Source organism: Ottowia beijingensis (assembly GCF_042680925.1).
In the GTDB taxonomy this organism is placed as follows: Bacteria; Pseudomonadota; Gammaproteobacteria; order Burkholderiales; family Burkholderiaceae_C; genus Ottowia; species Ottowia beijingensis.
Genome location: NZ_JBHUEP010000007.1, coordinates 736,907 through 782,152, shown reverse-complemented (window position 1 = coordinate 782,152; position 45,246 = coordinate 736,907). Strand labels below are relative to the sequence as shown.

Sequence of the window (45,246 nt, the reverse complement as noted above, 5' to 3'; positions counted from 1 at the left end):
GCTCCCACAGCCCGGGATCATGGTGCTGGCAGTCCAAAGGCCTGCCGCAGCGCCGCCGCCGCATCCTGGTGCAGCTGCCGCGCCTCGGCAATGGCGCGGCCCATGGTGATGAAGCCGTGCACCACGCCGCGGTAGATCTCCAGATCGACCGGCACGCCGGCGGCGCGCAGCTTGTCGGCGTAGGCCACGCCCTCGTCCACCAGCGGGTCGCATTCGGCCAGGCCCACCCAGGCGGGGGCCACGCTATCGACGTCGGCGCTTTTCAGCGGCGCAAAGCGCCAGTCGCTGCGGTCCACGCTGTCGATGTAGTGGTGGAAGAACCAGTCGATCAGCGCCTTGTCGAGCACCGGACCGTGCGCGAACAGCGCGTGCGAGTCGGTGTCCTGGTGGTCGGTGGTGCCGGGGTAGATGAGCAGTTGCAGCGCCAGCTTCAGCCCCGCGTCGCGCGCGTGCACGGCGCTGACGGCCGCCAGCGTGCCGCCGGCCGAATCGCCGCCGACGGCGATGCGCGTGGTATCGAGGCCCAGGGCGCGACCGCCCTCGCCCGCCAGCCAGTGCAGCGCATCCCAGGCGTCGTGCACCGCGGTGGGAAAGCGCCATTCGGGCGCCAGGCGGTAGTCGAGCGACAGCACGGCGGCGCCGCTGGTTGCGCTGAGCACGCGGCAAAAGGTGTCGTGCGATTCTATGCTGCCGATGGTGAAGCCGCCGCCGTGGGTGTACAGCAGCACGGGGAGGCCGGTGTCAGTACTGGGCGCGACCAGGCGCGCGGGCAAGGCGTGGCCGTCGCGCGCCGGGATGCGCACCTCCTCCACGCGCGCCAGTTCGGGCTTGGGCACGTCGAGCACGCCGATGGACTTGGCGTAGGCGGCCTTGGCCTGCTGCGCCGTCAGCGTGTGCATGGGCGGGTAAGGCGCCTGCGCCATGCGCTCGACCAGCAGGCGCATGGCGGGGGTCAGGCGGGCGTGGATGTCGGGCGAGTGATTCATGATGAAATAAGCTGCCAGCGCCCTGCTGGCGGGAGCTGGCAGCTATTGATAACGTAGTGACGGAAAGGGTGCGCCGCACCGCTGCACGCCGCGGCGCGGCGCGGCGCGGCGCGGCGCGGCGCCGTCAGCGTGCCCCGAAGCGTCCGCGGCAGCCCCGGTCGACCCAGATCTCGCGGCCGTCGTAGCCCCAGCTGCGGCCTTCGCGGCAGCTGTCTTGCGAGAGCTGGTCGATCAGCGCCGGCCGGCCCCAGCGCGGGTCCCAGTTGCAGCGGTTCAGACGTTGCTCCACGCTTTCGCAGACCACGGTGCGGCCGTAGCCGGGGCTGCGTCCGCCCCAGTCGGCGGCAGCAAACTCGCCCCGGCAGCCACCGCGCACCCAGACGCCGCCGTCGCGGCTGCCCCAGGTCTGGCCTTCGACGCAGGCGGTTTCGGACAACTGGCGCACCAGCATCTGGCGCCCGGGCGCCGGCGCGCGGCATTCCTGGTGGCGGCCTTGTTCGCTTTCGCAGCGGTAGGCATTGGCGGCGGTGCCGTAGTCCGGATTGACCCAACCCTGCGCGGGCCCGAAGTCGCCACGGCAGCCACCGCTGACCCACACCTGGCCGTTGAAATGGCTGCCCCAGGTCTGCCCCTCGATGCAGGGCGCGTCGGAGATCTGGCGCAGCAGGGTCAGGCGTGCCGCCACCGGCGCCTGGCAGTCGCGCCGCCGGCCCTGGTCGCTCTCGCAGCGCACGGTGTAGCGCGTGTCGCCATAGCCACCCACGCCGGCCTGGCCGCCGTAGGTGTCGGCAAAGCGGGCGCGGCAGCCATTCATCACCCAGACGGAGCCGACGCCGCGCGTGCCCCAGGTCTGGCCTTCGATGCAGGCCGCGGACGAGAGGGTTTCCGCAATCACCGGCCGGCCGCGGAAGGGCGTGCCGCACTCCTGAAAGCCGCCGTCACGGCTTTCGCAGGTGATGCCGGGGCCGCCGTAGGGGTCGTACCCCGGACTGCCATAGGTCGGGTTGCCGAAGGGCACGGTGCCCCAGGGCTGGCCCAGCGGCTGGCCGATGGGCTGGTCGTACTGCGCCTGCGCCAGCGGCGAGAACGCAACGGCGGCCAGTGCCAGGGCCGCGAGGGACGGAATGCGGGTCATGCGAACGATCTCCTGTGGGTGGCGCCCGAAGGGGCAATCCACTGCTCAGCGCGGTGGCCGGCCGGGCGGTTGTCGCGCCAGCTTCAGGGCGCACCACGGCGGCGCACCGTGCCCGGCACAGGTTTCAAGCCAAATCGGCCTGCAGCGCTGATGCAGCAAGCGCTGGCAGCTATCATTGGTATAGCTCCAGCGCATGCCTGGGCGATCAGCGGAAGCTCACCGTCACCGGCTGCAGGCCGGTCACGCCGTCGTAATGCGCGGTCACCTTCTGGCCGGCCTTGGGCGGCAGCAGGGCCGAGAACGAACCCAGGCTGACCACCTGCCCCGGCCGCAGCGACAGGCCTTCGGCCTTCAGCGCCTGCGCCAGCCACACCACCGCGTTCAGTGGGTGGCCCAGAACGTCGCTGCCCTTGCCGCCGCCCAGCGGCGCATCGGCGGCATCGACCAGGTGCACGTTCATGTCGCGCAGCTCGTTCAGCACGCGGGCCTGGCCCACGGCGTCCTGCGGCACCATCAGCGGCGCGCCGCGCACGCCCAGGCGCGCACCCACGTTCAGCGCGCTCAACGCGGCGCCGTTGACCTTGGCGGGGGTCTCCACCACCAGGTCGGGCAGTTCGATGAAGGGAATGATCTGGTCCACCTGCGCCAGCACCTCGGCCGGGGTCTTGGCGTTGTTGATGGCGGCGCTCTTCACGCGCACCAACAGGTCGGCCTCGTACAGCGGGCGGGCGCCGAAGGCGGCGTCCACGGTGGCGCCGCTGTTCAGCAGCATGTTGGTGTACAGCGCGCCCCACACCGGCTCGGTGGTGTTGAAGCGCTTTTGCACTGCCGGGTTGGTCAGGCCCGCCTTGTAGCCCGCCAGGCGGCCGGCCTGGCCAGCCAGGCGCTGCTGCAGCTTGCTGCGGGTGCAGTTGGCGTCGACCATGGTCAGGTTCTCCGGCAGGTTGGCGGCCGGGCGGCGGGCGTTGTAGTCGCCCAGCAGGCGGTTGACGGCGACGTCGTCCAGGCAGCCGGGCGTGTTGGCCACCACCGGGGCCGAGGTGCTGGCGCAGCCGGCCAGCACCGACACGGCGGCCCCCAGGGCCAGGGCTTGTAGTGTGCGGGACTTCATGTAGCGATCTCCTGTGGGTTTGACTGAATAATGAAACCTGAACATCGTACTTTGGAAATCCACCCATGGCCCTCATCCAATACCTCACCCAGATCGAGTTCGACTACGGCGCCGTGCAGCAACTGCCGGCGCAGTGCCAGCGCGTGGGCATCACGCGGCCGCTGATCGTGACCGACGCGGGCGTGCGTGCCGCCGGCGTGCTGCAGCCGGTGATCGACGCCCTGCAGGGCCTGCCGCATGCCGTGTTCGACGGCACGCCGCCCAACCCCACCGAGGCCGCCGTGCGCGCCGCCACCGAGATCTACCAGCGCGAGCGTTGCGACGGCCTGATCGCCGTGGGCGGCGGCAGCGCCATCGACTGCGCCAAGGGCGTGGCCATTGCCGCCACGCACCCCGGCCCGCTGAAGACCTACGCCACCATCGAAGGCGGCAGCCCCAAGATCACCGAGGCGGCCGCGCCGCTGATCGCCGTGCCCACCACCGCCGGCACCGGGAGCGAGGTGGCGCGCGGCGCCATCGTCATCGTCGACGATGGTCGCAAGCTGGGTTTTCACAGCTGGAGCCTGATGCCCCGGGCCGCCATCTGCGACCCGGCGCTCACCCTGGGCCTGCCGCCCATGCTGACCGCCGCCACCGGCATGGACGCCATCGCGCACTGCATGGAGGTGTTCATGGCCCCCGCCTTCAACCCGGTGGCCGACGGCATTGCGCTGGAGGGCCTGCGCCGCGGCTGGGCCCACATCGAGCGCGCGACGAAGGACGGCAGCGACCGCGAAGCGCGCCTGAACATGATGGCCGCCAGCATGCACGGCGCGCTGGGCTTTCAGAAAGGCCTGGGCGCGGTGCATTCGCTGAGCCACAGCCTGGGCGGCGCCAACCCACGCCTGCACCACGGCACGCTGAATGCGGTGTTCCTGCCCGCCGTGATCCGCTTCAACGCTGGGGCCGAAAGCATCCAGAAGGAAGACCGCCTGGCGCGCATGGCCCAGGCCATGGGCCTGCCCGCCGGCAGCGACGTGGCCGACGCCGTGCACGACATGACCGCGCGCCTGGGCCTGTCCACCGGCCTGGCCGCCATGGGCGTGACCGAAGACCTGTGGGCTGGCGTGATCGAGCACGCCCAGCTTGACCACTGCCACAAGACCAACCCGCGCATCGCCAGCGCCGACGACTACCGGCAGATGCTGGCCGAGTCGATGTAATTCCAATTCCAGATCAAAGCTGCCCTATCTCGTCATTCCGGCGCAAAGCCTGCCCCGTACCGCGCTACGGGGCCGGAATCCAGACAGCGTGTGCGGAGAAACATGGATCCCGGCCTACGCCGGGATGACGTTATAAGCCGCCGCGGCGCGGCGCCCGCGTGGCGCTCAGAGCGGCTGCACCTGCGCCGGATCGGGCCGCGCCGGCCAGGCCTCGAACTCGTCCGCCAGTTGCCGCGCCGCCTGCACGGCACTGCTCCAGGCCTGCACGCGCTCGGGGTGGTGTGGCGCGGTGGCGCCACTTGAGGCTCTCGCCCAGCCAGCTGGGCACCACCGCCTGCTGGAAGTGCGGGTACAGCACCAGCGCGCCGGTGGTGGCAAATTCAGCATCAAATCGGCCTTCAGCGCTTGCTGGGCGGGCGCTGACAGCTATCGAAGATGAAGCGACATAGGCCAGGTGCAGGTGGTAGTCGGTGATGCCGCCGTCCCAGTAGGCGCCGCGTGGCGCCCCCGGAATGTCGTGCACCACCTTCAGCACGAAGGGGATCGAGCCGCTGGCCTGCAGCGCGTGTGGCGGTACGCGGCCGGGCCGGCGTACAGCCGCAGCGCCCGCAAGCGCGGCGTCAGAAGGTGATGACCTTGTCGGCCGCCATGGTGGCGTCGGCCAGTTCGGCCAGCGTGCCGACGGTGACGCCGCCGATCAGCTGCAGCGAAAGCAGGCCGCGGTTGCCGGCGCAAGTCTTGCACACCTTCACCGGCACCTGCTGGGCCACCAGCTGCTCCACCATCTGCTGCAGGGTGTTGCCCGAGGCGTCCTGCTGGTTAGGCAGGCCGAGCACGGTGGCGTCGGACATCAGGAACACGTCGAGCTGCGGCTTCTCGCCCTCGCGCCCCATCAGCGCCAGGGCCAGGCGCAGGGCGGACAGGCAACGCTCGCTGCCATAGGGCGCGGCATGGATGATGAGCAGGATTTTTTGCATGGTCTTTCAGGGTGGGATATCAGGACCGACTGATGTTAGCGCGCGCCGGTGTCGGCCCACACTGCTTGCCGCGCCATCACGGCCTCAAAATCGGGCCGCGCGAGCAAGGCGCCCAGCCACTGCGACAGCGCGGGCGCCGTCTGCTGTGCAAAGCGTGCCGCGTCGTGGCGGGCGAACTGGCGCACGAAGGGCGCGATGGCGAAGTCGGCCAGCGCGGGGCGGGTACCGAACAGGTAACGCGGTGCCGCACCACCCTCCAGCCGCACCGCCAGCAGCGACAGAAAGCCCTGGGCAACATCGAAATGCTGCGCCGCAAAGGCGCGCGCCAACGGATCGCTGTCACCCGCGTCAGGCGCCCCGCCCCACTCGGCGCGGTAGCGCGCGGGGTACTTGTAGCGGTCGAGGTGCGGCTTGAAGTCGCGCTCGCAGGCCTCGATCAGGGCCAGCATCTCGGCCAGCGTGCCCTGCGCGGGCGTCAGCCAGCCCTCGGGATCGTGCTGCGCCAGCGCCCAGCGCATCACGTCCAAGCTTTCGTCGATGACCTGGCCACCCGGCAGCACCAGCACGGGCACCGTGCCCTTGGGCGACGCGACCAGCATGGCGGCGGGCTTGGCGCGCAGCGTGATCTCGCGCAGTTCCACGTCGAGCGCCGACACCTGCACCGCCCAGCGGGCGCGCATGGCGTAGGGGCAGCGGCGAAAGGTGTAGAGCACGGGGCGTGGCGTCATGCGGGCATTCTGGCAAAGCGCGCGACACAGCTGGTCACAACACGCCCCCACCGGCGGGGCGGGAACTCTGGCCTTCGTGCGGCCTCGCACCTATAGTGGGGACGTGGCGCACCATGCCCCACCACGCGGGGCGGAACAGGTTCCGACTACCGCCCTTTCTGCCGATGTATGGAGAAGACAAACCATGCACCAGCTCTTGACCCAATTCACCGTCCGCTGGTTGTCGCTGATGACCGGCGCGGCCCATGCCACCACGGCGCTTCGCGCGATGACGCGCCACGCACCCGAGAGCGACCCCGACGATGAAGTGCCGCGCGAACTGCCCACGGTGCCTTTGCCGACCGTGGCTGTGCCCTCGGTACCTTTGGCCACCTGGCCCAAGCCGGCCTGATGACCACCGCGCATTCGGCGCCCCACGGTGCCGGATGCTGGACCGAATCTGTTTTTCGCTCTCGTTTCAATAGCTGCTGGCGCTGACCAGACAAGCGATGCAGGCCTATTTGCTCTGCAAGCCCTTGAGCTTTTCAAACGCCGAAGCCATGGCGCCCTGGGGCGTGGGCGCGTTGCCCCTGCCCTGCCCGCCTGCGTAGCCACCGCGGCCGCGGTCGCCCCGGCCGGCGTGCTCGAAGCGGTTCTCGCGTGGGCCATCGCGGCGCGGCGCCTGCGCGTCCAGCTTCATCGTCAGGCTGATGCGCTTGCGCGGCACGTCCACTTCGAGCACCTTCACCTTCACGATCTGGCCGGCCTTGACGACCTCGCGCGCGTCGTTGACGAACTTGTTCGACAGCTGGCTCACGTGCACCAGGCCATCCTGGTGCACGCCCAGGTCGACGAAGGCGCCGAACTGGGCGACGTTGCTCACCGTGCCTTCGAGCACCATGCCCTCCTTGAGGTCGGCAATGTCTTCCACGCCCTCGTTGAAGCGCGCCACCTTGAAGTCGGGGCGCGGGTCGCGGCCGGGTTTTTCCAGCTCAGCCAGGATGTCCTTCACCGTCACGGCGCCGAACTGTTCGGTGGCGAAGGCTTCGGGCTTGAGCGGCTTGAGCAGTTCGCTGCGGCCCATGAGCTGGTCGATGGGCTTGCCGGTCTTGACGATGATCTGCTCCACCACTGGGTAGGTCTCGGGGTGCACGCCGGTCATGTCCAGCGGGTTGTCGCCGCCGCGAATGCGCAGAAAGCCCGCGCTCTGCTCGAAGGTCTTGGGGCCGAGGCCGCTGACTTCCAGCAGCTGTTGGCGGCTTCTGAACGCGCCGTGCGATTCGCGCCAGCGCACCACGGCCTTGGCCACGGTGCCCGACAGGCCCGACACGCGCGCCAGCAGGGGCGCGCTGGCGGTGTTCAGATCGACACCGACACCGTTCACGCAGTCCTCGACCACGGCGTCGAGCTGGCGCGCCAGTTCGCTCTGGTTCACGTCGTGCTGGTACTGGCCGACGCCGATGCTCTTGGGGTCGATCTTCACCAGCTCGGCCAGCGGGTCTTGCAGGCGGCGCGCGATGCTGGCGGCGCCGCGCAGACTCACATCCACGTCGGGCAGTTCCTGGCTGGCGTATTCGCTGGCCGAATAGACCGAGGCGCCGGCTTCGCTGATTACTATCTTTTCAATAGCTGGTGGCGCTTGTTCTGCAAGCGCTGCAGCCTGTTTTTGCACCAATTTGATCAGGTCGCCCGCGAGCTTGTCGGTCTCGCGGCTGGCGGTGCCGTTGCCAATGGCGATGAGCTGCACACCGTGTTTGGCCACCAGCTTGGCCAGCGTGTGCACGCTGCCGTCCCAGTCCTTGCGCGGCTCGTGCGGGTAGACGGTGGCGGTGTCGACCAGCTTGCCGGTGGCATCAACCACGGCCACCTTCACGCCGGTGCGGATGCCGGGGTCGAGCCCCATGACGGCCTTGGCGCCGGCGGGCGCGGCCAGCAGCAGGTCGCGCAGGTTGTCGCCGAAGACCTTGATGGCCACCTGCTCGGCATCTTCGCGCAGGCGGGCGAACAGGTCGCGCTCGGTGCTCAGGCTGAGCTTCACGCGCCAGGTCCACGCCACGCACTTGCGCAGCAGGTCGTCGGCCGGGCGGCCCTGGTGGCTCCAGCCCAGGTGCAGGGCGATGCGGCCTTCGGCGAGGCTGGGGGCTGGGCCTTTGGCCGACGACGCCACACCCTCACCCCTGCCCTCTCCCGCACGCGGGAGAGGGAGCGAGTCCGCAGCGCCTCGGCTGTTGACTCCCTCGCCCCTTTGGGGAGAGGGCTGGGGTGAGGGGCTGACGGCCTCCGGCACCACCAGCTTCGCATCCAGAATCTCCAGCGCCCGCCCACGGAACACCGCCAGCGCGCGGTGGCTGGGCACGCGGCCGATGGGCTCGTCGTAGTCGTGGTAGTCGCGGAACTTGGCGACCTCGGGGTCGTTCTCGTTCTTGCCGGCGGCCAGCTTGCTTTGCAGCAGGCCTTCGGCCCACAGCCATTCGCGCAGGCCTTGCACCAGCGTGGCGTCCTCGGCCCAGCGCTCGCTCAGGATGTCGCGCACGCCGTCCAGCACGGCAGGGATGGTGGTGAAGTCTTCGCCGCCCTCGCCTTTCTCTGCCTTCACGAAGGGCTTGGCCGCTTCTTGCGGATCCAGCGTCGGATCGGCCCACAGTTGATCCGCCAGCGGCTCGATGCCGAACTCGCGCGCAATCTGCCCCTTGGTGCGGCGCTTGGGCTTGTAGGGCAGGTACAGGTCTTCCAGTTCCTGCTTGGTGGCCGCGGCGTCGATGGCGGCGCGCAGCTCGGGCGTGAGCTTGCCCTGTTCGTCGATGCTTGTCAGGATGGCGGCGCGACGCTCGTGCAGCTCGCGCAGGTAGGCCAGGCGCGCTTCCAGCTCGCGCATCTGCACGTCGTCGAGGCCGCCGGTGGCCTCCTTGCGGTAGCGGGCGATGAACGGGACGGTGGCGCCGCCGTCGAGCAGTTCGACGGCCACGGCGACCTGGTTTTCACGTACTTTGAGCTCGGCGGCGATCTGGGCGGTGATGGAAAGCATGCGTGCGTGCCGCGCGGCGGCATGGCGCCGCCCGGCGAGTCGAAAAAAGCGGGGAAGTTTGCCACAGCAGATGCCGCGCGCCGCAGGCGGCACGGGCAGGATCAGGCCGGGGCGCGGCGCCGTTCCGCCGTCGGCTGGATCAGCGCCGCCATGGGCACCTGCAGGCGCACGCGCGTGCCCTCGCCCGGCGCGCTTTCCACGCTCAGCTGGCCGTGCATCTGGCTGGCGCGCAGCACCATGCCCGAAAGGCCTTTCCCGTGCGACGCACGGTGCGGTTCGCCCGACGACGCGGTGCGCGCATAGCGCTCGTACGCCATGCCCTTGCCGTTGTCGGCGATTTCCAGCAGCAGCGCGTCGGCGCTGTTCATGTGGCAGCAGCTCAGCACCACGGTGTCGGCGCCGGAATGCCGCACGGCGTTGGCCAGCGCCTCCTGCGCCACGCGCAGCACCTGGCGCGCGGCGGGCCCTTGCGCGCGCTCGAGCTGCTCCTCATCGACCAGGCGCCATTGCAGATCCATGCCAGCCGCAGCCAGCAACGGCTGCATGCGATAGCGCAGGCTGGCCAGGTGACTGACGACCGAGCCCTCCTCGTTGATGCCATCCACCAGGAGCTTCAGCTCCAGCAGGCATTGCTGCAGCGTGGCGGCGGTGGCGCGCTGCTCGGGCGAGCCGGCATCGAGCGCCGAGATGAGGGTGGTCAGCTGCGAGCCCACGCCATCGTGCAGGTCCTGGGCCAGCTGGCGTTGCACCTGGTGCGCAGACGAGCCGCCCTCGCCGATCGATCTGCGCGAGTTGCCGACGCGCTGCGTCAGCGCCAGCCACAGTACGAACAGCGCCACCGCAAAGAAGTAGTGCGAGACCGACACCAGTGCCGGCCCATCAGCGGCCTGCCGCAGGTCGGTCAGCACCACGCCCAGGCCCAGCACGGCCACCAGCAGCACCATCCAGCTCTCGGCATCGGTGCGGCGCCAGATGGCGTGCGCCAGGCGCAGCACCAGGGCGGTGATGCCCAGCGCATTGACCCAGAACCACGCCTGGCCCCATCCGGCCGGCAGCGCGGCCGCCTGCAGCGGCGCCAGAAACAGGCCGAGCGCGGCCTGACTGGCCATCAGCACCTTGTCGCCCCAGCCCAGGCCCCGCACCCAGGCCATCAGGAAGGCCGACACGGCCAGGATCGTGAGTTGATAGCTGCCCCGTGTGGCGGCCCGCACCACTTCATCCGGGGCACCCAGACGCCCCAGTTCGCCGGCCGCCAGCAGGGCGGACCAGGCCAGCAGCGCCAGGCCATAGCGCAGATCGCGCGTATCGCCACGCTGGCGCCAGCCCAGCAGGGCGTAGCCCGCCAGGCCGAGGCTCAGCAACAGCACCGGCCACATGATGGACATGGCTATCCGGCCCTCCTGCCGGTCATGGCCGGCACTGCCGCGACGTCAAACGGCCTGCGCGTCGACAGCGCTCACTACAGCAGGCCACGCATCGACGCCAGGTTCACGGCCTGCGCTCGCGTTCGAACCTGCAGCTTGCGGTACATGTTCTTGATGTGCGTGTTCACCGTCTGGTCGCTGATGCCCAGGCGCTTGCCGATCTCGCAACTGGTGTGGCCCGTGGCCACCAGCCGCAGGATCTCGCGCTCGCGATCCGACAGCTTCTCGCCCGAGGCCGCGCCGCGGCTGGCATGCGCGGGCACGCCGGCAGCCCGTGGGCTGCCATCCAGCCGCTTCATCAGCCGGCGCGCCAGGTTGGGTGTGATCGACGCCCCGCCGTTGACCACCTGCAGCACCGCTTGCGGGAAGCTGCCGAACCAGGAGTTCTTGATCAGATAACCCGTGGCGCCCAATTCGAACGCGTGAATGGCGTGCTCTTCGTCTTCCATGGCCGACACCACCACCGCCTCGGCCACCGGCCGCATGCTTTTCATGTATTCGATCAGCTGGAACCCGGTGCCGTCGCCCAGGTTCAGGTCGACCAGCATGACATCGAACTCGTGCAGCGCAATCAGGCGCTTGCCCTCGCGCAGCGACGCCCCTTGGCCCACCAGGTGGATGCGGGGGTCGGTCAGCAACTCCTGCGACACCACGCGGCGCATGTGGGGGTCGTCGTCCACCAGCAGCACCTGCACCGGCTGATCGGGCTGGCCGATGAGGAAGTCGGGCCAGCTCGATCCGAAAGTCATCGGTGCTGCAGGCTTGTCAACTGCCTTGCCCCCACGGCCCGGTGACGCCGGGTCCCTCCAGTCCATGTTGGTTGTGCTCATGTCGATCCCCCCGGCGCCTGCGTTTCGAAACATCTGTAACCCCTCCAAGCCTGCGACGCCTGCGACTCGGGAGCTGAACGCGGAGTTTGTAAACATCTCCTGCGCACAAGTTGTGAACTTTGCACAAAAACTTAGGCTTTGTCACAACATCGAAGAGGGATATCCTGCGCTTCTTTTCCAATATTTGCAATAAACACTTTTTGTTACTACCCCATCGAAATCCGTTGAATGCTATCCAAGCAGGAGCTGCGCGCTGTTGTAGTGAGCCATGATCCGCGAGGTTGGAGCCCCCAAACACATGCCACATGTCCACCATACGACGTATCCATTTGTAGCGATTGGTGTCGGGCTGAATGCGCAGGACACTGCACCCCGACGACACCGCATGACGAGCACCGAAAAAACAGGGAGGCCGGATGCGGCGGAGTCACCCCCCGGAACTGCTGGAATTCGCCCGCCGCTCCGGATCCGTGTCTCACCACACCTTTGGAGGATCTCATCATGAACGCGAAACTGCTTTTCCTGACCGCTGCGTTTGTCGCCACGTCTGCGATGGCCCAAGACGCAAGTTTTAAGCCGAAGGATCCACCGGCTCCGTCTCCTTCGCCGACGCCTGAGGCCTGCGACCTGTGCGCCCACGACATCGTCCTGAAGGGCCCGACCATCCAGGTGACCGCGCTGAAAAACACCGCTTCCATCGCCTGGGCCAGTGGCGCCGACTCCAAGGCCGTCAACAACATGTCCAGCAACACCAGCGGCGTGCTGATCGACCAGGGCGTCGAGTCGACCCAAATCACTGCGCTCAAGAACAGTGGCGTGCTGGCTTACGCAAGTGCCAGCGACTCGTATGCGAACAACAACCTGGCCAGCAACGTGGGCTCGGTCGGCGTCGGCGCCGACCAACTGCAGATCGTCCTCGGCAAGGGCGCCTTCCTGGCTGCCAAGGCCACTGGCACCGGATCCAGGGCGGTGCAGAACTTCTCCAGCAACAACGCCTGCCTGACCTGCGAATGAGCGATCAAAGGGCCTGAAGCGCACGGCGGAACCGGTGGCCCCCGTCCCGGTTCCGCCGTTTTTATTCTTGTCGAAAGGGGATTGCCATGAAGCTCAAGCTCCTGTCCATCGCCCCTGGCCTGGTTCTGCTTTGCGCTGCGCAGAGCGGCTGGGCGCAGTTCGCCCCCGGCTCGGACCCGATCATGCTGAACGGTCAGGTCAGCTACCTGGCCCTGCCCGCTCCGCCGTTTCAGCCCTCGGGGCAAATCGAAAACGAAACGGATATTCCGTCCTGGCTGCAGGCCAAGGTATCGCGCTATGAAGCCAAGGCTTTTTCCGCGCTCGAAGGCGGCAGCGGAACTGTCCAAACCGAGCGCGATGTCGTCAGCCGGCAGACCGGCAACGCCCTGCAGCGCACCTGCACCACGGAAGTGGCGAGCAACACCATCGCCCCTACCGCAGCCGGCCCTTCAGGCCGCTACGGCATGAGTGGTGGAGACCAGATCGCGGTGCTGCGCGGCGACGTGGTCACCATCTGCAAATAAGAAGCTGCGCGGCACGCCGCCAGCACCAGCAACTGAGAGGCTCGCCAGAGCGGAGGGAGGACATCATGGGACACGGCAACTTCTCGGGCGCTGCCGAACGCGGAGGGAAAGCGCGGACATTGCTGTTCTGCGCTCTGGCCGCGGTCGCCGTCCTCTCGGGCTGCGCCACCCCGCTGTCGCCCAAGGAGGATGCCCTCTTCCAGTCCTACGCCAGTGCCACCGACCGGCCCGCCACGCGGCCGGTCCGCTCGATGTCCAGCTTCAGCGACTCGCTGGTCTGCATGGACCGGATGATGCGCGACGCCGAGGTGCCGACCACGCTGATCACCAGCAAGTACATCCCCGATTTCTCGGGGCGCGTGCCGGTGGCGGCCAAGGAAATGGTGATCACCGCGCTGTCGCAGATGTCGCGCCAGTCGAATGCGTTCCGCTACGTCGATTTCGAGGTCGACATCGCGCGCCAGGACACGGTGCAGAACCTGACCACCATCCTGCTCAACAACAACCAGATGGAGTTGCAGCGTCCGGCGCTGTATGTGTCCGGTGCCATTTCCTTCGTCGATCAGAACGTGCTGAGCAACCGGCACAGTGCAGGGCTTTCGGGCGCGCGCATCGAAGCCGGCTACGACCGCAGCCGCGCCGCCACCATCATCGGGCTGGAGATGCACCTGGGCGACTTTCGCACGCGCACGCTGATCCCAGGGCTGGACTCGGCCAACGAGGTCATCATGGGCACCTCGGGCCAGGGGCTGGATCTGGCCGGCCGCATTGGTACCTACGGTGTGCAGTTCAACGTCGGCCGCGACCTCGTGCAGGGCTCGGGCGCGGCGATGCGCACCCTGGTGGAGCTGGCCGCGATCGAGCTGGCGGGCAAGTGGACCCACCTGCCCTATTGGCGCTGCCTGACGCTGGACAACACCCACCCCGAATTCCAGCGCCAGCTGCGCGTGTGGTACGACGAGGGCGACCGCACCACGCGCTCGCGCATGGTGCAGCGCTATCTGGCGAGCCGAGGCTACCTCGCAGCGTCCGAAACGGCACTGCCACCGGGCCACGCCCTGCTGCGCGAAGCGGTCGGCCGCTTCCAGGCCGATGTGGGTGCGGTGGTCACGGGCGAGATCGACTTCCCCGTCTATGAGCGCGCTTTGCGCGATTTCGTGGCCGTGGGCGAAGACGGGCAGCTGGCGCGCGTCGGATGGGCCGAGTTGAGTGCTGGCCAGACGAAGATCGAACCCTTCACGATCGATCTGCAGATCGAGAACACCAGCCGGGACCGCACGGCTTTCGAGGCGGGGACGCACATCTTTGCGTCGGCGACGATTTCGCGTGCCGCACACCTGTTCTGCTACATCAACGACGCCAATGGCAACATCGTCAAGATCCAGCCCAACATGCTGAGTCCCGAATCGCTGGTGTCGGCCAATCAGGCCATCCGGCTGCCCGACTGGATGGTGCCTTATCCGGCGTTCGTGTTGACCGCAGGCGCCAAGGGCTCGGAAGCGCTGATGTGCGTGGCCACCAACGAAGACCCGATGCTGAAGATGCCGCCTGAGCTGAACGTGCCCGCGCTGACCCGCATGCAGGGCGTCGCGTCGCTGCAAGCCTTGCGTGAGCAATTCGAGGCCGCGGTGGGTGCCGGCAACATGGCCGCGCAGACCCTGGAATGGCGCATCCTGCCGGCGCGCCCCGCTGCCGCAGCCGCAGCGGGCAAGAACGGCGCCGCCCAGTAAGGCGACGCACGGGCCATGAGCACCGCAGCGTCAACATGCGGGCCCGCCGGATGCGCCACCCCGCGCGGCGCGGACTGGCGCATGGGCATGGTCGCCACGAGCCTGCTGATCGCCTGCGTATCGGTACAGGCAGCAGCGCGGGCGGCAACGCTGCCTGAGATCCAGGCGCCGACCGCAAGGGTGCCGGATGTCCAGGCGCCCAGCGGTCAGGCGCCGGCCGTCAGCTTGCCGCGCAACCCGTTGCCGCCAGCCGATCCGGTGGCCAATCCTTCTCAGCGAGCTGCCGACCCTCAACTGGGGCCTGTGCGTGCGCCGGCATCGCCCGCGCTGCCGGAGGCGCGTCAGACGAGCAACCTTCTGGCCGATCCTGCCGTGCGCAGGGATCTGGACCTGCTGCGCCGCCAGGCACAACCCCGGTCGGGCTTCGGCAGCACCAATGCGGCGGCCAATGCCGCCTGGACGCTGGGGCTGATCGACCTGCACGGCGGCGCAGGGCCGCGCTCGACGGCCTCGGCGCAGATGTGGTTCGAGCGCGCAACGCGTTTCGGACGCCAGCCGCTGGCCAACGCCGGCCTGGCCTGGTGCGCACTTGATGGCTGCGCGGGGCCGCCCGACACGTCGGCCGCGCGGCAGGCCATCAACAAACTGCGTGCGCACCACCGTGCCCGGGCGCTCTATCTGGAATGGGTGCTGGAGAGCCGCGCACAACCCCTTGCCGTGCGCTCCAGTGACCCCCAGGGCGTGACCAGCCTGCGCTTGCCCCTGCGCCAGATGCTGGAACGCGCCGCAGCCGAGGGCGATACGCAGGCGCATATAGAGCTGGGGCTGGAGGCCATCGTCAACGGCGATCTGCGCAGCGCGCGCCAACATCTGCAGGCCGCGGCGCCGCACTCCCGCGCGGCCGCGGCCAATCTGAAACTGCTCGATCTGAAGGATGCGCGGCCGGCGTCGGCCGCCGCGACGGAGGCCGATCGATTGCTGGAAAGAGCCCAGCGCGCGCACCGTGGCGTCGTGGTGCCTGCCAACTACGCGGAAGCCATGCGGCTGTACCAGGCCGCTGCCGCCCAGGGCAGTGCCGCGGCCAAGCGCATGCTGGCGCTGATCACATCCCGCCCGCAGCCCGATGGCACGATCAACATCGCCTGGATGTCGCAGCTGGCCTGGCTGGACACGGCCAACAACCTGCCGCAGCTGGACACGCGCTCGCTCTCCACCATGATGTACCGCGACCCAACGCCGTTGTTCGACCTGCTGCCCGACGAATGGCAGCGCCGGCTCAACACGGTACCGCGCTGAAGCCGCGGGTGCTACTGCGCGGCCAGACCGGGCAGTCCGCGCGCGGCCGTGGGCACCAGCAGACGCAGCGGCCGGGGCGCGAGCTGAAACACCAGCGGCGCCGGCAAGTGCGCAAGCTCGCCGTCGATGGCGAGCTGCATGCCGCCACTGCCCCGGCCTGGCTGCACCACCAGCCGATCGACGGAGAAACTGTCCACGCGCGCGGCACCGTCCAGCCGGCCGATGCTGCCGCGCAGCATTCGCCACAGCGTGGCGAGCGGCGGCGCCGGCGGCAGGGTGATGGCGAGCAGGCGCCCTGCTTCGGCGGCCAGCGGTTCGCGCAGGCCCAGGGCGCGCAGCTGCAGATCGTTGTGGCCGACGAACAGCGTGCGCGTGCGCACCACGCGGGTTTCGGTGCCGTCGTGCAGCTCCAGCGTCATCAGGCTGCGGCCGCGCAGCAGCGTGCCCAGCCCGGCGATCCAGGCCACCAGCCGGCTGCGGCCATGGCGCTGCCCGCCCGCTTCCAGCAGGCGCGGGTACAGGCCGACGCTGGCGTTGACCAGAAACAGTCGCTCGCCCACCATGCCCACCGGCACCGGCTGCACGCGCGCGCCCAGCAAGGCGTCCACCGCGGCATCCAGATCGGTCGACATGCCGTGCGTGCGGCCGAAGTAGTTGAGGCTGCCCTGCGGCAGCACGCCCATCGGCAGGCCGGCGTTCCACACCGCCTGCGCGACAGCGTTCAGCGTGCTGTCGCCGCCCGCCGCCACCACGATGCCGCGCGCATCGCGGGCGGCGTTGACGGCGCGACCGATGACGGCGCCCAGTTCACCCGGCTGGCGGGCGACGAAGCATTCAGCCCGCCGGCCGGCGGCGCGCAGGCGCTCGGCCACGTGCCGGCTGACATCGGGCGTGTCGCCGCGCCCGGACGCCGCGTTGAAGACGAGGAACAAAGGGGCTGGTGCCGACGGCATGGGGGCACTGTAGGCGCCGCGTGCGTCGGCGGCTGTCGGCCGATGGCGCGAATGCCTATCGGCCCATCAGAAGAAATTGGTCTAATCGGGCTGCAGCGCAAGCGGGGCGAGCGCAAGCAGCTATCCAAACCATAGTTAACGCACCCTGGGCCGCGACCTCAAGCCGCTTGACCACGCAGCGCCGCGCGCAGGCCGACGCCGATCTCCGGCCGTTCGGCAAACGGGTCGGGTGGGTTATGGATGGCGACGATCGCATCGGTGCGCGACTTGACGTTGCCCAGCGCCCTGGGGTGGCTGAAGACGTAGAACTGGTCGTGCGCGATGGCGTCGAACACCTTGTACGCCACCTCGGCGGCGGTGACCTTGCCGCTGCTCACGGCCTTGTCGGTCTGCGCCTGGCTGATGCGCTGCGAGGCGGTCATCTCGGCCGCGGGCATGTCGCCGGGGCGGTTGCGCTCGCTGTGGCTGATGCCGGTGGCGACGAAGTACGGGCACAGCACGCTGGCGCTGATCTGGTCGGTCACCAGCTTCAGGTCCTGGTACAGCGTCTCGGTCAGCGCCACCACGGCGTGCTTGCTGACGTTGTAGACGCCCATGTTGGGCGGCGTCAGCAGCCCGGCCATGCTGGCGGTGTTGACGATGTGGCCCTGGTACGCCGGGTCGGCCTTGGCCGCCTCCAGCATCATCGGCGTGAAGCCGCGCACGCCGTGGACGACGCCCCACAAGTTGACGCCCAGCACCCATTCCCAGTCCTTGACGGTGTTCTCCCAGACCAGGCCGCCCACCGCCACGCCGGCGTTGTTGAAGACGAAGTGCGGCGCGCCGAATGTTTCCTGCACCTGCCGGGCCAGCTGGTCCATCTCCGGCGCCTTGCTGACGTCGACGCGGCGCGCCAGGGTTTTGACGCCCAGGGCCTTGATCTCGGCCTCGGCCGCGGCCAGCGCATCGGGCTGGATGTCGACCAGCACCACGTTCATGCCGCGCTGCGCGGCGATGCGCGCGCACTCCAGGCCGAAGCCCGAGCCGGCGCCGGTCAACACGGCGGTCTTGCCTTTGAAGTCGCTGATCATCAATCGGTCTCCATTCAGTGGTAAGGTTTGAAAAATATACTCCCAAGGTAGTCATGCTCTAGAGCCCGCCAGTAGGGCGCTAAAACCATATACTCCCATTGTTTGTGGTCAAGCCGGCATGGCCCGCGCGATCAGCGCATCCACGCCGGCGCCCGCGCCCAGCGTGCCGAACACGTCGTGCCGCTGCGCGATGCGCGAATCGCAGAAGGCGCCGAACACGGCGGACGGCGCGGTCTGCGCCAGCAGCGCGGCCTGCACCGTCAGCGCCACGTCGCGTGCCAGCGTGCGCGCGGTGGCTTCGGTGGCGTGGTGGTCAATCAGCGTGGGCAGCGTGTCGATCATGCGGTCGAGCGCGGCATGCTGGCCGCGCGCTGGCGCCAGCTCATGCGCCAGCGCGGCGGCTACGTCGCCCTTGCGCAAGGCGCGCAGAAGGTCCAGCGCCATGATGTTGCCCGCGCCTTCCCAGATGCTGTTGACCGGCATCTCGCGGTAGATGCGCGCGGGGATGCCCTCGCCGCCCTCTTCCACGTAGCCGTTGCCGCCCAGGCATTCCATGGCCTCCTGCGCGAACAGGCTGCCGCGCTTGGTGATCCAGAACTTGGCGATGGGCGTGAGCACGCGCGCCAGCAGGCGCTGCTGCTCGTCGCCCTGCTGGTCGAAGGCGCGCGCCAGCCGCATCGACAAGGCAATGGCTGCTTCGCTCTCCAACGCCAGGTCGGCCAGCACGTTCTTCATCAGCGGCTGCTCGATCAGGCGCTTGCCGAAGGCGCTGCGCTCGGCCGTGTGGTGCAGCGCGATCGACAGCGCCTGCCGCATCAGCCCGCTGGTGCCCAGCGCGCAGTCGAGCCGCGTCATGGTGCCCATGGCCAGAATCTGCGGCACGCCGCGGCCGGGCTCGCCCACCAGCCAGGCGAGAGTGCCGTCGAACTCGACTTCTGACGAGGCGTTGGCCTGGTTGCCCAGCTTGTCCTTCAGGCGCTGGATGCGCAGCGTGTTGCGCGTTCCGTCCGGTAATACGCGCGGCAGGAAGAAGCAGGACAGGCCGCCCTCGCCCATCCCTTCGACATACGCCAGCACCAGAAACGCATCGCACATCGGCGCCGAGAAGAACCACTTGTGGCCGGTCAGCCGATAGCGCTCCCCCCACGCGTCACGCCCATCGTGCACCGCGCGCGTGGTGTTGGCGCGCACGTCCGAGCCGCCCTGCTTCTCCGTCATGCCCATGCCCATCGTCACGCCGGGTTTGTCGCGCCAGGGCTTCAGCGCCGGGTCGTAGGCGCGGGCAGCCAGCCTGGGCGCCCAGTCCTTGAAGATGGCCGGGTTGTCGCGCAGCGCGGGCGTGACGGCGTAGGTCATCGAGATCGGGCACAGCACCGAGGGTTCCAGTTCGGTGAACAGCTGGAACGCCGCCGCGCGCTTCACATGGGCGTGGCCGCTGGCCTGCTCATCGGGCGCATACGGCGTGCCGTGCAGGCCAGCCTCGGTGGCGGCGGCCATCAGCGCGTGGTAGCTGGGGTGGAATTCCACCTCGTCGATGCGGTGGCCCAAGCGGTCGTGCGTGCGCAGTTCGGGTGTGTGCACGTTGGCCAGGCGCGCGTGGTTCTGCATGGCCGCGCTGCCGGCCAACTGGCCCAGCGCGGCCAGCGGCGCGGTGTTCAGGCCGGGGGCGTTGAACTTCAGCGCATCCTGCAGCGCCTGGTTGCCGGCGAACAGATTCACGTCGGCCAGCGGCGTGACCTGGTTGAAGACGTCGTGCGTGGCGGCCATGTGGTTCTCCTCAAGGTCGTGGCTTGCGCGGCGCGGGTGCGATCGGCTGCAGATGTTCATCGGCCAGGCCCACCAGCAGCGCGCGGCCATCGGGCAAGGCGCGGAACTCGCCAAAGCGCGCCTGCGCGAATGGCTCGCCCTGCCCTTCGGGGAAGTAGAACGCATCCGTGACCAGAACCCAGTCACCTTGGAGTCGCTTGACGGGCAACAAGCGCTCACCCGCGGCCAGCGGTGCGCCATCCTGCGCCAGACGCCGCACCGTGGCAACACCGCGCGCGTCCAGCGTCGCCACCACCTGGGCGTGGCGATTCAGACCCAGCCGGTCGTCCTCGTTCAGCGCCTTGCGCACGCCTTCAGGAAAAGCGAAGTTCAGCGCCATGTAGTCGCCCTGCATCAGCGAGCGCGGATCGCGCGGCGCCAGCGGCACGTAGATCTTCTGGCCCTGGGCGATCACCTGCTCCTTCTTCTGCACATCGAAATGCACCAAACCCAAGGACAGCAGCGCGCCAGCAGCTATCAACACAAGAGCAGACCAATGCGGACGTGGCGGCTCGACCTGCTGCGACGTGGCCGCCGGCGGCGCGCGCATGGCCCACAGCGCCAGCCCCAGCGCCGCGCCCAGGCCGGCCAGCAGCGCCGCCTTGTGGGCCAGCGGCCAGTCGAGCGCGTAATAAAAGCCCGACAGCTGCGCCAGCAGGGCCGCCAGTGCCAGCCCCAGCATCAGCCGCCGCCCGGTGCCCAGCGCCAGCGTACCGACCAGCGCCACCACGCCGATGTGCGGCACCACCAGGCAGCCCACCAACAGCACCGAATACAACAGCGCCAGCAGCACCAGCTCGCGCGCCGGCAAGCGTTCGCGCAGGTGCCAGTGGCGCAGCAGCCAGATCGCCGCGCCTAGCACCAACGCGATCTGCAGCAGCTGCGGCCAGCCCGGATCGAAGATGCGTGCCAGCCCGGCCGTGGGCACGTCAGCCGAGCCCGCCGGCCCGCCGCGCAGCATGCCCAGCAACCAGAAGTGGCGCGTGGCGCCATACGCCACCGCGAGCAGCAGCGCCACGCCGGCGCCATCGGCCAGCGCATGCAGCGCACCGGCCCATGGGCGGCCCGACACGCGCGGTTCGCGCGCCACCCACAGCGCCCAGCCCAGCGCCAGCAGCGCGGCGTTGATGACCATCGGGAAGGCGCTGAAGCGCCACTCCCACCGCGCCCAGTCGTTGGCGGCGTGGCCCGCGCCCAGCGGCCACAGCACCACCGCCAGCGCCACGCCGGCAACCAGAAAGCCCAGCACGCGCTGCACCCAGGCGACGCGGGTCGACAGCGCCGTCCCCAGCAGCACCAGCAGGATGGTCAGCAACTGCGGGTTGTGCAGCGCGCCCTCGAAGCCGATCGCCAGCAGGGCCAGCCCCGCCAGCAAGGCACTGAACGCCAGTTGCGTGACGAACATCGCAGGCCGCGCGCGCAGCAGCAGCGCGGCGCCGCCGATCAGCACCGCTGCCATGACGAACGCGCCCGGCGGCTGAAAGAAGAAGCGGCTGGCCAGCAGACCCAGGAAGCCCATGAACGGCAGCACCACCAGTTGCGCACCGATGAAGCTGAGCACGGTGATGATCCATGAAGGCCCGGCCTCGTCCTGCCAGGCCGCACGGGCTTCAGGTGGCAGCAGACCCTCAGCCTGCGCGCGTTCGATAAGACGGCGCTCGGTCATTGCGGCGGCGCTCATGCCTGGCCCTCCTCGCGCTGCAGGCGGTACAGCCAGGTGCCGCTGGTGCCCACGCACACGGCGGCGATCAGCGTCAGCAGCAGCGTCACGCCAGCGCTGTCGCCGCGCGCGCCGTCCAGCAGCAGGCGCGCGAAGCCGCCCACCACCACCACGTTCAGCGCCAGAACCGACAGACCCAGCACCACGAAGTCGCGCGGCCGCAGCGCCCACGCCAGCGCCGCTGCACCCAGCACCAGCAGACCGTTGAAGAAGTACTGCCAGAGCTGGTCGCGCATGAGCAGGCCGAAGACGGCATAGGCACACCAGGCGCCCAGCGCCATCAACGCCGCCAGCCGCCAGCTGAGTGGCGCCGTGGCAGCGCCTTCGCGCAGCAGACGCAAGCGCGGCAAGGCCAGCGGCAGCAGGAACACCGCCACCCACAGCACGGGCGTGAGCAGACTGCGCGACGAACGGCCGCCCAGCAGCGTCTGCAAGGGGCTGAACAGCGCATCGCCCGACCACAGCGCCAGCGCCAGGCCGGTGATCAGCAGCCACACAGCCCAGAACGCATCGCGCCGCACGGCCAGCGCCCACACCAGCGCCAGCGCGGCCCAGGTGGCGAACAGCTGCCAGGCATCGGCGCCTGTCTGGTAGGTCTGGCCCACGAAGGCCAGCAAGCCACCCAGCGCCAGCGTGGCCAGCAGCAACAGCGCCGTGCGCCCGCGCGGCCACAGCAGCGCAGCCCCCGCGCTGGCCAGCACGGCGCCTTCCAGCAGGTGCAGCTTGAAGGCGCGCGTCTGTTCCTGCCAGTTGGCCGCCACCCAGAAGATCAGGCCCGCCCCCAGCAGCATCGCTGCCAGCACGGCCAGGCCGCGGTGTAGGTGCGTTGCCAGCGCATCGGGTCGCCGGTGCAGGCCGGAAAGCGCCCACAGCCGCTGCGTGCGGCCGTCATCCAGCGCGAAGCGCCGGGCCAGTTGGTGAATCAGGGCGTGCATGCCATCTCCTCGGTACAGACGCGCGGATTGTGGCCGCGAGGTGCTGCGGGAGCGGTGTGCACGTGTGCCCGGGAGCGTGTGGCGATACCACAGGGCGCGCCGGCCGGCACGCCCAGCGCCCATGAGGTCAGATCAGCTTGACCAGTTGCTTGCCGAAGTTCTTGCCCTTGAGCAGGCCAAGGAAAGCCTCGGGCGCGCTCTCGATGCCCTGCGCCACGGTTTCGCGCGGCTTCAGCTTGCCCTGCGCGACCAGCGTGCCGAGTTCCTGCAGCGCCTGCGGCCACAGCTCCATGTGCTCGCTGACGATGAAGCCCTCGATCTTCAGGCGGTTGACCAGGATCAGCGCCGGGTTCTGCAGCGGCAGCGGTGCGCCATCGTAGCCGGCGATCATGCCGCACACGGCCACGCGCGCGAAGGCGTTGGTGCGCAGCAGCACGGCGTCGAGGATGTAGCCGCCCACGTTCTCGAAGTAGCCGTCGATGCCGTTCGGGCAGGCTTCCTTCAGTGCCTTGGCCATGGTTTTGACGTCGGGGTGCTGGCGGTAGTCGATGCAGGCGTCGAAGCCGAGTTCATCGACCGCGTAGGCGCACTTCTCCGGCCCGCCCGCGATGCCGACCACGCGGCAGCCGCGCGCCTTGGCCAGCGCGGCGTAGGCACTGCCCACGGCACCTGAGGCGGCGCTGACCACCACGGTCTCGCCTTCCTTGGGCGCGATGATCTGCGTCAGGCCGTACCAGGCGGTCACGCCTGGCATGCCCACGGCGCCCAGGTAGTACGACAGCGGCACGTGCGTGGTATCGACCTTGCGCAGCATGCCCGGCGCGTTGCCGTCGACCACGCTGTATTCTTGCCAGCCGCCCATGCCGACGACCTGATCGCCGGTCTTGAACTTCGGGTGCTTCGATTCGACGACCTCGCCCACCGTGCCGCCGATCATCACTTCGCCCAACGGCTGCGGCTGGGCGTAGCTCTTGCTCTCGTTCATGCGGCCGCGCATGTAGGGGTCAAGGCTCAGGTAGTGGTGGCGCACCAGCACTTCGCCCTCTTTCAGCGCGGGCGTGTCGGTGGTGACGAGCTTGAAGTTGCCGGCGACGGCTTCGCCCTCGGGGCGGTTGTCGAGCAGGATCTGGCGGTTGCTGGGCATGGAATCTCCTTTGCTTTCAGTTTGATAGCTGCCAGCGCTTGCTGCATAAGCGCTGCAGGCCGATTTGGCTTGAAAAATCAGTCGGTGGGCAACGGCCCCTTGGTGTGGTCGGGCCGCTCGGCCGGCGGCACGTATTTGAAGGTGCCGGTGGCGTGCGCGCACAGCTGGCCGCTGGCGTCGAACACCGAGCCTTCGACAAAGGCCATGCTGCGCGTGCGGTGCATCAGCCGGCCCTGGCCGACCAGCGGTTCGCCGTTCTTCGACGCCGGCGCCGGCCGCATGAAGCTGGTTTTCATCTCGATGGTGACCACGCCCATGCCCGGCTGCACGCTGCGCGCCGCCGTGGCCATGATGACGTCGAGAAAGGTCATCACCGCCCCGCCATGCGTGACGCCGAACGAGTTGCAATGCTCGGGCCGGGGGGCGTAGTGCATGACGGATTCACCGCCCTCGAACTTCTCCAGCGTGAAGCCGAGTTCGATGACGAAGGGGATGACGGCGCCGAAGTCGAGGCTCATGGTGTTTGGCGGTGAGGTCGTTGCCCCCTCTCCCGCTGGCGGGAGAGGGTTGGGGTGAGGGTCAGACAGGTCCATGGCACACAGGCCATTGATCGGGAAGGGACTGCTGCCCCCTCACCCCTGCCCTCTCCCCGAGGGGAGAGGGAGATATACCGGCGCACCCACATCAACCTCATCCCCCGGTCACCACGCTCACCCCGCCATCTACCGCCAGCCACTGGCCGGTGATGTGCTTGCCGGCGTCGCTGGCGTACAGCAGCGTGATGCCCTTCAGGTCCTCGTCGTCGCCCAGGCGGCGCAGTGGCGCGTTGGCAATCAGCTTGTCGACGCCCAGGTTCTCCAGCGTGCCGCGCGTCATCTTGCTGGGGAAGAAGCCGGGGCAGATGGCATTGACGGTGATGCCGTACTTGCCCCACTCGCAGGCCAGCGCGCGCGTGAAGTTGACGACCGCGCCCTTCGAGGTGTTGTAGGCGATGGTCTGCATCTCGGGCGGGTTGCCGCCCAGGCCGGCGATGCTGGCCAGGTTGATGATGCGACCGGACTTGCGGCCGATCATCGATTTCTTCGCGATGCGCTGGCTCAGGATGAAGTAGCCGCGCACGTTGAGGTTCATCACCTTGTCCCAGGCTTCCAGCGGGTGGTCTTCGGCCGGCGCGCCCCAGGCGGCGCCCGCGTTGTTCACCAGAATGTCGATGTCGCCCATGCGCTCCAGCGTCTCGTCGGCCAGGCGGTGGATGTCGGCCTCGATGGCGCAGTCGGCGGCGATCCAGCGCGCGTCGATGCCGGCGGCTTGCAGATCGGCCACGGCTTCTTCCAGATCACTCGCCTTGCGCGAGCTGAGCATGATGCGCGCGCCCGCCTCGCCCAGCGCATGCGCCATCTGCAGGCCCAGGCCGCGCGAGCCGCCGGTGACGAGGGCGGTCTTGCCCTTGAGATCGAAGAGTTGCTGGATGGTGCGGGTCATGGGCTTCCTCGGGTATCGGTGTTCAGAACGCTGCCTCGGGCATGCTGGCACAGGTCATGTCGCGGCTTTCCACCACGCGCAGCCAGGCGTCAATCTTGGGCAATTCGTAATGATAGAAATAGGTCGTTGCGCCCGCCACGCCTGCGCGGTGCGCTTCGTCTTTTGAAGCGCCTGCGGCCAGCGACAGCTCCAGCCAGATCCACGCCAGCACGACGTGACCGAAGGCCTGCATGTAGGGCACGGCGTTGGCCAGCGCCTCGGTGGGTTCGCCGGTAGCCCAGGCGGCTTTCGTCGCCGCGCCCACGCGCGCCAGGGCCTGCGCCAGGGCGTCGGCGTGCGCCGACAGCGCGGGCTGCGGCCTGGCCCTGGCGATGGTGGCCTGGATGCGCGCGGCCAGCAGTTGCAGGCCCTTGCCCTCCTCCATCAGCACCTTGCGGCCCAGCAGGTCCATGCCCTGGATGCCGTGCGTGCCTTCGTGGATCATGTTCAGGCGGTTGTCGCGCCAGTACTGCTCGACGGAGAAGTCGCGCGTGTAGCCGTAGCCGCCGTGGATCTGAATGGCGAGCGAGTTGGCCTCCAGACAGTTCTCGCTCGGCCAGCTCTTGGCGATGGGGGTCAACACTTCCAGCAGCAGGCGGGCCTCGTCGGCCTGGGCGGCATCGCCGGTGTGCTGCTCGTCGACCAGCTTGGCGCAGTACAGCAGCAGCGCCAGCGCGCCTTCGCAATAGCTCTTCTGGATCAGCAGCATGCGCTTGATGTCGGCATGCTCGATCAGGCGCACCGGTGGCTGGCTCGGGTCCTTGCCGGCAGGGCCCACGGGGCGGCCCTGGGTGCGCGTCTTGGCGTAGTCCAGCGAGGCCTCGTAGCCCGCCAGGCCCAGCATGGTCGCCGCCATGCCGATGGCGATGCGCGCCTCGTTCATCATGTGGAACATGCAGCGCAGGCCCTGGTGCGGCTGGCCGACGAGGTAGCCCACGGCTCCCGCTTCGCCATCGACCTTGAACTGGCCTTCGCCGAAGTTCAGCAGCGTGTTGGTGGTGCCACGCCAGCCCAGCTTGTGGTTCAGGCCGGCCAGCGCCACATCGTTGCGCACGCCGGTCAAGTTGCCCTCGGTGTCGACCAGCTTCTTCGGCACGATGAACAGCGAGATGCCCTTCACGCCCGGAATCAGCTTGCCGTCCGGCCCCGGGATCTTGGCCAGCACGAGGTGCACGATGTTCTCGGTCAGCTCGTGCTCGCCCGAGGAGATCCACATCTTGTTGCCGCGCAGGCGGTAGCGCGGGCCGAGCGGATCGTCCTGATCTTCCAGCGTGGCGCGCGTGGTGATGTCGCTCAAGGACGAGCCGGCCTGCGGCTCGCTCAAACACATGGTGCCGGCCCAGCGGCCGTTGAATTCGTTGGCGGCGAACACCTGCTTCTGCAACTCGGTGCCGTGCACCATCAGCAGGTTGGCGTTGCCCACCGTGAGCAGGTTGGAGCCGATGCTGATCGACGCCTTGCCGAAGAAGGCGTTGGCGGCCGCTTCGATGACGTACGGCAATTGCATGCCGCCGTGCTCGTAATCCTGCGCGGCGGCCAGCATGCCGGATTCGGCATAGGCGGCGCGAGCGTCGTGCGTGGCCTGCGGCAGCACCACGCGCAGGCTGCCATCGGGCTCGGTCACCGTGCGCGGCTCTTCGGTATCGACCAGGCGGTTGAACGGCGCGTACTTCTCGCGCGCGATGCGCTCGCAGGTTTCCATCACCGCGTCGAAGGTCTCGCGCGAATGTTCGGCAAAGCGCGGGCGCTGCGTGAGCGTCGGCGCGTCGAGCCAGTCGTAAAGCAGAAAGTCGAGGGTCTGGCGCAGGTTCATCGTCTACCGGTTTTGAGAACAACAGCCGAACAGCCAAACAGCCGGACGCAGAGGACGCCAAGGTTTCGCAGAGAACGCAGAAAAAACCACTTCCAGATGGGGTGTGGGAAACCAAAGGCGTTCGTAGGACTCTTCGGTTTTCTCTGCGTCCTCTGCGAGTTTTTGCGCCCTCTGCGTCCGGCTGTTGGGTGGTTAGATCACAGCACTTCGAAGATGCCCGCAGCGCCCATGCCGCCGCCGATGCACATCGTCACGGCAACCTTCTTGGCGCCGCGGCGCTTGCCTTCGATGAGCGCGTGGCCCGTCAGGCGCTGACCGCTCACGCCGTAGGGGTGGCCCAGGGCGATGGCGCCGCCGTTCACGTTCAGCTTGTCGGCCGGGATGCCCAGCTTGTCGCGGCAGTACAGCACCTGCACGGCGAAGGCTTCGTTCAGCTCCCACAGGTCGATGTCGTTGACCGTGAGGCCCAGCTTCTTGAGCACCTTGGGCACGGCGAACACCGGGCCGATGCCCATCTCGTCGGGCTCGCAGCCGGCGACAGCGAAGCCGAGGAAGCGGCCCAGCGGCATCAGGCCCTTCTTGCTGGCGTACTCCTCGCTCACCAGCACGCAGGCGCCCGCGCCGTCGCTGAACTGGCTGGCGTTGCCGGCGCTGATGACGCCACCGGGCAGCGCCGAACGGATGCCGGCGATGCCTTCCTTGGTGGTGCCTTCGCGCGTGCCCTCGTCCTTGCTCACCGTCACTTCCTTGGTGCGCAGGCCCATCACCGGGTCGGCCACGCCGGCGGTGACGGTGATGGGGGCGATCTCGTCGTCGAACTTGCCGGCGGCCTGCGCGGCGCAGGCCTTCTGCTGGCTGGCGGCGCCGTATTCGTCCATGGCGTCGCGGCCGATGTTGTAGCGCTTGGCCACCTGCTCGGCGGTCTGCAGCATGCTCCAGTAGATCTCGGGCTTCTTGGCCACCAGGTTCGGGTCCTGGATCATGTGCAGGTTCATCTCCTGCTGCACGCACGAGATGCTTTCGACACCGCCGGCCACGAACACATCGGCCTCGCCGGCGATGATGCGCTGCGCGGCCAGCGCGATGGTCTGCAGGCCCGACGAGCAGAAGCGGTTCACCGTCATGCCCGAGGTGGTGATGGGGCAGTCGGCCATCAGCGCGATCTGGCGCGCGATGTTCATGCCGGTGGCGCCTTCCGGGTTGGCGCAGCCCATGATGACGTCGTCCACCTCGGCGGCGTCGATGCCGGCGCGCTGGATGGCGTGCTTGACGGCATGGCCGCCCAGCGTGGCGCCATGGGTCATGTTGAAGGAACCCTTCCAGCTCTTGGCAAGGGGCGTGCGGGCGGTGGAAACGATAACGGCCGAGGTCATTGCAATACTCCTGTATTTATAGCTGCTTGCGCTTGTGTATCAATGGCTGAAGCCGTATTTAGTTGAAAGTCTTGCCTTCGGCGACCAGCTTGGCCAGCAACGGCGCGGGTTGCCAGAACTTGGCGTCGTCGTTGGGGTTGCGGGCAAAGCGCTTCATGCTTTCGGCCACGTTGAACAGGCCCATCTGGTCGGCGTACTTCATGGGGCCGCCGCGCCAGATCGGGAAGCCGTACCCCGTCAGGTACACCATGTCGAGGTCGCTGGCCTTGCTGGCGATGCCGTCCTCGACGATGCGCGCGCCTTCGTTGACGAGTGAATACACCAGGCGCTCGACGATCTCCTGATCGCTGATCTTGCGCGGCGTGATGCCCTGATCCTTGCGGTGCTTCTCGACCATCTCCTCGACCAGCTTGGACGGGATGGCGTCGCGCTTGCCGGGCTGGTAGTCGTACCAGCCGGCGCCGGTCTTCTGGCCGTAGCGGCCCATCTCGCACAGCAGGTCGGCGGTCTTGCTGTACTTCATGTCGGGCTTCTCGACATAGCGGCGCTTGCGGATGGCCCAGCCGATGTCGTTGCCGGCCAGGTCGCCCATGCGGAACGGGCCCATGGCGAAGCCGAACTTCTCGATCGCCTTGTCGACCTGTTGCGGCGTGGCGCCCTCCTCCAGCAAAAAGCCGGCCTGACGGCTGTACTGCTCGATCATGCGGTTGCCGATGAAGCCGTCGCACACGCCCGAAACCACGGCGGTCTTCCTGATCTTCTTGGCAATGGCCATCACGGTGGCCAGCACGTCCTTGGCGGTCTTGGCGCCGCGCACCACCTCCAGCAGCTTCATCACGTTGGCCGGACTGAAGAAGTGCATGCCGACCACGTCCTGCGGGCGCTTGGTGAAGGCGGCGATCTTGTCGACGTCGAGCGTGGAGGTGTTGCTGGCCAGGATGGCACCGGGCTTCATCACCTCGTCGAGCTTCTTGAACACCTGCTCCTTCACGCCCATTTCCTCGAACACGGCCTCGATCACCAGATCGGCATCGGCGATGTCCTCGTACTTCAGCGTGGGCGTGAGCAGGGCCACGCGCTGCTCGTACTTGTCCTGCTTCAGCTTGCCGCGCTTGACCTGCGACTCGTAGTTCTTGCGGATGGTGGCCAGGCCGCGGTCCAGCGCTTCCTGCTTGGTCTCGAGGATCGTCACCGGAATGCCGGCGTTGAGGAAGTTCATCGAGATGCCGCCGCCCATGGTGCCGGCGCCGATGACGGCCACCTTGTTCACGGCGCGCGGCTTCACGTCGCTGCCTACGTCCGGGATCTTGCTGGCAGCGCGCTCGGCGGCGAAGATGTGGCGCAGCGCCTTGCACTCGGGCGTCTGCATCAGGTTGATGAAGATCTCGCGCTCTTTCGCCAGCGCGTCGTCGAACTTCAGCTTGGTGGCGTTTTCGACCGCGTCCACGCACTTCTCGGGCGCGGGGAAGTTCTTGGCCATGCCTCGCACCATGTTGCGCGCGAACTGGAAGTACGCCGGCCCCTGCGGGTGTTTGCACGGCAGATGGCGCACCAGCGGCAGCTCGCCACCCTTGGCGGCCACTTCCCTGGCGAAGGCAATGGCCTCGTCGAGCAGCGACTCGGGCGACGCCGCCATCTTGTCGAACAGCTTCTGGCCCGGCAGACCGGCCAGCACTTCGCTGTTCACCGGGTCGCCCTTGACGATCATGTTCAGCGCCGTCTCGGCGCCCAGCACGCGCGGCAGGCGCACGGTGCCGCCGGCGCCGGGAATCAGGCCCAGCTTGACCTCGGGCAGCGCGATCTTGGCGCCCGGTGCGGCGATGCGGTAGTGCGCGCCCAGCGCCAACTCCAGCCCGCCGCCCATGGCGACGGAATGCACGGCGGCGACCACGGGCTTCTGTGAATTCTCGACCGCGGTGATGACCGACAGCAGGATCGGCTCCTGCATGGCCCTGGGCGAGTTGAATTCCTTGATGTCGGCACCGCCCGAGAAGGCCTTGCCCGCGCCGGTGAGCACGATGGCCTTCACCGCCGGATCGGCGTTGGCCTTTTCCAGCCCGTTGGTGATGCCCACGCGCGTCTCGTAGCCGAGGCCGTTGACGGGAGGGTTGTTCATGGAGATGACGGCGACGTCACCTTGGACCTTGTATTCGGCGGTCATGGGCAATGGCTCCTGCTTGTTGTGAGGCGCGGATCAGGCCTGATCCGCGCGCGGGGATAACCCGTGCATTTTGGAAGATGACGGGGCGTTGCTGCAAACAGTCTTGTCGCCGCAGGGACAAAGGGTAACGCGGCGGGCCGCAACGACCGCTGCGCTGGCGCGCCCGGCGCTGCGACCGGGCGTGACGGCGCGACCGATGCGGGCCGAAGCCGAGGCAGTGCATTTCAAGCAAAAACAGGCCGCAGCGCTTATGTGGCAAGCGCCGGCAGCTATCAATAATCAAGCAAGCAGGTGCCAGGCCAACCGCCTCACACCTCCAGCCACTCCTTGCGCGTGGCCGCGTCGGCGCGCAGCTGATCGGGCGTGCCGTCGAACACGATGCTGCCGTGGCCCATCACCAGCGCGCGGTCGGAGATCTGCATGGCGATGGTCAGCTTCTGCTCGATCAGCAGCACCGAGATGCCGCGCGCCTTCAGTTTCTGGAGGTATTCGCCCACCAGCTCGACGATCTTGGGCGCCAGGCCCTCGGTCGGCTCGTCGATGATGATGAGGTCGGGGTCGCCCATCAGCGTGCGGCACAGCGTCAGCATCTGCTGCTCGCCGCCCGACATCACGCCCGCCTCGGTGTGCTCGCGCTCCTTCAGGCGCGGGAACATGGCGTACATGTCGTCGAAGCTCCAGCGGCTGTTCTTGCCCGCGCCCTTCTGCCCCAGCAGCAGGTTCTGGTGCACCGTGAGCTTGGGAAACACCTCGCGCGCCTCGGGCACGTAGCCCAGGCCCATGTGCGCGATCTCGTAGGTCTTGCGGCCGCGGATGCTGCGGCCCTTCCATTCGATCGAACCCTCGCAGTGCACCATGCCCATGATGGCCTTGGCGGTGGTGGAACGGCCCGAGCCGTTGCGCCCCAGCAGGGCCACGATCTCGCCCGGCCGGACGTCGAAGTTGACGCCGTGCAGCACATGGCTCTTGCCGTAGTAGGCGTGCAGGTTGTGCACGTGAAGCATGTTGTCGCTCATCTCAGTGTCCCGCCGCCTGCGCGTCCGCCACGGACGAACCCAGATACGCCTCCTGCACGCGCTGGTTGGCGCGCACGGCCTCGGGCGTGTCGAAGGCGATCACCTCGCCATACACCACCACGGCGATCTTGTCGGCCAGGCCGAACACCACGCCCATGTCGTGCTCCACGGTCAGCAGCGTCTTGCCTTCGGTCACCTGGCGGATCATCTCGATGAAGTGCTTGGTTTCGGCACGGCTCATGCCGGCCGTGGGCTCGTCCAGCAGGATCACGTCGGCACCGCCGGCAATGGTCACGCCGATCTCCAGTGCGCGCTGCTCGGCATACGGCAGGTTCACGGCCAGCACGTCGCGCTTGCCCTGCAGCTGGATCATGCGCAGCAGTTCCTCGGCGCGCGCGTTGGCATCGTGCAGCCGCGACAGGAAGCGCATGAACGTGTAGCGGTAGCCCATCGTCCACAGCAGCGCGCAGCGCAGGTTCTCGAACACGCTGAGCTTGGGGAACACGTTGGTGATCTGGAAGCTGCGCGCCAGGCCCATGCGGTTGATCTCGTACGGCTTCTTGCCGTCGATGCGCTGGCCGTTCAGCAGCACCTCGCCGCTGGAGGGCGTGAGGCGCCCGCTGATCAGGTTGAACAGCGTGGACTTGCCGGCGCCGTTGGGGCCGATGATGGCCACGCGCTCGCCCGGGCGCACCGCCAGGTTGGCGCCGCGGATGATCTCGGTCTTGCCGAAGCTCTTGCGCAGGTCGCGCAGTTCGATCGCGTAGTCGGATGCAGATGTCACGGCGTTCATGCGGCCGCCTCCTGCGCGCGCTTGTTTTCTTCCTCGATCTCGGTCTGCACCACGCTCCACTCGCGGGCGTAGCGGCGGCGCGCCCATTCCAGCGCCAGGGCGCCGGCCACGAACAGGATGCCGGAGATCAGCCAGTGCGCCATGTCCTTGGCGTGCAGCGTCATGCCGAAGAAGTGCACTTCGTCGCTCATCGAGCCCAGCTGCAGGTTGTAGATCATCTCGATCAGCGCGCCGGCGCCGGCCAGCGTCACCACGCCGGCGAACAGCATCAGCGCCAGGCTGGGCGCAATGCGGCCGAACTTGCCGCGCGCCGCCACCTGCACGTTCATCATGATCAGGCTGGCAATGCCGCCGGGGGCATACATCACCATGAACACGAAGATCAGGCCCAGGTACAGCAGCCAGGCCTTGGTCAGCTCCGACAGCAGCACGAAGGCGATCACCATCAGCACGGCGCCGATGATGGGGCCGAAAAAGACGGTGGCGCCCCCCAGGAAGGTGAACAGAAGGTAGGCGCCCGAGCGGTTGGCGCCCACCACCTCGGCCGTGACCAGCTCGAAGTGCAGCGCCGCCAGGCCGCCCGAGATGCCGGCGAAGAAGCCGGCGATGATGAACGCCAGGTAGCGCACGTTCTGGCTGCTGTAGCCGATGAACTCCACCCGCTCGGGGTTGTCGCGCACCGCGTTCAGCATGCGGCCCAGCGGCGTCTGCGTGAACGCGTACATGAGCAGCACGCACACGAAGGTGTAGATGGCGATCAGGTAGTACAGCTGCCGCGCCGGGCCGTAGGTGATGCCCATGACAGGCTCGCCCACCACGCGGTCGCCCGACACGCCGGCCTCGCCGCCGAAGAACTCCGGGATCATCAGCGACATGGCGAACACCAGTTCGCCGATGCCGAGCGTGATCATGGCGAAGGTGGTGCCGGACTTCTTGGTCGTCACGTAACCCAGCAGGATGGCGAAGAACAGGCCGGCCAGCCCCCCCACCAGCGGCAGCAGGCTGACCGGGATGTGCCAGCGCCCGGCGGCAACGGCATTGAGCACGTGGATGACCACGAACGAGCCCAGGCCGGTGTACACGGCGTGCCCGAAGCTGAGCATGCCGCCCTGCCCCAGCAGGATGTTGTAGGACAGGCAGGCGATGATGGCGATGCCCATCTGCGCCAGCATGGTGATGGACAGGTTGCTGGTGAACAGCAGCGGCGCCACGATCAGCACGAGCGCGAAGCCGCCCCAGATCAGCAGGCGGGCGGTGCTGAGCCGCGCGGGCACGGCAGGCAATGTGGAGGTGTTCATGGTTCAGGTCTCCCGTGCGCCCAGCAGTCCGCGCGGGCGGAAGATCAGGATCAGCACCAGGAACAGGTACGGCAGGATCGGCGCCACCTGCGACACCGTGAGCTTGACGAGCGAGTTCTCGCGCGCCGCATCGCTGAGCTGGATGCCCAGTTGCCCCGCCAGGGTGATGAGCGAATAGTCGAAGGCCACGGCGAAGGTCTGGATCACGCCGATCAGGATCGAGGCCACGAAGGCGCCGGCCAGCGAGCCCATGCCGCCGACCACCACCACCACGAAGATGATGGCGCCTACGGTGGCCGCCATGGCCGGCTCGGTGACGAAGGTGCTGCCGCCGATGACGCCGGCCAGCGCCGCCAGCCCGGTGCCGGCGCCGAACACCAGCATGAACACCCGTGGCACGTTGTGCCCCAGTGCTTCCACCATCTCGGGGTGCGTCAGCGCGGCCTGGATGATGTAGCCGATGCGCGTGCGCGTGAGCAGCAGCCAGATGCCGACCAGCATGAGCACGGCCACCACCATCATCAGCGCCCGCGTGGCCGGGAACGGCGAGCACACCACGCGCACCGCGGCGTCGGCCGCGCGGCAGGCGCCGTCGGGCGCCGCGCCCCAGACGAAGCGCATGCCTTCGACCGAATGGTTGATCAGCGTGAAGGCCGGGCCGCGCAGCACCTCGGGCGGCCGGAAGTCGACCGCCGGGCGGCCCCAGATGAGCTGCACCACCTCGAGAAGGATGTACGACAGGCCGAAGGTGACCAGCAGCTCCGGCACATGCCCGAACTTGTGCACCTTGCGCAGGCTGTACTTCTCGAACAGCGCGCCCAGGATGGCGACCAGGATGGGCGACAGCACCAGCGCCGGCCAGAAGCCGATGACGCCCGCCAGCGTGTAGCCGATGTAGGCGCCCACCATGTAGAAGCTGGCGTGCGCGAAATTCAGCACGCCCATCATGCTGAAGATCAGCGTCAGACCCGAGCTGAGCATGAACAGCAACAACCCATAGCTCAGGCCGTTGAGCATGGAGATGATGAAGAACTCCATCGATCGAACCCTTGGTTGATGATCCCGAAACCAGCCTGCTGGACAGGCCGTCAGCGCCGAAACCCGTTGCGGGTGCGGCGTGATTGCATACTCCCCTTGTGCCTGCCCGCCAGCGCCCGTCAATCAAGCGCTGGAGGCAGATACCCCCCTATAAGCCCGTAAAGGCTGTCCCTGCTGACGCTTCGAGCCCGGCGGCGGGCACGGTGCGCGCGGGCTCGCGCACGGCCGGCATGGCGCCGGCCGGTGGGCAGGGCACGCAGCCCCCCGCGCGAAGCGCCTCATGCGCCGGGACCGTCCCCGCTCAGGACGGGCGCTTCATGGCGCACGAGGTGGGCGTGCTGGAGACGTAGTTCGGATACTCGGCCACCGGCACCAGGGTCATGCCGGTGTTCTCCGGGCTGTAGGCGTGCTTGGCATCGGCCTTCTGCCAGCGGGTGATGTACAGCGGCTGCTGCAGCTGGTGGTCGGCCTTGCGCATCTCGACCTCGCCACTGAAGCTCTTGTACTTCAGGCCCTCGAAGGCCTTGGCCACCTTGACCGGGTCGGTCGACTTGGCGTTGGCCATGGCCTGGCTCAGGCCGCTGAACGCGTGCGCCACGGCGCCGGTGAAGAAGTCGTCCTTGAACTTGGCCTTGAAGCCCTGCATCCACTTGGCCATCTCACCGGGCATGTGGTAGTGCGAGTAGGCCACCTGATAGACCTTGCCCTCGCCGGTGTTGCCCAGTGCGGTGGGCGTGCCGGTGACGCCGGTGTAATAGGTGAAGAACTTGCCGTCATAGCCACCTTCCTTGGCAGCCTTGATCAGCAGCGCCAGGTCGGACCCCCAGTTGCCGGTGATCACCGTGTCGGCACCCGACGCCTTGATCTTGGCCACGTAGGGCGCGAAGTCGCGCACCTGGCCCAGCGGGTGCAGGTCTTCGCCCACGATCTGCACGTCGGGACGCTTGCGCGCCAGGCCTTCCTTGGCGAACTTGGCGACCTGGTGGCCGTGCGAATAGTTCTGGTTCAGCAGAAAGACCTTGTGAACGTCCTTCTGGTCCTTCATGAAAGTCGTCAGCGCTTCCATCTTCATTGTCGTGTCGGCGTCGAAGCGGAAGTGCCAGTAGTTGCACTTGCTGTTGGTGAAGTCGGGGTCGACCGCGGCGTAGTTCAGCAGCATGACCTCCTTGCCCGGGTTGCGGTCGTTGTGCTTGGAGATGCCGTCCACCAACGCCGCCAGCACCGCCGAGCCATTGCCCTGTGCCACGTAGCGGATGCCCTGGTCGATGGCGGCCTTGAGCGCGGTAGCGCTTTCGGCCGGGCTGAGCTTGTTGTCGAAGGCGACGATCTCGAACTTGACGCCGGCCGGGTTGTTCTTGCTGAACTCCTCGGCCATGTACTGCCAGCTGCGCATCTGGTTGGTGCCCAGCGGGCCCATCAGGCCGGTCTGCGGGTCGATCAGGGCGATCTTGACGGTCTCGCCTTTCTGCGCGTGGGCACTGAACAGCAGGGTGGCCATGGCGGCACCGGCGAGCATCTTGACTGCGAACTTCATCGTCTGGTCTCCTGGTTGGATGTGGCTAAAGCGACGTGCCGCAGCGTATCCGCCCGCTCCATTTCTTGCAGCCGGGTTTCTCCGGATGGGCTGTCGCGCAGGTGCCTCCGGCCGCGCGACAGCCGCTTGACGAAGGTCAAGCCGTCGGCAGCTTGTAGTCCTTGAGCTGCTCGCGCAGCTTGGTCTTGAGCATCTTGCCGGTGGCGCCGATGGGGATCGAGTCGACGAAGACCACGTCGTCCGGCACCTGCCATTTCGCCACCTTGCCTTCGTAGAAGGCCAGCAGTTCGTCGCGCGTCACCTCGGCGCCGGGCTTGAGCGTGACCACCACGATGGGGCGCTCGTCCCACTTGGGGTGCGGCATGCCGACGCAGGCGGCCATGGCCACGGCCGGGTGCGCCATGGCGGTGTTCTCGATGTCGATCGAGCTGATCCATTCGCCGCCCGACTTGATCACGTCCTTGCTGCGGTCGGTGATCTGCATGAAGCCATCGGCATCGATGGTGGCCACGTCGCCGGTGGGGAACCAGCCGTCGCGCAGCGGGTCGCCGCCCTCGCCCTTGAAGTACTTGTCGAGAATCCACGAGCCCTTCACGTACAGGTCGCCATAGGTCCTGCCGTCCCACGGCAGCTCCTCGCCGTTGGCGCCGACGATCTTCATGTCGACGCCGAAGATCGCGCGGCCCTGCTTGAGGCGCAGCGCCATCTGCTGGTCTTCCGGCAGCTCGCGGTGCTTTTCCTTCAGCGTGCACAGCGTGCCCAGCGGGCTCATCTCGGTCATGCCCCAGGCGTGCAGCACGTCCACGCCGTAGTCGTTGCGGAAGGTGTCGATCATCGCCGGCGGGCAGGCCGAGCCGCCGATGACGGTGCGCTTGAGGGTGGAGAACTTCAGCTTGTTCTGCGCCACGTGGCCCAGCAGCATCTGCCACACCGTCGGCACGCCGGCGGCGAAGGTGACCTTCTCGCCTTCCATCAGTTCGTAGACCGATTTGCCGTCGAGCGCCGGGCCGGGGAACACCAGCTTGCAGCCCACCATGGCCGCCGAATACGGCAGGCCCCAGGCGTTGACGTGGAACATCGGCACCACCGGCAGCGCCGAATCGCGCGCCGACAGGCCCATCACGTCGGGCAGCGCGGCGGCGTAGGCGTGCAGCACCGTCGAGCGGTGGCTGTACAGCGCCGCCTTGGGGTGGCCCGTGGTGCCGCTGGTGTAGCACATGCTGGAGGCCGTGTTCTCGTCGAACACCGGCCAGGTGTAGTCGGTGGATTGCTTGCCGATCCAGGCCTCGTAGCTCATCAGGTTGGGGATGCCGGTGTCCTTCGGCAGCTTGTCCTCGTCGCACAGCGCGATCCAGTGCTTGACGGTCTTGCAGTGCGCGTGGATGCCCTGCACGATGGGCAGGAAGCTGGTCTCGAAGCACAGGATCTGGTCTTCCGCGTGGTTGACGATCCAGGCGATCTGCTCGGGCAGCAGGCGCGGGTTGATGGTGTGCAGCACGCGCTGCGAGCCGCTGACGCCGAAGTACAGCTCCAGGTGCCGATAGCCGTTCCAGGCCAGCGTGCCGACGCGCTCGCCCGCCTTCAGGCCCAGCGCGTCCAGCCCGTTGGCCACCTGCTTGGCGCGCTTCTGCACATCGGCCCAGGTGTAGCGGTGGATGTCGCCCTCCACGCGGCGCGAGACCACCTGCCCGTCCTGGTGGTGCCTGGCGGCAAAGTCGATCAGCGACGAAATCAGCAGCGGGTGGTTCTGCATCAGGCCCAGCATAGGTTCTCCTCTTGGTTGATGGATGCTCGGCGAAATACTAATTCATCGCCCCACCCCGGCCTGCCGCGGGCGCGACCGCCACACCCTTTCGCAGGCAGGCCCATCCACCCCCGCGCCAGCGCGTCGCGCGCGGGGCTTACACAATGGCGCCATGCAGGATTTGAAGCCGACCGCCGCCCCGGCCGAACTGGGCGTTCCATGGCGCCACCGCTTTGCCGGCCTGGGGCCGGCCTTCCACACCCGGCTGGCGCCGATGGCGCTGCGCAAGCCGTACTGGGTGGCGCGCAGCCAGTCGATGGCGCGCGCGCTGGGCCTGGACGAGGGCTGGTGGCGCGCGCAGGCGGTGCTGGAGGCGTTCTCGGGCAACCGGCCGCTGGCCGGCAGCGATCCGCTGGCCAGCGTGTACAGCGGTCACCAGTTCGGCGTCTGGGCCGGGCAGCTGGGCGACGGCCGCGCGCACCTGCTGGGCGAGGTGCAGGCGCCCGATGGCCAGTGGTGGGAACTGCAGCTCAAGGGCAGCGGCCTGACGCCCTATTCCCGCATGGGCGACGGCCGCGCCGTGCTGCGTTCGTCGATCCGCGAATTCCTGTGCAGCGAGGCCATGCACGGCCTGGGCATTCCCACCACGCGGGCGCTGTGCATCACCGGCTCCGACCAGCCGGTGCGGCGCGAGGAGACCGAAACCGCCGCCGTCGTCACCCGCGCATCGCCCAGCTTCATCCGCTTCGGGCATTTCGAGCACTTCAGCCACCATGGGCAGCCCGAGGCGCTGAAGACCCTGGCCGACTTCGTGATCGAGCACTTCTATCCCGATTGCCTCGAGGCCGCCAACCCGTATGCGGCACTGCTGGCCGCCGTCACGCAGCGCACGGCCGCGCTGGTCGCGCAGTGGCAGGCCGTGGGCTTCATGCACGGCGTGATGAACACCGACAACATGAGCATCCTGGGCCTGACCATCGACTACGGCCCGTTCCAGTTCATGGACGGGTTCGACCCGGCCCACATCTGCAACCACAGCGACCACGCCGGTCGCTACAGCTACCAGCGCCAGCCGCAGATCGCGCACTGGAACCTGTTCGCCCTGGGCCAGGCCCTGCTGCCGCTGATCGGCGAGCCCGACGATGCCATGGCCGCGCTGGAGCCGTACAAGCAGCTCTTCCCGGCCGAGCTGGACCGGCGCATGGCCGCCAAGCTGGGCTTTGCGCAAGCCAGCGACGGCACGCGCGCACTGGTGGGCGAACTGCTCAAGCTGATGACGCGCGAGCGCACCGACTGGACCATCTTCTGGCGCCGCCTGGCCGAGCACGCCGCCGGCGCGCCGGCCGACACGGTGCGCGACCTGTTCCACGACCGCGCCGCCATCGATCACATTTTGCTACAATATAAAGAGCTATCAGCGCTGGATGGACGGGCGCCAGATGCCGATTTGATGCTGAAATCCAACCCCGCCATCGTGCTGCGCAACCACCTGGCCGAGCAGGCCATCGCGCTGGCGAAACAAAAAGACTTTTCCATGGTCGAAGGTCTGCTCGCGGCACTTGAAGCGCCCTTCGACGAACCCGCCGCCCACCCCGAATGGGCCGGCTTCCCGCCCGACTGGGCATCCCACATCCAGATCAGTTGCTCCTCATGACCCACCCGATCCAGAAAACCGACGACGAATGGCGCGCCCTGCTGGCTGAAAAAGGGGCCGAGCCGGTGGCCTACCAGGTCACCCGCCAGGCCGCCACCGAGCGCCCCTACACCGGCAAGTACGAACAGCACTGGGCCGACGGCAGCTACCACTGCATCTGCTGCGGCAGCAAGCTGTTCGAATCCGGCACCAAGTTCGACGCCGGCTGCGGCTGGCCGAGCTTCTCGCTGGCGATTCCTGGTGCCATCGAGGAGCGGCGCGACTTGAGCCACGGCATGGTGCGCGTCGAGACCGTGTGCGCCAACTGCGGCGCACACCTGGGCCACGTGTTCCCCGACGGCCCCGCGCCCACCGGCCTGCGCTACTGCATGAACTCCGCTTCGCTGGAGTTCCAGGCTCCCCCTGAGTCGCCTTCGGCGCCTTCCCCCTGAGGGGGACAACGCTGGTGGCCGGGGAAACCCCAGCGACGGCGTTCCCGCGTGGCCTGCTTCGCGGCCATTCGACCCCGCATACACTCCCCCGCCATGAAGCTATTGCTCGACTTCCTGCCCATCCTGCTGTTCTTCGGTGCCTACAAGCTGTACGGCATCTACGTCGGCACCGCCGTGCTGATGGCCGCCACCGTGGTGCAGATGGGCATCATCTATGTCATCGACAAGAAGCTGACCACCATGCACAAGGCCACGCTGGCCCTGATCCTGGTGTTTGGCGCACTCACCCTGTTCCTGCAGGACGAGCGCTTCATCAAGTGGAAGCCCACCGTGCTCTACGTGGCCATGGCTGTCGCGCTGGCCGTGGCGCTGTGGGTGTTCCACAGGAACTTCCTGAAGATGATGCTGGGCAGCCAGCTCAGCCTGCCCGACGGCGTGTGGCACCGGCTCACCATCGCCTGGATCGGTTACTGCCTGTTCATGGCCGCCATCAACGGTTACGTGGCGGCCTACTTCAGCACCGACGCCTGGGCCAACTTCAAGCTGTGGGGCTACGTGTTCCCGGTCGCCTTCATCATCGGCCAGGGCCTGTACGTGGCGCGCCACCTGAAGGACGAACCCGGCGCCGAACTGCCCCCCGGAGGTTCCACATGAGCACCGCCCTGGCCGACCGCATGGCCGAACACCTGCGCCAGCAGCTGCAACCCACCGAGCTCGAAGTGCTGGACGAAAGCTGGCAGCACGCCGGCCACGCCGGTGCCAACGGCACCGGCTTCGGCACCCATTTCCGGGTGCGCATTTCGTCACCATTGTTCGAAGGCCAACCCCGCGTGGCGCGGCACCGCCTCGTATATGATGCGCTGCAAAAATTCATCGACGATGACGGCGTGCACGCCCTCGCCATCGAAACCCGCTGATGAACCTGGCCGGCCCTGCCCGGCTCCAAACCGCCTTCACGCGCTTTTCATCCCGGCCCTTTCACGGGCTTTTCCTTTGTCAGACATCATGAAAAAACAGCTTCTGGCCGCCACCGCCGCGGCAATGTTGGCCGGCACCCTGGCGCTGCCCGCCATGGCGCAGAACATCGCCATCGTCAACGGCAAACCGGTGCCCAAGGCGCGCCTGGACGCGCTGGCCGAGCAGATCAAGGCCCAGGCCGCCCGCACCGGCCAGCCCGTGCCGCCCGAGGTGGACAAGCAGCTGCGCGAGGAAGTGATCGCGCGCGAAATCTTCATGCAGGAGGCACAGCGCCGCGGCCTGGAGGCCTCGCCCGACTTCCGCGCCAAGATGGAACTGGCGCGCCAGAGCGTGCTGATCAACGAGCTGTTCGCCGACTACCAGGCCAAGAACAAGGTCACCGACGAGGAAGCCAAGGCCGAGTACGACCGCGTGGTCGGCAGCCAGGCGCCGGCCGCCGGCGCCAAGGAGTACAAGGCCCGCCACATCCTGGTCGAGAAGGAAGACGAGGCCAAGGCCATCATTGCCCAGCTCAAGAAGGGCGGCAAGTTCGAGGACATCGCCAAGAAGCAGTCGAAGGATCCCGGCTCCGGCGCCCAGGGCGGCGACCTGGGCTGGGCCAACCCCTCCGGCTACGTGCCCGAGTTCGCTGACGCACTGAAGAAGCTGAACAAGGGCCAGCTGAGCGACGCGCCGGTGAAGTCGCAGTTCGGCTACCACATCATCCGCGTCGACGACGTGCGCGACGCCAAGGCGCCCGAGCTGCCCAGCTTCGAGCAGGTCAAGCCGCAGATCGTGCAGCAGCTGCAGCAGCAGAAGCTGGTGAAGTTCCAGGAAGACCTGCGCGCCAAGGCCAAGGTCGAATAAGCCAGGCCGGCGCCACCGCCTCGGCGGGCAGTCCCTCTCACGGGGCTGCCCGCTTTTTCATGGGCGCGCGGTCGGGTTCAAGAATGACAAATGACCAATGACTTCGCTGCGCTTCAATGACAGATGGCGCCTTTGTCATTTGTCATGCGGCGCCAGCCGCGGTCATTTGTCATGGCCTTGAAAGCCCACCGCATCAGTCCGCAGGCCAACCGGGGGGAGGGACCTTTCAAATTTTTTGGTCTATCAAACAAGGATTCAGCGCCCATCCACTGGGCGCCAGCAGCTCCTTTTTCTTAACCGCTATCCCGCACCAAATGGCTATCGCCTGATTTGGGGCTTGCCAAGGCTCAACGCAGCGCCGCCCAGGCCATCAGCGCGCCGATCAGCACCGGCTGGTGCAGCATGTAGTAGCTCAGGCTCCAGCGCCCCAGCGGCGCCAGCGCGCGGCCTACGGCGCCGGGCGGGCGCGCCAGCCAGCCGCGTCCCGTGGGCCATTGCATCAGGCCCACGCCCAGCCACATCACGCCCAGCCAGGGCAGCAGCGGCACCCAGTCCTCGGTGGGCGGCTTCAGGGTGACCACGCCCAGCCAGTTGAGCCAGCGGCTGTCGAAGGCCGCCGCCATTGCCGCTGGCGCCTGCGTGCGCAGCGCTGCTCCCAGCAGCGGCGCCGCCGCGATCAGCGCCGCGCCCGCCAGCCAGGGCACGGCGCCGCGCAGCCAGCCGCGCACCAGCGCCCAGCGCGTGACGACCAGCATCACCGCCATGCCGTGCAGCACGCCAAAGCTGATCCAGCTGCGCGGAAACATCCACAGCGACCCCAGCGACACCAGCGCCGCGCACCCCGCCACCTGCACCCAGCGACGCGCAAAGCGCGGCCAGCTCTGGCCCCGCTGCACCGCCACCACCTGCCCCATGCCGGCACACAGCAGAAACAGGCTGACGATGCCGGTGCGCTGCCAGGTCCACACCGGGTCTTCGTAGAAGTTCTGCCGGATGTGACCGAAGTGGTTGAGGTCGAACGCGAAGTGGTAGGCCGTCATCCACAGCATGGCCGCGCCGCGCAGGGCGTCGATGGCGTCGAAGCGGGGCTGGGTGGCGGCCATGTCGGACAAGCATTCGCGCCGCGCCGGGCGCCGGCGCAAGGCGGTGTAGGAGGATGGCGAAAGCGGCGATCTTAGCCACACAGGCGCCGCCGGCGTGGCTAGCATGAATGCGAACGCGGCCCGAAAGCGGGGCCGCCCACCCGTCGGCCCGGCCGACTTCGCAGACATCCGATGACCTCCTCGCCCACGCAAGCCGCCACCGCCCGCCCTTCGGCCCTGCGCTGGGTGCTGGGCGGGCTGGCCGCGCTGCTGCTGGTGCTGGCCGCCGGGCTGGCGTGGCTGACCTGGAACGACTGGAACCGCTCGCGCGACTGGGTGTCGGAAAAGGTCAGCCAGGCCATCGGCCGCGAGTTCGCCATCCGCGGCCCGCTCGACATCGACTGGCAATGGCCGCAGCAGATGGAGAGCGGCTGGCGCCGCTGGATCCCCACGCCGATCGTGCACGCCGACGATGTGCTCATCGGCAACCCGCCCGGCTTTGCCGCCAAGGGCCCGCACTTCGCGCAGATCGCCCGCGCCTCGGCCGACATCGCCCTGCTGCCGCTGCTGGCGCGCCGCATCGACATCCGCAGCGTGGCCCTGACCGAGCCCGACGTGCGGATGGAGCGCGCCTCCGAAGCCCAGGGCGACAACAACTGGACCATCGACTTCCACCGCGACCCCAACGCCGACCCGGCCAAGCGCTGGCGCGTCAGCCTGGGCCGCCTGTTCCTGGCCAAGGGCCAGCTCGGCTACGACGACACGGTGCGCAAGCTCAGCATCGCCAGCACCGTCGACACCCTGCCCGCCGACCAGACCGAGGACGGCCGCTACCGCATCGGCTTCGAGTTCTCGGGCTGGCACGACAAGGCCGAAGTGCGCGGCAGCGGCAAGGCGGGCGGGCTGCTGTCGCTGCGCGAGGAACAGCTCGACTACCCGCTCAAGCTCGACGCCCGCGCCGGCCGCCTGGGCGCCACGGCCGAGGGCAGCATCGCCAACCCGCGCGATCTGTCGGGCGTGGACTTCCAGGTCACGCTCAAGGGCGGCAGCCTGGCGGACCTGTTCGACCTCACCGGCATCGTGCTGCCCGATACGCCGCCGTTCCAGACCCAGGGGCACCTGATCGGCACGCTGGAGCCCGAGCGCGCCGTGTGGGCCTACAACGACTTCAGCGGCACGGTCGGCAAGAGCGACTTGGCCGGCAGCGTGACCTACACCTCGGGCCAGCCGCGCCCGCAGCTCAAGGGCAAGATGCAGTCGAAACTACTTCGCCTGGCTGATCTGGGCCCGGTGGTCGGCGCCCAATCGAACAAACCCGACAAGAAGCCGCGCCCCGGCAAGGTGCTGCCCGACGACCCCTTCGACACTTCGCGCTGGGCCAGGATGGACCTGGACCTCGAATACGCCGGCCAGCGCATCGAGCGCCCCGAGGCCGTGCCGCTGGACAGTCTGAAGGTGCATGCCGTGCTGGACAATGGCCAGCTCAAGCTGGCGCCGCTCGACTTCGGCGTCGCCAAGGGCCGCTTCACCACGCAGGTGCTGCTGAATTCGCGCGCCAAGCCCATGCAGGTGTCGCTGCGCGGCGACGTGCAGGGCCTGCACCTGTCGGCGCTGTTCCCCAAGATCGAGCTGATGAAGAAAAGCCTGGGCAGCGTGGATGGCGGCATCGCGCTCGACGGGCGCGGCCAGTCGGTGGCGCAGATCCTGGCCACCGCCAATGGCGAGGCCAGGCTGTACGTGCGCGAAGGCGTGATGAGTTCGCTGCTGCTCGACATGGCGGGCCTGAACCTGGGCAGCGTCATCGTCACCAAGCTGTTCGGCCAGGACAAGGAAGTTCGCCTGCGCTGCGCCATCGCCGACGTGCCCATCCGCGACGGCGTGGCCTACATGCAGAACGTGAAGGTCAACACCGAAGAGGCGCTGATCGAGGTCACCGGCAGCGCCGACATGCGGCGCGAGCAGTTCGACATCGACATCGATCCGAAGGCGTACGAGCTGAAGTTCTTCTCGCTGCGCACGCCGCTGGAAGTGCGCGGGCCGTTCGCCAAGCCGCACGTGGGCGTCAAGCCCGGCCCGCTGATCGTGCGCGCCGCCGCCGCCGTGGCCGCGCTGGCCGCCGCGCCGGGGGCGCTGGTGCTGGTGCCCATCACCGTGCCCGGTGCCGAGGATGATGAAAACTGCGCGCCGCTGCTGGCCAAGGCCACGCGCGAGCCGCAGGCTGGCCGGCCCGACGTACCCGCCTCCGCCAGCCCGGCGGCCGAGGCGCCGCGCGCGGCACCCACGCAGATGCCCGCCGCTGGTGAATTCTCGGGCGGCAACCCGCAGCGCTGAATCTGGCCCCATCCCTGTGGGAGCGGGCTTGCCCGCGATGGGGC

General features: G+C 68.1%; 39 protein-coding genes and 1 pseudogene. 12 read left to right on the top strand and 28 right to left on the bottom strand.

Going from position 1 to position 45,246, the window contains the following annotated elements; translation table 11 throughout:
• Positions 1-17: 17 nt before the first annotated feature.
• The 3 genes from ACFSCU_RS13015 to ACFSCU_RS13005 all read right to left on the bottom strand — a co-directional run bounded on the left by ACFSCU_RS13015 (position 18) and on the right by ACFSCU_RS13005 (position 3,232).
• Positions 18-986, bottom strand: coding sequence for an alpha/beta hydrolase (locus tag ACFSCU_RS13015; RefSeq protein ID WP_257645891.1), 969 nt, complete (start codon positions 984-986; stop codon positions 18-20).
• Positions 987-1,110: 124 nt separating this feature from the next.
• Positions 1,111-2,121, bottom strand: coding sequence for a DUF3011 domain-containing protein (locus ACFSCU_RS13010; RefSeq protein ID WP_257646289.1), 1,011 nt, complete (start codon positions 2,119-2,121; stop codon positions 1,111-1,113).
• Between the two features lie 205 nt (positions 2,122-2,326).
• Positions 2,327-3,232, bottom strand: a complete 906-nt coding sequence (locus ACFSCU_RS13005) for a 2-keto-4-pentenoate hydratase (RefSeq protein WP_180551510.1) — start codon at positions 3,230-3,232, stop codon at positions 2,327-2,329.
• A 65-nt stretch (positions 3,233-3,297) separates the two neighbouring features.
• Here ACFSCU_RS13005 and ACFSCU_RS13000 point away from each other — a divergent pair, with 65 nt between their 5' ends.
• A complete protein-coding gene (locus ACFSCU_RS13000) occupies positions 3,298-4,434 on the top strand; it encodes an iron-containing alcohol dehydrogenase (protein WP_377560905.1) in 1,137 nt (378 codons plus the stop codon).
• A 165-nt stretch (positions 4,435-4,599) separates the two neighbouring features.
• Here the strand turns inward: ACFSCU_RS13000 and ACFSCU_RS12995 are convergent.
• The 3 genes and pseudogenes from ACFSCU_RS12995 to ACFSCU_RS12985 all read right to left on the bottom strand — a co-directional run.
• Positions 4,600-4,999 (bottom strand): annotated as a pseudogene (locus ACFSCU_RS12995) (phospholipase); the annotation flags it as partial.
• A 55-nt stretch (positions 5,000-5,054) separates the two neighbouring features.
• The gene (locus tag ACFSCU_RS12990) at positions 5,055-5,411 is read right to left on the bottom strand and encodes a DsrE/DsrF/TusD sulfur relay family protein (protein ID WP_333705007.1); all 357 of its coding nucleotides are present in this window, start codon (positions 5,409-5,411) and stop codon (positions 5,055-5,057) included.
• Between the two features lie 35 nt (positions 5,412-5,446).
• Positions 5,447-6,139, bottom strand: a complete 693-nt coding sequence (locus ACFSCU_RS12985) for a glutathione S-transferase N-terminal domain-containing protein (RefSeq protein ID WP_180551508.1) — start codon at positions 6,137-6,139, stop codon at positions 5,447-5,449.
• 184 nt (positions 6,140-6,323) lie between these two features.
• Between ACFSCU_RS12985 and ACFSCU_RS12980 the strand changes: the two genes are divergently transcribed.
• A complete protein-coding gene (locus ACFSCU_RS12980; RefSeq protein ID WP_180551507.1) occupies positions 6,324-6,530 on the top strand; it encodes a hypothetical protein in 207 nt (68 codons plus the stop codon).
• A 105-nt stretch (positions 6,531-6,635) separates the two neighbouring features.
• Here the strand turns inward: ACFSCU_RS12980 and ACFSCU_RS12975 are convergent, their stop codons facing one another.
• The 3 genes from ACFSCU_RS12975 to ACFSCU_RS12965 all read right to left on the bottom strand — a co-directional run bounded on the left by ACFSCU_RS12975 (position 6,636) and on the right by ACFSCU_RS12965 (position 11,316).
• The gene (locus ACFSCU_RS12975) at positions 6,636-9,143 is read right to left on the bottom strand and encodes a Tex family protein (protein WP_377560904.1); all 2,508 of its coding nucleotides are present in this window, start codon (positions 9,141-9,143) and stop codon (positions 6,636-6,638) included.
• 101 nt (positions 9,144-9,244) lie between these two features.
• A complete protein-coding gene (locus ACFSCU_RS12970) occupies positions 9,245-10,528 on the bottom strand; it encodes a sensor histidine kinase (RefSeq protein WP_180551506.1) in 1,284 nt (427 codons plus the stop codon).
• Between the two features lie 74 nt (positions 10,529-10,602).
• Complete coding sequence (locus ACFSCU_RS12965; protein ID WP_377560903.1) at positions 10,603-11,316, bottom strand: LuxR C-terminal-related transcriptional regulator; 714 nt, start codon at positions 11,314-11,316, stop codon at positions 10,603-10,605.
• 582 nt (positions 11,317-11,898) lie between these two features.
• Here ACFSCU_RS12965 and ACFSCU_RS12960 point away from each other — a divergent pair.
• The 4 genes from ACFSCU_RS12960 to ACFSCU_RS12945 all read left to right on the top strand — a co-directional run bounded on the left by ACFSCU_RS12960 (position 11,899) and on the right by ACFSCU_RS12945 (position 15,961).
• The gene (locus ACFSCU_RS12960) at positions 11,899-12,411 is read left to right on the top strand and encodes a hypothetical protein (RefSeq protein ID WP_180551505.1); all 513 of its coding nucleotides are present in this window, start codon (positions 11,899-11,901) and stop codon (positions 12,409-12,411) included.
• Positions 12,412-12,497: 86 nt separating this feature from the next.
• Positions 12,498-12,935, top strand: a complete 438-nt coding sequence (locus tag ACFSCU_RS12955) for a hypothetical protein (protein ID WP_180551504.1) — start codon at positions 12,498-12,500, stop codon at positions 12,933-12,935.
• Positions 12,936-13,000: 65 nt separating this feature from the next.
• Positions 13,001-14,665 carry a peptidoglycan-binding domain-containing protein gene (locus ACFSCU_RS12950; RefSeq protein WP_180551503.1) on the top strand — a complete coding sequence of 555 codons (1,665 nt, stop codon included), beginning with the start codon at positions 13,001-13,003 and terminating at the stop codon, positions 14,663-14,665.
• Positions 14,666-14,746: 81 nt separating this feature from the next.
• On the top strand, positions 14,747-15,961 hold the full coding sequence (locus tag ACFSCU_RS12945) for a hypothetical protein (protein WP_377560902.1): 1,215 nt from the start codon (positions 14,747-14,749) through the stop codon (positions 15,959-15,961).
• 11 nt (positions 15,962-15,972) lie between these two features.
• On the opposite strand, the gene ACFSCU_RS12940 is transcribed toward ACFSCU_RS12945, so the two are convergent.
• The 18 genes from ACFSCU_RS12940 to ACFSCU_RS12855 all read right to left on the bottom strand — a co-directional run bounded on the left by ACFSCU_RS12940 (position 15,973) and on the right by ACFSCU_RS12855 (position 37,901).
• On the bottom strand, positions 15,973-16,914 hold the full coding sequence (locus tag ACFSCU_RS12940; protein WP_180551501.1) for a diacylglycerol/lipid kinase family protein: 942 nt from the start codon (positions 16,912-16,914) through the stop codon (positions 15,973-15,975).
• Between the two features lie 158 nt (positions 16,915-17,072).
• Positions 17,073-17,984 carry an SDR family oxidoreductase gene (locus ACFSCU_RS12935; protein WP_180551500.1) on the bottom strand — a complete coding sequence of 304 codons (912 nt, stop codon included), beginning with the start codon at positions 17,982-17,984 and terminating at the stop codon, positions 17,073-17,075.
• Between the two features lie 108 nt (positions 17,985-18,092).
• A complete protein-coding gene (locus tag ACFSCU_RS12930) occupies positions 18,093-19,751 on the bottom strand; it encodes an isovaleryl-CoA dehydrogenase (RefSeq protein ID WP_377560901.1) in 1,659 nt (552 codons plus the stop codon).
• A 10-nt stretch (positions 19,752-19,761) separates the two neighbouring features.
• The gene (locus tag ACFSCU_RS12925) at positions 19,762-21,471 is read right to left on the bottom strand and encodes a GDYXXLXY domain-containing protein (protein ID WP_377560900.1); all 1,710 of its coding nucleotides are present in this window, start codon (positions 21,469-21,471) and stop codon (positions 19,762-19,764) included.
• On the bottom strand, positions 21,468-22,445 hold the full coding sequence (locus ACFSCU_RS12920) for a DUF2157 domain-containing protein (RefSeq protein ID WP_377560899.1): 978 nt from the start codon (positions 22,443-22,445) through the stop codon (positions 21,468-21,470). Before ACFSCU_RS12920 ends, ACFSCU_RS12925 begins: the two co-directional genes overlap by 4 nt.
• Before the next feature lie 127 nt (positions 22,446-22,572).
• Positions 22,573-23,589: an NADP-dependent oxidoreductase gene (locus tag ACFSCU_RS12915; protein WP_180551496.1), complete on the bottom strand. Its 1,017-nt coding sequence runs from the start codon at positions 23,587-23,589 to the stop codon at positions 22,573-22,575.
• Between the two features lie 77 nt (positions 23,590-23,666).
• Positions 23,667-24,107: a PaaI family thioesterase gene (locus ACFSCU_RS12910; RefSeq protein ID WP_377560898.1), complete on the bottom strand. Its 441-nt coding sequence runs from the start codon at positions 24,105-24,107 to the stop codon at positions 23,667-23,669.
• 172 nt (positions 24,108-24,279) lie between these two features.
• Positions 24,280-25,071, bottom strand: coding sequence for an SDR family oxidoreductase (locus ACFSCU_RS12905; RefSeq protein ID WP_180551495.1), 792 nt, complete (start codon positions 25,069-25,071; stop codon positions 24,280-24,282).
• Between the two features lie 22 nt (positions 25,072-25,093).
• Entirely contained in the window at positions 25,094-26,923 is a 1,830-nt protein-coding gene (locus tag ACFSCU_RS12900) for an acyl-CoA dehydrogenase (RefSeq protein ID WP_377560897.1), read from the bottom strand.
• Positions 26,924-27,120: 197 nt separating this feature from the next.
• Positions 27,121-28,296 carry an acetyl-CoA C-acyltransferase gene (locus ACFSCU_RS12895; protein ID WP_180551494.1) on the bottom strand — a complete coding sequence of 392 codons (1,176 nt, stop codon included), beginning with the start codon at positions 28,294-28,296 and terminating at the stop codon, positions 27,121-27,123.
• 58 nt (positions 28,297-28,354) lie between these two features.
• On the bottom strand, positions 28,355-30,457 hold the full coding sequence (locus ACFSCU_RS12890) for a 3-hydroxyacyl-CoA dehydrogenase NAD-binding domain-containing protein (RefSeq protein ID WP_377560896.1): 2,103 nt from the start codon (positions 30,455-30,457) through the stop codon (positions 28,355-28,357).
• Positions 30,458-30,765: 308 nt separating this feature from the next.
• Positions 30,766-31,461 (bottom strand): ABC transporter ATP-binding protein, encoded by a 696-nt coding sequence (locus ACFSCU_RS12885; protein WP_180551884.1) that lies wholly within the window; start codon positions 31,459-31,461, stop codon positions 30,766-30,768.
• 13 nt (positions 31,462-31,474) lie between these two features.
• Complete coding sequence (locus tag ACFSCU_RS12880) at positions 31,475-32,266, bottom strand: ABC transporter ATP-binding protein (protein ID WP_180551493.1); 792 nt, start codon at positions 32,264-32,266, stop codon at positions 31,475-31,477.
• The gene (locus tag ACFSCU_RS12875) at positions 32,263-33,564 is read right to left on the bottom strand and encodes a branched-chain amino acid ABC transporter permease (protein WP_377560895.1); all 1,302 of its coding nucleotides are present in this window, start codon (positions 33,562-33,564) and stop codon (positions 32,263-32,265) included. The genes ACFSCU_RS12880 and ACFSCU_RS12875 overlap by 4 nt, the downstream gene beginning before the upstream one ends.
• Positions 33,565-33,567: 3 nt before the next feature.
• Positions 33,568-34,602: a branched-chain amino acid ABC transporter permease gene (locus tag ACFSCU_RS12870; protein WP_180551492.1), complete on the bottom strand. Its 1,035-nt coding sequence runs from the start codon at positions 34,600-34,602 to the stop codon at positions 33,568-33,570.
• 301 nt (positions 34,603-34,903) lie between these two features.
• Positions 34,904-36,136, bottom strand: a complete 1,233-nt coding sequence (locus tag ACFSCU_RS12865; RefSeq protein WP_180551491.1) for a branched-chain amino acid ABC transporter substrate-binding protein — start codon at positions 36,134-36,136, stop codon at positions 34,904-34,906.
• Entirely contained in the window at positions 36,133-36,276 is a 144-nt protein-coding gene (locus ACFSCU_RS12860) for a hypothetical protein (protein ID WP_180551490.1), read from the bottom strand. Before ACFSCU_RS12860 ends, ACFSCU_RS12865 begins: the two co-directional genes overlap by 4 nt.
• A complete protein-coding gene (locus tag ACFSCU_RS12855) occupies positions 36,273-37,901 on the bottom strand; it encodes a 3-(methylthio)propionyl-CoA ligase (RefSeq protein WP_377560894.1) in 1,629 nt (542 codons plus the stop codon). Before ACFSCU_RS12855 ends, ACFSCU_RS12860 begins: the two co-directional genes overlap by 4 nt.
• A 151-nt stretch (positions 37,902-38,052) precedes the next feature.
• Here ACFSCU_RS12855 and ACFSCU_RS12850 point away from each other — a divergent pair, with 151 nt between their 5' ends.
• From ACFSCU_RS12850 to ACFSCU_RS12830, 5 genes are all read left to right on the top strand, one after another.
• Positions 38,053-39,534 (top strand): protein adenylyltransferase SelO, encoded by a 1,482-nt coding sequence (locus ACFSCU_RS12850; protein ID WP_377560893.1) that lies wholly within the window; start codon positions 38,053-38,055, stop codon positions 39,532-39,534.
• Complete coding sequence (gene msrB / locus ACFSCU_RS12845; RefSeq protein WP_333705053.1) at positions 39,531-39,965, top strand: peptide-methionine (R)-S-oxide reductase MsrB; 435 nt, start codon at positions 39,531-39,533, stop codon at positions 39,963-39,965. The genes ACFSCU_RS12850 and msrB overlap by 4 nt, the downstream gene beginning before the upstream one ends.
• 93 nt (positions 39,966-40,058) lie before the next feature.
• The gene (locus ACFSCU_RS12840) at positions 40,059-40,619 is read left to right on the top strand and encodes a septation protein A (RefSeq protein WP_377560891.1); all 561 of its coding nucleotides are present in this window, start codon (positions 40,059-40,061) and stop codon (positions 40,617-40,619) included.
• Positions 40,616-40,882: a BolA family protein gene (locus ACFSCU_RS12835; RefSeq protein ID WP_333705057.1), complete on the top strand. Its 267-nt coding sequence runs from the start codon at positions 40,616-40,618 to the stop codon at positions 40,880-40,882. Before ACFSCU_RS12840 ends, ACFSCU_RS12835 begins: the two co-directional genes overlap by 4 nt.
• Positions 40,883-40,970: 88 nt before the next feature.
• Positions 40,971-41,789 (top strand): peptidylprolyl isomerase, encoded by an 819-nt coding sequence (locus ACFSCU_RS12830; protein WP_257645887.1) that lies wholly within the window; start codon positions 40,971-40,973, stop codon positions 41,787-41,789.
• A 347-nt stretch (positions 41,790-42,136) separates the two neighbouring features.
• Here ACFSCU_RS12830 and ACFSCU_RS12825 read toward each other — a convergent pair whose 3' ends face one another.
• Positions 42,137-42,892, bottom strand: coding sequence for an acetyltransferase domain-containing protein (locus tag ACFSCU_RS12825; protein WP_180551487.1), 756 nt, complete (start codon positions 42,890-42,892; stop codon positions 42,137-42,139).
• A 171-nt stretch (positions 42,893-43,063) separates the two neighbouring features.
• Here ACFSCU_RS12825 and ACFSCU_RS12820 point away from each other — a divergent pair, with 171 nt between their 5' ends.
• Entirely contained in the window at positions 43,064-45,202 is a 2,139-nt protein-coding gene (locus ACFSCU_RS12820; RefSeq protein WP_180551486.1) for an AsmA family protein, read from the top strand.
• The last annotated feature ends 44 nt before the right edge of the window (positions 45,203-45,246 follow it).

What these genes read in the sequence shown, in the direction of transcription:
- ACFSCU_RS13015 (WP_257645891.1), bottom strand. Translation starts at nt 986, where the DNA reads ATGAATCACTCGCCCGACATCCACGCCCGCCTGACCCCCGCCATGCGC.
- ACFSCU_RS13010 (WP_257646289.1), bottom strand. Translation starts at nt 2,121, where the DNA reads ATGACCCGCATTCCGTCCCTCGCGGCCCTGGCACTGGCCGCCGTTGCG.
- ACFSCU_RS13005 (WP_180551510.1), bottom strand. Translation starts at nt 3,232, where the DNA reads ATGAAGTCCCGCACACTACAAGCCCTGGCCCTGGGGGCCGCCGTGTCG.
- ACFSCU_RS13000 (WP_377560905.1), top strand. Translation starts at nt 3,298, where the DNA reads ATGGCCCTCATCCAATACCTCACCCAGATCGAGTTCGACTACGGCGCC.
- ACFSCU_RS12990 (WP_333705007.1), bottom strand. Translation starts at nt 5,411, where the DNA reads ATGCAAAAAATCCTGCTCATCATCCATGCCGCGCCCTATGGCAGCGAG.
- ACFSCU_RS12985 (WP_180551508.1), bottom strand. Translation starts at nt 6,139, where the DNA reads ATGACGCCACGCCCCGTGCTCTACACCTTTCGCCGCTGCCCCTACGCC.
- ACFSCU_RS12980 (WP_180551507.1), top strand. Translation starts at nt 6,324, where the DNA reads ATGCACCAGCTCTTGACCCAATTCACCGTCCGCTGGTTGTCGCTGATG.
- ACFSCU_RS12975 (WP_377560904.1), bottom strand. Translation starts at nt 9,143, where the DNA reads ATGCTTTCCATCACCGCCCAGATCGCCGCCGAGCTCAAAGTACGTGAA.
- ACFSCU_RS12970 (WP_180551506.1), bottom strand. Translation starts at nt 10,528, where the DNA reads ATGTCCATCATGTGGCCGGTGCTGTTGCTGAGCCTCGGCCTGGCGGGC.
- ACFSCU_RS12965 (WP_377560903.1), bottom strand. Translation starts at nt 11,316, where the DNA reads ATGACTTTCGGATCGAGCTGGCCCGACTTCCTCATCGGCCAGCCCGAT.
- ACFSCU_RS12960 (WP_180551505.1), top strand. Translation starts at nt 11,899, where the DNA reads ATGAACGCGAAACTGCTTTTCCTGACCGCTGCGTTTGTCGCCACGTCT.
- ACFSCU_RS12955 (WP_180551504.1), top strand. Translation starts at nt 12,498, where the DNA reads ATGAAGCTCAAGCTCCTGTCCATCGCCCCTGGCCTGGTTCTGCTTTGC.
- ACFSCU_RS12950 (WP_180551503.1), top strand. Translation starts at nt 13,001, where the DNA reads ATGGGACACGGCAACTTCTCGGGCGCTGCCGAACGCGGAGGGAAAGCG.
- ACFSCU_RS12945 (WP_377560902.1), top strand. Translation starts at nt 14,747, where the DNA reads ATGGGCATGGTCGCCACGAGCCTGCTGATCGCCTGCGTATCGGTACAG.
- ACFSCU_RS12940 (WP_180551501.1), bottom strand. Translation starts at nt 16,914, where the DNA reads ATGCCGTCGGCACCAGCCCCTTTGTTCCTCGTCTTCAACGCGGCGTCC.
- ACFSCU_RS12935 (WP_180551500.1), bottom strand. Translation starts at nt 17,984, where the DNA reads ATGATCAGCGACTTCAAAGGCAAGACCGCCGTGTTGACCGGCGCCGGC.
- ACFSCU_RS12930 (WP_377560901.1), bottom strand. Translation starts at nt 19,751, where the DNA reads ATGGCCGCCACGCACGACGTCTTCAACCAGGTCACGCCGCTGGCCGAC.
- ACFSCU_RS12925 (WP_377560900.1), bottom strand. Translation starts at nt 21,471, where the DNA reads ATGAGCGCCGCCGCAATGACCGAGCGCCGTCTTATCGAACGCGCGCAG.
- ACFSCU_RS12920 (WP_377560899.1), bottom strand. Translation starts at nt 22,445, where the DNA reads ATGCACGCCCTGATTCACCAACTGGCCCGGCGCTTCGCGCTGGATGAC.
- ACFSCU_RS12915 (WP_180551496.1), bottom strand. Translation starts at nt 23,589, where the DNA reads ATGCCCAGCAACCGCCAGATCCTGCTCGACAACCGCCCCGAGGGCGAA.
- ACFSCU_RS12910 (WP_377560898.1), bottom strand. Translation starts at nt 24,107, where the DNA reads ATGAGCCTCGACTTCGGCGCCGTCATCCCCTTCGTCATCGAACTCGGC.
- ACFSCU_RS12905 (WP_180551495.1), bottom strand. Translation starts at nt 25,071, where the DNA reads ATGACCCGCACCATCCAGCAACTCTTCGATCTCAAGGGCAAGACCGCC.
- ACFSCU_RS12900 (WP_377560897.1), bottom strand. Translation starts at nt 26,923, where the DNA reads ATGAACCTGCGCCAGACCCTCGACTTTCTGCTTTACGACTGGCTCGAC.
- ACFSCU_RS12895 (WP_180551494.1), bottom strand. Translation starts at nt 28,296, where the DNA reads ATGACCTCGGCCGTTATCGTTTCCACCGCCCGCACGCCCCTTGCCAAG.
- ACFSCU_RS12890 (WP_377560896.1), bottom strand. Translation starts at nt 30,457, where the DNA reads ATGACCGCCGAATACAAGGTCCAAGGTGACGTCGCCGTCATCTCCATG.
- ACFSCU_RS12885 (WP_180551884.1), bottom strand. Translation starts at nt 31,461, where the DNA reads ATGCTTCACGTGCACAACCTGCACGCCTACTACGGCAAGAGCCATGTG.
- ACFSCU_RS12880 (WP_180551493.1), bottom strand. Translation starts at nt 32,266, where the DNA reads ATGAACGCCGTGACATCTGCATCCGACTACGCGATCGAACTGCGCGAC.
- ACFSCU_RS12875 (WP_377560895.1), bottom strand. Translation starts at nt 33,564, where the DNA reads ATGAACACCTCCACATTGCCTGCCGTGCCCGCGCGGCTCAGCACCGCC.
- ACFSCU_RS12870 (WP_180551492.1), bottom strand. Translation starts at nt 34,602, where the DNA reads ATGGAGTTCTTCATCATCTCCATGCTCAACGGCCTGAGCTATGGGTTG.
- ACFSCU_RS12865 (WP_180551491.1), bottom strand. Translation starts at nt 36,136, where the DNA reads ATGAAGTTCGCAGTCAAGATGCTCGCCGGTGCCGCCATGGCCACCCTG.
- ACFSCU_RS12855 (WP_377560894.1), bottom strand. Translation starts at nt 37,901, where the DNA reads ATGCTGGGCCTGATGCAGAACCACCCGCTGCTGATTTCGTCGCTGATC.
- ACFSCU_RS12850 (WP_377560893.1), top strand. Translation starts at nt 38,053, where the DNA reads ATGCAGGATTTGAAGCCGACCGCCGCCCCGGCCGAACTGGGCGTTCCA.
- msrB (WP_333705053.1), top strand. Translation starts at nt 39,531, where the DNA reads ATGACCCACCCGATCCAGAAAACCGACGACGAATGGCGCGCCCTGCTG.
- ACFSCU_RS12840 (WP_377560891.1), top strand. Translation starts at nt 40,059, where the DNA reads ATGAAGCTATTGCTCGACTTCCTGCCCATCCTGCTGTTCTTCGGTGCC.
- ACFSCU_RS12835 (WP_333705057.1), top strand. Translation starts at nt 40,616, where the DNA reads ATGAGCACCGCCCTGGCCGACCGCATGGCCGAACACCTGCGCCAGCAG.
- ACFSCU_RS12830 (WP_257645887.1), top strand. Translation starts at nt 40,971, where the DNA reads ATGAAAAAACAGCTTCTGGCCGCCACCGCCGCGGCAATGTTGGCCGGC.
- ACFSCU_RS12825 (WP_180551487.1), bottom strand. Translation starts at nt 42,892, where the DNA reads ATGGCCGCCACCCAGCCCCGCTTCGACGCCATCGACGCCCTGCGCGGC.
- ACFSCU_RS12820 (WP_180551486.1), top strand. Translation starts at nt 43,064, where the DNA reads ATGACCTCCTCGCCCACGCAAGCCGCCACCGCCCGCCCTTCGGCCCTG.